At 64.5% G+C, this 57,671-nt stretch carries 37 protein-coding genes and 1 tRNA gene (1 of these 38 running past the window's edge); 19 read left to right on the top strand and 19 right to left on the bottom strand.

Going from position 1 to position 57,671, the window contains the following annotated elements:
• From AC30QB_RS11350 to AC30QB_RS11340, 3 genes are all read left to right on the top strand, one after another.
• Window positions 1-271 carry the 3' portion of a DUF3138 family protein gene (locus AC30QB_RS11350; protein WP_489546323.1) on the top strand. It extends 1,064 nt beyond the left edge of the window, so the window shows 271 of its 1,335 coding nt (coding positions 1,065-1,335); the start codon falls outside the window, past its left edge; it ends in the stop codon at window positions 269-271.
• Between the two features lie 125 nt (window positions 272-396).
• Window positions 397-1,677: a 4-aminobutyrate--2-oxoglutarate transaminase gene (gene gabT / locus AC30QB_RS11345; protein WP_489546322.1), complete on the top strand. Its 1,281-nt coding sequence runs from the start codon at window positions 397-399 to the stop codon at window positions 1,675-1,677.
• Window positions 1,678-1,739: 62 nt separating this feature from the next.
• Window positions 1,740-2,657: a DMT family transporter gene (locus AC30QB_RS11340; protein WP_489546321.1), complete on the top strand. Its 918-nt coding sequence runs from the start codon at window positions 1,740-1,742 to the stop codon at window positions 2,655-2,657.
• Here AC30QB_RS11340 and AC30QB_RS11335 read toward each other — a convergent pair.
• Entirely contained in the window at window positions 2,615-3,724 is a 1,110-nt protein-coding gene (locus tag AC30QB_RS11335) for a catalase family protein (protein ID WP_489546320.1), read from the bottom strand. The genes AC30QB_RS11340 and AC30QB_RS11335 overlap by 43 nt on opposite strands.
• Before the next feature lie 73 nt (window positions 3,725-3,797).
• Window positions 3,798-4,784, bottom strand: coding sequence for a tRNA dihydrouridine(20/20a) synthase DusA (gene dusA / locus AC30QB_RS11330; protein WP_489546319.1), 987 nt, complete (start codon window positions 4,782-4,784; stop codon window positions 3,798-3,800).
• Between the two features lie 531 nt (window positions 4,785-5,315).
• Here dusA and AC30QB_RS11325 point away from each other — a divergent pair.
• Together AC30QB_RS11325 and AC30QB_RS11320 are read left to right on the top strand one after the other, a co-directional pair.
• Window positions 5,316-5,699, top strand: a complete 384-nt coding sequence (locus tag AC30QB_RS11325; RefSeq protein WP_489546318.1) for a hypothetical protein — start codon at window positions 5,316-5,318, stop codon at window positions 5,697-5,699.
• A 4-nt stretch (window positions 5,700-5,703) separates the two neighbouring features.
• Complete coding sequence (locus AC30QB_RS11320) at window positions 5,704-13,260, top strand: SpvB/TcaC N-terminal domain-containing protein (RefSeq protein ID WP_489546317.1); 7,557 nt, start codon at window positions 5,704-5,706, stop codon at window positions 13,258-13,260.
• A gap of 833 nt (window positions 13,261-14,093) precedes the next feature.
• On the opposite strand, the gene AC30QB_RS11315 is transcribed toward AC30QB_RS11320, so the two are convergent.
• Entirely contained in the window at window positions 14,094-17,234 is a 3,141-nt protein-coding gene (locus AC30QB_RS11315; RefSeq protein WP_489546316.1) for an EAL domain-containing protein, read from the bottom strand.
• Between the two features lie 319 nt (window positions 17,235-17,553).
• On the opposite strand from AC30QB_RS11315, the gene AC30QB_RS11310 reads away from it, so the two are divergent.
• Window positions 17,554-19,188 (top strand): response regulator, encoded by a 1,635-nt coding sequence (locus AC30QB_RS11310; protein ID WP_489546315.1) that lies wholly within the window; start codon window positions 17,554-17,556, stop codon window positions 19,186-19,188.
• Window positions 19,189-19,239: 51 nt separating this feature from the next.
• On the opposite strand, the gene AC30QB_RS11305 is transcribed toward AC30QB_RS11310, so the two are convergent.
• The 10 genes from AC30QB_RS11305 to rimP all read right to left on the bottom strand — a co-directional run bounded on the left by AC30QB_RS11305 (window position 19,240) and on the right by rimP (window position 31,673).
• The gene (locus AC30QB_RS11305) at window positions 19,240-20,607 is read right to left on the bottom strand and encodes a class II fumarate hydratase (RefSeq protein ID WP_489546336.1); all 1,368 of its coding nucleotides are present in this window, start codon (window positions 20,605-20,607) and stop codon (window positions 19,240-19,242) included.
• A gap of 62 nt (window positions 20,608-20,669) precedes the next feature.
• Entirely contained in the window at window positions 20,670-21,446 is a 777-nt protein-coding gene (locus AC30QB_RS11300; protein WP_489546314.1) for an esterase/lipase family protein, read from the bottom strand.
• Window positions 21,447-21,522: 76 nt separating this feature from the next.
• Complete coding sequence (locus AC30QB_RS11295; protein ID WP_489546313.1) at window positions 21,523-22,617, bottom strand: enoyl-CoA hydratase/isomerase family protein; 1,095 nt, start codon at window positions 22,615-22,617, stop codon at window positions 21,523-21,525.
• Window positions 22,614-23,483 (bottom strand): DMT family transporter, encoded by an 870-nt coding sequence (locus AC30QB_RS11290; protein ID WP_489546335.1) that lies wholly within the window; start codon window positions 23,481-23,483, stop codon window positions 22,614-22,616. The genes AC30QB_RS11295 and AC30QB_RS11290 overlap by 4 nt, the downstream gene beginning before the upstream one ends.
• A gap of 44 nt (window positions 23,484-23,527) precedes the next feature.
• Window positions 23,528-25,357: a translational GTPase TypA gene (gene typA, locus AC30QB_RS11285; protein ID WP_489546312.1), complete on the bottom strand. Its 1,830-nt coding sequence runs from the start codon at window positions 25,355-25,357 to the stop codon at window positions 23,528-23,530.
• A complete protein-coding gene (truB, locus tag AC30QB_RS11280; RefSeq protein WP_489546311.1) occupies window positions 25,354-26,307 on the bottom strand; it encodes a tRNA pseudouridine(55) synthase TruB in 954 nt (317 codons plus the stop codon). The genes typA and truB overlap by 4 nt, the downstream gene beginning before the upstream one ends.
• The gene (gene rbfA / locus AC30QB_RS11275; RefSeq protein WP_489546310.1) at window positions 26,307-26,672 is read right to left on the bottom strand and encodes a 30S ribosome-binding factor RbfA; all 366 of its coding nucleotides are present in this window, start codon (window positions 26,670-26,672) and stop codon (window positions 26,307-26,309) included. The genes truB and rbfA overlap by 1 nt, the downstream gene beginning before the upstream one ends.
• Window positions 26,673-26,753: 81 nt before the next feature.
• On the bottom strand, window positions 26,754-29,606 hold the full coding sequence (gene infB / locus AC30QB_RS11270; protein WP_489546309.1) for a translation initiation factor IF-2: 2,853 nt from the start codon (window positions 29,604-29,606) through the stop codon (window positions 26,754-26,756).
• Window positions 29,607-29,658: 52 nt separating this feature from the next.
• Window positions 29,659-31,137: a transcription termination factor NusA gene (gene nusA, locus AC30QB_RS11265; RefSeq protein WP_489546308.1), complete on the bottom strand. Its 1,479-nt coding sequence runs from the start codon at window positions 31,135-31,137 to the stop codon at window positions 29,659-29,661.
• On the bottom strand, window positions 31,134-31,673 hold the full coding sequence (gene rimP, locus AC30QB_RS11260; RefSeq protein WP_489546307.1) for a ribosome maturation factor RimP: 540 nt from the start codon (window positions 31,671-31,673) through the stop codon (window positions 31,134-31,136). Before rimP ends, nusA begins: the two co-directional genes overlap by 4 nt.
• Window positions 31,674-31,989: 316 nt before the next feature.
• Between rimP and fabI the strand changes: the two genes are divergently transcribed.
• The gene (gene fabI / locus AC30QB_RS11255) at window positions 31,990-32,775 is read left to right on the top strand and encodes an enoyl-ACP reductase FabI (protein ID WP_489546306.1); all 786 of its coding nucleotides are present in this window, start codon (window positions 31,990-31,992) and stop codon (window positions 32,773-32,775) included.
• Window positions 32,776-32,824: 49 nt separating this feature from the next.
• Here fabI and AC30QB_RS11250 read toward each other — a convergent pair whose 3' ends face one another.
• The 3 genes from AC30QB_RS11250 to AC30QB_RS11240 are packed head-to-tail and all read right to left on the bottom strand — an operon-like array spanning window position 32,825 to window position 37,670.
• Window positions 32,825-35,851, bottom strand: coding sequence for an alpha-1,6-glucosidase domain-containing protein (locus tag AC30QB_RS11250; RefSeq protein ID WP_489546305.1), 3,027 nt, complete (start codon window positions 35,849-35,851; stop codon window positions 32,825-32,827).
• 47 nt (window positions 35,852-35,898) lie between these two features.
• Window positions 35,899-36,672 carry an SHOCT domain-containing protein gene (locus AC30QB_RS11245; RefSeq protein WP_489546304.1) on the bottom strand — a complete coding sequence of 258 codons (774 nt, stop codon included), beginning with the start codon at window positions 36,670-36,672 and terminating at the stop codon, window positions 35,899-35,901.
• A gap of 14 nt (window positions 36,673-36,686) precedes the next feature.
• Entirely contained in the window at window positions 36,687-37,670 is a 984-nt protein-coding gene (locus tag AC30QB_RS11240) for a glucokinase (RefSeq protein ID WP_489546303.1), read from the bottom strand.
• Between the two features lie 302 nt (window positions 37,671-37,972).
• Between AC30QB_RS11240 and AC30QB_RS11235 the strand changes: the two genes are divergently transcribed.
• From AC30QB_RS11235 to AC30QB_RS11190, 10 genes are all read left to right on the top strand, one after another.
• The gene (locus AC30QB_RS11235; protein ID WP_489546302.1) at window positions 37,973-39,241 is read left to right on the top strand and encodes a maltoporin; all 1,269 of its coding nucleotides are present in this window, start codon (window positions 37,973-37,975) and stop codon (window positions 39,239-39,241) included.
• A 147-nt stretch (window positions 39,242-39,388) separates the two neighbouring features.
• Window positions 39,389-41,077 carry an alpha-amylase family glycosyl hydrolase gene (locus AC30QB_RS11230; protein ID WP_489546301.1) on the top strand — a complete coding sequence of 563 codons (1,689 nt, stop codon included), beginning with the start codon at window positions 39,389-39,391 and terminating at the stop codon, window positions 41,075-41,077.
• A gap of 3 nt (window positions 41,078-41,080) precedes the next feature.
• Window positions 41,081-42,181: an ABC transporter ATP-binding protein gene (locus tag AC30QB_RS11225; RefSeq protein WP_489546300.1), complete on the top strand. Its 1,101-nt coding sequence runs from the start codon at window positions 41,081-41,083 to the stop codon at window positions 42,179-42,181.
• A gap of 54 nt (window positions 42,182-42,235) precedes the next feature.
• Window positions 42,236-43,429, top strand: a complete 1,194-nt coding sequence (gene malE, locus AC30QB_RS11220; RefSeq protein WP_489546299.1) for a maltose/maltodextrin ABC transporter substrate-binding protein MalE — start codon at window positions 42,236-42,238, stop codon at window positions 43,427-43,429.
• A gap of 79 nt (window positions 43,430-43,508) precedes the next feature.
• Window positions 43,509-45,044 (top strand): maltose ABC transporter permease MalF, encoded by a 1,536-nt coding sequence (malF, locus tag AC30QB_RS11215; RefSeq protein WP_489546298.1) that lies wholly within the window; start codon window positions 43,509-43,511, stop codon window positions 45,042-45,044.
• A gap of 10 nt (window positions 45,045-45,054) precedes the next feature.
• Window positions 45,055-45,945 carry a maltose ABC transporter permease MalG gene (gene malG / locus AC30QB_RS11210; RefSeq protein WP_489546297.1) on the top strand — a complete coding sequence of 297 codons (891 nt, stop codon included), beginning with the start codon at window positions 45,055-45,057 and terminating at the stop codon, window positions 45,943-45,945.
• 43 nt (window positions 45,946-45,988) lie between these two features.
• On the top strand, window positions 45,989-46,411 hold the full coding sequence (locus tag AC30QB_RS11205; RefSeq protein ID WP_489546296.1) for a pullulanase-associated domain-containing protein: 423 nt from the start codon (window positions 45,989-45,991) through the stop codon (window positions 46,409-46,411).
• Window positions 46,412-46,423: 12 nt separating this feature from the next.
• A complete protein-coding gene (locus AC30QB_RS11200; protein ID WP_489546295.1) occupies window positions 46,424-48,157 on the top strand; it encodes an alpha-amylase family glycosyl hydrolase in 1,734 nt (577 codons plus the stop codon).
• Window positions 48,158-48,218: 61 nt separating this feature from the next.
• Window positions 48,219-50,123 (top strand): glucokinase, encoded by a 1,905-nt coding sequence (locus AC30QB_RS11195; RefSeq protein WP_489546294.1) that lies wholly within the window; start codon window positions 48,219-48,221, stop codon window positions 50,121-50,123.
• A gap of 7 nt (window positions 50,124-50,130) precedes the next feature.
• Window positions 50,131-51,675, top strand: coding sequence for a patatin-like phospholipase family protein (locus AC30QB_RS11190; RefSeq protein WP_489546293.1), 1,545 nt, complete (start codon window positions 50,131-50,133; stop codon window positions 51,673-51,675).
• A 24-nt stretch (window positions 51,676-51,699) separates the two neighbouring features.
• Here the strand turns inward: AC30QB_RS11190 and AC30QB_RS11185 are convergent, their stop codons facing one another.
• Window positions 51,700-53,964, bottom strand: coding sequence for an Orn/Lys/Arg family decarboxylase (locus tag AC30QB_RS11185; RefSeq protein ID WP_489546292.1), 2,265 nt, complete (start codon window positions 53,962-53,964; stop codon window positions 51,700-51,702).
• Window positions 53,965-54,061: 97 nt separating this feature from the next.
• On the opposite strand from AC30QB_RS11185, the gene AC30QB_RS11180 reads away from it, so the two are divergent.
• Both AC30QB_RS11180 and AC30QB_RS11175 read left to right on the top strand, forming a co-directional pair.
• Window positions 54,062-54,499 carry an NfeD family protein gene (locus AC30QB_RS11180; RefSeq protein WP_489546291.1) on the top strand — a complete coding sequence of 146 codons (438 nt, stop codon included), beginning with the start codon at window positions 54,062-54,064 and terminating at the stop codon, window positions 54,497-54,499.
• Window positions 54,500-54,521: 22 nt separating this feature from the next.
• Complete coding sequence (locus AC30QB_RS11175) at window positions 54,522-55,436, top strand: SPFH domain-containing protein (protein WP_489546290.1); 915 nt, start codon at window positions 54,522-54,524, stop codon at window positions 55,434-55,436.
• A gap of 102 nt (window positions 55,437-55,538) precedes the next feature.
• On the opposite strand, the gene AC30QB_RS11170 is transcribed toward AC30QB_RS11175, so the two are convergent.
• Window positions 55,539-57,230, bottom strand: a complete 1,692-nt coding sequence (locus AC30QB_RS11170) for a response regulator (RefSeq protein WP_489546289.1) — start codon at window positions 57,228-57,230, stop codon at window positions 55,539-55,541.
• Window positions 57,231-57,575: 345 nt separating this feature from the next.
• Window positions 57,576-57,666, bottom strand: a tRNA-Ser gene (locus AC30QB_RS11165).
• Window positions 57,667-57,671 lie beyond the last annotated feature (5 nt).

Here is a 57,671-nt window from a genome sequence, read left to right as displayed (position 1 = left end):
CCTCAACAACAAGAAGAACGGTGGCGGCCTGCTGGGCTACGGCGCCGATGACCGCAACGGCGTCGGCCCCGACCCGGCGGGTGACTCCGAGGTCGGTGCCAACCGCTATGCCTTGTCTTTGGGCATGGGCTATCTCTTCAACCTGAACACCACTCTCAAGTTCGAGTACCGCATGGACCGCGCCAGCCAGCCGGTGTTTCTCTACGTGAAAGACGGCGAGTACAAGAAGAGCAACCACGTGCTCGGTGCCGCGGTGGTGGTCAGCTTCTGAGGCAAGCCGCACTCATAGACCTCTAAACCCCGCCGCCGTCATTCCCGCGAAAGCGGAATCCAGCGTCGTGGCGTATCGTGGTTTCCCGCCACGGCGGAAATGCCGATGAACAGGAGAGCGCAAACATGAACCATTCCCTCAATGAGCAACTCATGGCCCGCAAGGCCGCCGCCACACCCCGTGGCGTGGGCGTGATGGGCACCTTCTTCGCCGACCGCGCCGAAAACGGCGAGCTGTGGGACGTGGAAGGCAAGCGCTACCTTGATTTCGCCGGCGGCATCGCCGTCATGAACACCGGCCACCGCCACCCGCGCGTCGTGGCGGCGCTAGAAGCGCAGCTGAAGCGCTTCACCCACACCTGCTATCAGGTGGTGCCTTACGAGGGTTACATCGCGCTCGCCGAAAAACTCAATGCGCTCACACCCGGAGACCACGCCAAGAAAACTGCACTCTTCAGCACCGGCGCCGAAGCCATCGAAAACGCCGTGAAGATCGCCCGCTCGCACACCAAGCGAGCCGGCGTGATCGCTTTCGGTGGCGCCTTCCATGGCCGCAGCCTCTTTGCCGTGGCGCTCACCGGCAAGGTGCAGCCCTACAAGGCCGGCTTCGGGCCCTTCCCGGCCGAGATTTACCACGCGCCCTTCCCTTGCGAGCGCACACCGCTTGAAGACGTGAAGAAAGCCGTGCACCACCTCTTCAAGGCCGACATAGAGCCCAGCCGCGTGGCGGCCATCGTGTTCGAGCCTGTGCAGGGTGAAGGCGGCTTCAACGTCATACGCGCCGAGGCCGTGCAGTGGCTGCGCGCGCTGTGCGATGAGCACGGCATCGTGCTCATTGCCGACGAGGTACAGACCGGCTTCGGCCGCACCGGCAAGCTGTTTGCCATGGAGCATTACGGCGTGCTGCCCGACATCTTGGTCAGCGCCAAGTCGCTGGCGGCCGGGCTGCCGCTGTCGGCGGTGACGGGCAAGGCCGAGATCATGGACGCGCCCGCACCCGGCGGCCTGGGCGGCACCTACGCCGGCAACCCACTCGCCATTGCCGCCGCGCATGCGGTGATCGACGTGATGCGCGACGAGCGCTTGCCCGAGCGGGGCCAAAAGCTCGGTGACACGTTAAAGGTGATGCTCAACGGCCTGTGCGCCGAGGTGCCGCAGATCAGCGACATCCGCGGCCTGGGTGCCATGGTGGCGGTCGAGTTCAGCCAGCGCACCAGCGGCGAGCCCCACGCCAACTTTGCCAAGCTCGTGCAGGCTCATGCGCTCAAGCGCGGGCTGATCCTGCTCACCTGCGGCGTCGACGGCAACGTGATCCGCTTTCTCTTTCCGCTGACGATTGCGCAACCGCACTTCGACGAAGCGCTCGACATCTTGAAGAGCGCCTTGCTCGAAGCAGCCGCCCGGTAGAGCAGCTGCGCGAAACGCCGGTCGCACAGGGCCGCGCCTGAGCTGCGGCATGATCCTCCCCGATGCGCTCACCCTGGATTTCCTACCTCTTCCTTGCCAGCAGCATGGCCCTGGTCGGCAGCTACGTCGGCTTCTCCAAGGTCCTGGTGCTGGTGTTCCCCGTCTTCCTGCTGGCTTGGCTGCGCTTCGGCATCGCCGCCGTGGCAATGGTCGGTTGGGTCAAGCGCTCGGCCGGTGAAGCGCCGCTGAGCCGGCACGACCGCGGCTTGCTGTTTTTCGAATCCTTCTTCGGCAACTTCTTGTTTTCCATCTGCATGCTGTTCGGCGTGTCGATGACCTCTGCGCTGGCGGCTGGTGTGATCATGGCGGCCATCCCGGCGGTGGTGGCCGTGATGTCGTGGCTTGTGCTCAAAGAGCGCATCACCGGCCGCGTGGCAGCTGGCGTCGCCTGCGCCGTCGGCGGTATCGCGCTGGTGTCACTCACCAAGACGGCGCAAGGCTCAGCGCCCGCTTCGCTGCTGGGCAATGTGCTGCTGTTCTGCGCCGTGGTCTGCGAGGCCAGCTATGTCGTGATGGGCAAGAAGCTCACCGGCCAGGTGTCGGCCAAGCGCATCAGCGCGCTCGTCAATTTGTGGGGGCTGTTGCTGGTTACGCCCTTCGGCCTTTGGCAGGCGCTGTCGTTCGACTTTGCGGCGGTGCCTGCGGCCTCGTGGTGGCTGCTGCTCTTCTATTCGCTCGCAGCGAGCATGGTCACCGTGTGGTTGTGGATGACAGGGCTCAAGCACGTGCCGGCTTCTGCGGCGGGCGTCTTCACCGTGCTGCTGCCGGTGAGCGCGGCGCTCGTAGGCGTGCTGTTTCTTGGCGAGCGCTTCAGCATCGGGCAGGCTGGCGCTTTTGCGCTGGCCCTGATCGGCGTGGCGCTGGCCACTTGGCCAACTCAGGGCGTTGGCGCCACCGCTTCGCCGACCGAACGCGGCTGATGCATTGGGCAGCCATTGCGGCTGGATCGGAATTGCGCCGAGGCTTCATACACCTGCTTGCGCGCACGCATCACTGAGCCCAGCGGCTGGTGATCAACCACGCCATGCCACGGGCTGAAGCACAGGCGATCTTCCATCGACACCGAACGCGCGCCGTCCCACGACACCTGGCGCGGCGCGGTGATACGCGCCACGGCAATGAAGGGGCTCTGCAACTCAGGCCACGCCACCGAAGCGTCTTCGATGGGCATGGTTTCGAGATCGGTGCACAGCTGCACGCGAAGCTCCCATTCGGCGCTGTGGTCACGAAAGTAATCTCGCACCGCCTCGCGCAAGCCATCGGGCCTCTTCACCAGGTCAAGCGGGGCGCCGGTCAGGGCTGTCAGCGATGGCGAGACGGGCACCAGTGACAGCTTGCCCATGTACTTCCCATGCCGCAGCGGCACCTGGGTGAAGAAGCTCTCGCCAAGGATGTGGGTCATCGGGTGGCCGCCCATGCCCTTGAGCGTGGGGCTCTCGATCAGCTCGGCTTCCAGGGCACGCTCCACGCCACGCAATACCGCCGACAGACCCTTTTTCAGCCCCTGGGCCTTGTCGGTGGTCGCCGCTACCAGCTTCACACTCTTCAGGAAATGCTTGGCATCTGGCGCCACAAAGTCCGGGCCATCGACCATCAAGAAATCTTGCGTCGTGGCGCCAGCGGAGCCCGGCAGTCGTTCGCCGTCCACACCGAGCACCTTGATCGCCATGCCCCGCGGAAGCGAAACGCTGTCGTCAAGCAGATCGCCGGGTGAGGTCGACAGGCGCATCACCACCGGGTAGGTGCGCGGGCGCGCAAATATGCCTTGCGCCCACTGTGGCTGCAGCCCACCCAGCACACGCATCTCGCCACGCAACAAGCCGTGCCCCTTTGCGTGCACGGCGCGCAGGCCGCGGCCTGTGTGGGCATAGGTGGTGCGCGAGACCTCAAGCAAGGCTTCTTGCAAACCGGCAATGGTCTCGGCTTCGTCGGCAGCAATCTGCTCGAACGAAGCATCGTAGGGAATGGGCGTGCCGTTGGCATCCATGAGCGCTCCAGGGGGAGATGAGATGCAACCCATCTTGGACGCCTGCTGGGCCGTGCACAACCTGATCCTGTTGTCAGCCCACTCCTACGTGGCTGGCGCCCGAGGCGATCTCGCTCACGGCGCGCACGGGCTCGCCCTTCAACCGGTGATCCGACCACACCTGGCGCCAGCGCCGCGCACCCGGCAAGCCATGGCGCAGGCCAAGCATGTGACGCGAGACATGTGACCAAGGCTCACCGCTGGTGCCAACCCGTGCCATGTACTCGACCATGCGCGCTTCAACTTCTTCGCGGCTGATGGCGAGAGAGGCAACGCCCAGAAAGCGGGCGTCCCATTCGGCCATGACCCAGGGGTTGTGATAAGCCTCGCGGCCGAGCATCACGCCGTCTATGTGCGCCAGGTGTTCGGTGATTTGCTCATTCGTCGTCACACCGCCATTGAGCACGATGGTGAGGTGCGGGAAGTCGCGCTTGAGCTGGTAGACCATCTCGTAGCGCAATGGAGGCACTTCGCGGTTTTCTTTCGGGCTCAAGCCTTTGAGCCAGGCGTTGCGCGCGTGCACCATGAACACCTCGCAGCCGGCCTCGGCCACGCTGCCCACGAAGTCGCGTACGAAGGCGTAGCTCTCGGTGTGGTCAATGCCGATGCGATGCTTCACCGTCACCGGCAAGCTCACGGCGTCGCGCATGGCTTTCACGCCGTCGGCGACCAACTGCGGCTCGTTCATCAGGCAAGCGCCAAACGCACCGCGCTGCACACGCTCGCTGGGGCAACCGCAGTTGAGGTTGACTTCGTCGTAGCCCCATTGCTGCGCCAGCTTTGCGCAGGCTGCGAGGTCGTGCGGCTCGCTGCCGCCCAGCTGCAAGGCCACGGGGTGTTCTTCAGCGCTGAAATCAAGATGGCGCGGCACATCGCCATGCAAGAGCGCGCCGGTGGTCACCATTTCGGTGTAAAGGCGTGTGCGCTTCGTGAGCAGGCGGTGGAAGTAGCGGCAGTGCCGATCGGTCCAGTCCATCATGGGTGCTGTACACAAGCGCCATTGGCTAAGTTGTTGATTCATATGAATTAATCGTCAGTCTGTCGGTTCAGTTGGAATGGGACAGACCACATGAAGTCTTGGACGGCAGGGGGCAATTTCTTCATCTTAATCAATGGCTTGTGCTCAGGGGTTCCGCCACAGCACGACGTTCGGACGCCCCGCTGCGCGATGGACCGCTCAAATTCGCTGCTACGGATTTGCAACGTCATGAATGGCACACGGTCATGGTGGTGACTGCTTTCGGGCGACTGAATCAGCGCGCCGAAGCAACTTGCGACCCACGGCAGTCGTTCGTACACATGGCTAGGCCGCCGGCGACCGGTCGTTTGGCGAGCCGGTGCGCAAGGAACCGCTGCCGCTGCACAGCAGTTATCTGCCGGCAACCCTCGGCTCCATCCGCAATGGCAAGCAGCAACAGCAGAACATGAGGCCACCGGCTCTCGCCTACCCCATCACTTGAGCGGACGATCAACCCTCGCCCAGATGACCGACGTCACTTGCACCCAATAGCACTCACGCCCACGCTGTGCCTCCACACTCCAGGAGGCCGCCATGGCGACAAAGCAACGAGGCTTGACCGGCTCATCGCCGCTGCCACCCATCCGCCGTTTCTCCATTCGGCCCGGAGACTGGTTCTCAGCCCTCGCCCGCTCGCTTGGCATCACGCCCTGCTCGGCCTGCCAGCGCCGCGCCATGGCGATGAACCGCCTGACCGCCTGGGCCTTTCGCCGGCCGTGGGATCCGCCTGAAGAATGCACCACCTACACCGGCCCCTGCACGGGTTGGGGCTCCCGCCAATGCGTCGTAGCGCCTGAGCAGATAACGCCAGATGCGGGTGTGCTGGAGCAATGCTGCACCGGCGCCTTTCAATACCCGTGGATCAGGGTCTGCAAAGGCCAGCCCCCTCAGCGTGGTTGCGGCTTTTGCCTGTGGTGATCGCGTGAAGCGCTTCGTGCTCGCAGCGCTGTTGGCCAGCGCCGCGTCTGCGTTTGCAGCCGTTACGCCGAACGGCGCCTTTGCCACCAGCGTGCCGATCGAGCTGCCGCCGTACCACGGCATCTCGCCCGCGCTCTCGCTGCAATACGACTCGCAAGCCGGCAACGGCGCGCTGGGCATCGGCTGGTCGCTGTCTGGCCAATCGCAGATACGCCGCGCGTCGGTAACCGGCGGCCTGCCGTCGGGCACGCCGGCGGACCGATTTCGGCTCGACGGCATCGAGCTCATTCCCTGCGCCGGGGCCGACCCAGCAGGGCCGGTCTTTGCGAGCCCCAGCTGCAAGTACGCGTTGCCCGCGCCGCTCGTGGCCTACACGAGCCGGATCGAATCGTTTCGTCGCATTGCCTTCGAGCCTTCGGCCACCAGCACACCCAACAACACAGGCCAGTGGCTGGTGTGGGAGCGCGACGGCACGCGCAAGCGCTATGAAGAATCGCCCGCCACGGGCATTTGGCTACTCTCTGAAGTGCGCGACGTGCACGGCAACCAGGTCGACTATCGCTACACACGCACGGGGCTCGCGCCCAACGTCGATTACCTCAGTGAGATTCTCTACAACCAAACTGTGGTCACGCTGTATTGGGAACAGCGGCTCGACGTGATCGGCTTCGCCGCGCGCGGCGGCAAAGGTTGGATGACGCAGCGCCTGCACAGCATCGACGTGCAAGTCGAAGGCCAGCGCGCCCGCGCCTACGCGCTCGGGTATGCGCCGGCCGCCATCAGCCAGCGCTCCAGCCTTGTCAAGGTGACGCAGTACGCACGCAGCGCCACGCTCGATGCAAGCGGCACGCCCAGCGGCGCATCGCTGCCAGCCGTCGTGCTGGGCTACGCCAACCCACGCGCCACGCAGAGTTGGCAGACGCGCCGCTCGGCGCTCGTCGCCCTGCCCGCGCCCGCCACACCCACGCTGCGTGACCAGTTCCCGTTCGCGTCGCAAGTAGTGAACCTGGGCGTCGATGCGGGCTACCTCGTCGGCGACTTCGACGGTGACGGCCGCAGCGACACCTTGGTCCACACGATGATCGAAGACTCTTCGGTCGCCGGCGGCTTTTTCACGCAGATGGGCACCTTGACAGCGCGGCTTGAACTGCACGCACGGCTCGCCACGCAAGCCAGCGTATCGACGCAACTGCCGCTGCGCGTAGCCGGCCACTGGATCCCCACCGAGCCGCCGCAAGACGGCCGCGAAAAACTGGTGCGCCTGTGGGTGGCCGACGCCAACGGCGACGGCATGGACGATCTCATCGCGCTCAGCTGGCGCGCGTTCGACACCGCCAACCCGTACGGCGCCATCGTGATGACGCTCAACGTGGCGCTGTCCAATGGCCAGGGCGGCTTCGAGTGGGCGCAGCCCGACTTTTCCGACACGCCGTGGATCAGCAACGTGGTGTGGGGCCAGCGAAACCTCTTTCCCGAAGACTCGCCGCTGTGCACACCGGGCGACTTCAACGGCGATGGCCGCGCCGACTTTGCCTGCACCTTCCAGAACTCGGGCGGCAAGCACTTTCTTGGCGTCGCGTATGCCAGCACGGCCGGCGCGCTCAATGCCGGGGCCACTGCCGAAGAAATCGCCGACGACCCCGGCGTTGCCGTGCCCGGCACCAGCGGCTTCGTGCCCTACGAAACGCGCCGCATCGCCGCGGGCGATATAGATGGCGACGGCCTTACAGACCTCATCGTGCTCGACCTCAACCCCGCCGACGTGCAAGCCTGCGCTGACCTCGGCGACCCCACGGTCAACCGCCCGACGTGCTCGATACGCTACGACGTGCTCACGCTGGTCTCGCGCGGCGACGGCTTCGAGCGCGAACGCACGCCCACGCCGTGGAAGCGCGAAGACTTTCTGCACACCGTGCCTGGCCACATCGCCGCGGCCGACCTGAACGGCGACGGGCGTGCCGACATGGCGTTCTTCGCAGGCCCGGTGAAGGGCGAACGATTCCAGCGGCTGCGCATGGTGCGAACGGCCATTCGGCGCAACGGCGGCTATGCCTTGAGTGAAGTGGCCGTGCCGCAGGCGCTGGCCAACACCGAGCTGCATTTTTCACTGGGCGACGCCAACGGCGACGGCCGCACCGACTTGCTCGTGGCCACGCCCATCGGGCCCGGCACGGCGGGCGTCAACTGCTCGGCGAGCGCCTTCAAGCGCGCGGTGCTCACGGTGGTTCCTACCGACAAGGACGGCGCGTTCAGCTTTCCGCAGCGCTGGGACGACTGCGCGGTCTCGCGCGAAGTCACTGACGCCTGGGCCGAGTGGTCGCCGGCCGATCTGCCCATGCTGCAAGTGGGCGACACAAACGGCGACGGCTACGCCGACTTCGTGGTGCCGGTGGTGCGCAAGGGGCTGGCGGGACAGATCATCTTCATCGTGCATGATCGCGTGGCGCAGCCGGGGCCACAGGCCGCGCGGCGATGGATCGCCGCCGACCTCAACGCCGACGGCCGCAGCGACTTCATCGCTTTCGTGCCCGAGACCAACTCCACGAGCGTGCTCAGCCTCATCGCACAACCGGGCGGCGGCTACCGCAGCAGCAGCTTCCCGCTGGGCACTTTCGCCAACCCCTCGCTGCGCTCGTGGCACGTGATGGATGCAGACGGCGATGGCCGGCCCGACCTTGTTCACGCCGCATGCCTGCCCACAAGCCACGGCGCGGGCTGTACGCTCGAAGTGCAAACGTTCCTGTCGCGCGGCGACGGCAGCTTCACGCGTGAAGCCGTGGTCTCTGTGCCAGCGGTGGCCAACGTGCGCGGCAATTCGCCGCTCGACCTGATTGCGCTCGATATCGACCGCGACGGCCGCGTAGATCTAGTTCAGCCGCTGACGCTACGCGACCCGACCACCGGCAGCACCAGCGTGGCAGTGCGCACGCTCAGGTCGCTCGGACGTTCGTGGCAAGCCGCCAACGTGACGCCGCTGATGGCTGCAGCGCCCGGCCAATATACGGGCCGCGCGGCCTGGAAAGCAGGCGACTTCGACGGCGATGGCCGCGGCGACCTGCTGCATATCGCCTCGGGCCGCAACGACGCGCGGCTGACGCGGCTCACCTTCAACGGCATGGTGTGGCAAGCCTCCGCCAGCACCGTGACGCACCCGCCGGCCGCCGGCGGCTGGCTCGCCTGGCGCGGCGCCACCAGCCCGCTCGCCTGGCGTGCGGCCGATGTGAACGGCGACGGTGTCACCGACCTCGTGCGCGCCCTGCGCAGCAATACCAACACCAACACGAGCGCGCTAGTGCATGCGCTCGAATCCCTGGCAAGTGCCGGCTGGCTGAGCAGCCTGAACCCTATCACCACAGCCGTGCCGATAGAAGGCTTGGGAGGCAGCCGTTGGCAGCTGCTCGACACCAACGGCGACGGCGCGGCCGATTGGCTGCATCTCGACGACACACTGCCCAACAACCTGATCGCCTACGTGCTGCCCGGCGGCGGTGCGGGCTTCGGTGCAGTGCTGCAGACCACCGTTGACAACGCCAGCCGGCGCTTCGTGCCGCGCGCGGCGCAACAGTGGGGCGACCTGGAAGCCGATGGCCGCAACGTGCTGATGGGCATCGAGGTGCCCACCTCGGCAAACACGACGGGGGTGCGCGTTCAATCGCTGGCCTTGCCACTCGCGCGAGAGGCCATCACCCAGCTCGATGCCGGCGCGAGAACCGAGGTGGCGTACAAGCGCGCCGTCAGCGATTCGGGCAGCGCCGACTGCGCCTTGCCGGCGGGTTTGCAGCTCGGCGTGGTCGCCGAACTGCGTGTTCTCGACGGCCGCACCGCTGATCGCGATGTCACCCGCTTTGCCTACGGCTGCGCAGCGTGGTCGCACACGCACCGCACGCTGCTCGGCTGGCGCAACACCTCGAGCACCCGCGCGATGGCGGACCACCGGCCCGGCAGTGTGGAGCTCGCTCAGTATTCGATCAGCGACGAGTGCCTGCGCCGTGACCAAGCGCATGGCACGCAAAGCACCGGCGGCCGCTGGGTCGGCCCACGCTCGATCACGAGCTACCTGCCCTCCGGCGATGCGCCCTACCGCTGCCTCGTCAACAGCGTGCAGCACGTGCTGCACGGCGAGGCGAACGACACCGTGGCCGTCAACCGCACGCAAAGTTTTCGCTACGACGAGTTCGGCAACGTCACCGCTGACGTGGAAGACGGCCTGGGCAACGGGCTGGCGCGTGCCACCTTGCGGATATTCAAGCGGGCCGCCGTGCCCTATGTGGTTGACAAGCCGGCCAGCGAGCAGCTGCATGCCGCGCTCGACTCTTCAGGCGCGCTGCTGCGCGCCAAGATGTTCTGCTACGACGGCGACACGAGCTTCACCTGCGACGGCACGCCCACCAAAGGCCTGCTCACCACGCGCATCGATCTATGGGAACAAGGCACGCGTCTCACCAAGTTCCAGTACGACACCGTTGGCAACCTCGCGTCGGCGATGGATGCCAACAACCACGGCACCGCCTTCTTCTACGACGCTGCCCAGCGCGTCTACCCGACGAACGTGGTGAACGCGCTGGGCCAGACCACCGCCACGTTGGAGTGGGATCGCGTGCTCGGCAAAACCTTGTCCATCACCGGCCAGAACAACGACGTGAAGCGCCACAGTTTCGATGGCTTCGGCCGTTGGACGGGCACCGATGGCCCCGATGGCGGCTCGCTTGTGCGCCGCTATGAGAACTGGGGCGACCCGGCCGAGCAATTCATCACCGACGAAACCAGCACCACCTGGGAGCGCCACTATGTGGACGGCTTGGGCCGTGTGTACCGCCGCGAACGAAAAAGCGAACGCGGCGGCACCGAGGTCTTGGGCCAGCGCATCGTGTACGTGGACGCGAGCACGCTGCCGGCGCGCATCTCCGCGTTCAGCCGCTGGCGCCAGCCGGGGCCGTTTCGCGCGCGCGCTTACGTTGATTACCGCTACGACGAAGCGGGCCGCAACGTGCGCACCCGGTTCGCCGACGGCAAAGCCGTGGGCGTTCGCCTGAACGCCAGCGGCAACCGCTTCATCAGCACCATCACCGACGAAGCGGGCTGGATCACGCAGCAGGTGCACGACGCCTTCGGCCGTCATGTAGAAACGCGCGGCTTCGACGGTGCGGCCACACTTGCCACGCGCTTCGAGCACGACATGGCCGATCAGTTGATCGCCATGACCGACCCCATCGGGAACGCGACGCGCTACACCTGGGACCGCCTGGGCCGCAACACAGTGGTCGATGACCCGAACCTCGGGCGGCGCAGCAGCGGCTTTGACAAAGGCGACAACCTCACCTCCATCACCGACGCGCGCAACCGCAGCACGCAACTTTTCTACGACGCCGCCAATCGCCTGGTTCGCAAGCTCTACCCGAGCAACGCCGAAGTCACCTGGCGCTACGACGAGCCCGGCGCCGCCAATGGGCGCGGGCGGCTCACCTCGTTCACCGACCTCACGCAAGCGGGCTGCGGTGCGACCCCGAGCGCGCAGTTCGACTACACCGCCGGCGGCCGCTTCGCAAAGGTGGCGCGCTGCATTCGCGGCAGCAAAGCCAGCCTCAGCTATGGCTACCAGCCCGATGGCCCGCTGCAGTGGATGCAGTACCCCGACGGTGAGCGCGTCACCTACCACTACGACGGCGCAGGCCAACTCGAAGGCGTGGGAACGTGGCTCACGGTGGCCGAACGCAATGCCGATGGCCTGCCCACGCGCATGAGCTTGGGCAACGGTGTGACGCGCCGCCTGGAATACGACCTCAACCGGAACTGGCTGCGCAGCCACAAAGACATGCGAGGCTCGGCGAACGTGTTCGACGTGGCCTATGACTACCGGCCCAACGGCAAGACACTGGGCACCCGCTCGGCCAGCAACGGCTGGAACCTGGTCGTGGGCGCAGACACCGTGGGGCGCCTGAAATCGGTGACCGGCTCGCACACGCAGTCGTGGGCGTACGACCTAGCCGGCAACATGGTGTCGAACTCGGCGGTTGGCATCTACACCTACACGGCGCCGGGGCCGGCCGCCAGGCAGCCCCACGCCGCCCAAGCGGCCGGCAGCACGCAACTGCGTTACGACGACAACGGCCTGCTTTCAATGGCGACCAACGCGGCCGGCCAGATGCGCTCGATCGACTGGAACTTCGACCACCTGCCAGCCATGGTGACCGACTTCAACGGCGACCGCACCGACTACGAATACGACGCCTTCGGCAACCTCGCCGTCGAGGCCAAAACCAACGAGACAGTGCTGCACTTCGGTGACTTTCTGCGCCAGTCGAGCGTGAGCGGCGCCGTGCAGCTGATGCTGGTCGATGGGCATCCCTTCGCCGAAAAAGCAGCCACAGGCCAGCGGCGCTGGTACCACCTGGACCGCGGTGACGCGCTGCGCGCCGTAAGCGACGAACGCGGCAACGTGGTGGCGCGCAGCAACTACGGACCGTATGGCGTGCCGATCAACGTGGGCAGCAGCAGCGCTCCGGTGCCGCGTCGGCAAGCAGGTGCGACCTTGTTCGGCGGCACGAACCTGCAGCTGCTCGGCGCTCGCCTGTACGACCCGGCTCTCGGCCGATTTCTCGGCCCTGATTCGATCGTAGCCGACCCGCAGCACCCGCAAGCGGCCAACCGCTATGCGTACGCCTACAACTCGCCGCTCGATTTCGTGGACCCGTCGGGCCACCAGCCGGCAGACATCGGCATCGGCACCACCGTGGGCTCGGGCGGGCCAGGCTCGTTCGATGCGGGCTTCCACAGCTTCAGCGCACTGCCCAGCAGCGCGATGGTGGCGAGCAATTCACCGACCTTTCTGCCCCCTCCTGTACAGCAAAGCGTGAGCACGACGGCGTCGTCATCGTCGTCATCGACGCCGGGCAACGCCAACGTGCCCGGCATCTTCAAGATCGACTGGAATGACCCGGCGCAACTGCAGAAGTACCTCACGCTGCGCGACTACGCGCGCACCAATGTGCTCTGCCGCAGATGCCATGCGTACACGCCCGATATGAGCCTGGAGCTGCTCACCGGGGATGCCTTGCGCAACCAGAAGCTGATGGTCGCCGGTGCCGGCGCGGGCACGCTGGCGGTGTTTGCTGCACCGGTGATGGCCGAGATCGCAGGCTCGGAAGCCTTGCTCTCCGGCAGCATCTGGCTCTACATGCGCTCGCCTGTTGCATGGAACATGCTGCTGGGCTTGGGCTACGGCCTCGCTGGCATCACCGTTTCGCCCGTCCCTAGGCTGACACCCGGCGATTCGCGCACCATGGTGAGGGAGCTCGGCCAAGTGATCAGCTCGGTGCAAGTGCCCTACCGCGAACAAGCCGTGCGCGGCATGCTGCAGCAGATTGCAAAAGCCAACGACGGCTGGCAGTTCACCGAACAGGCATTCCAGGGCGGCACAGTCTTCATCGGGAACCGCTTGCCCACGCCCGCGATCTGGGTCGGCCCCACCGGGCAGGTGGTGTACGGCGCCGGGTCATTCACCGCCGGAGAGGGGGCGTTTCAGTTCGTGTGGACGGGGGTGCAGCGTGTTTTGGCGCCTTGAGGGCAGCGCTGCTTGCTGCAAAGTTCAATTCGACGTCAAGCAGAAAGCACTCCGTCATTCCCGTGAATACCGGGCACGGGCTTGTTCGCAAGACCTGGCCGTGCAACTTGACGTGTAGCCCTGGTTGCCGCGATTTGTGAGGCGCCCAAGTCCGTACAGATCTTCTGTTAGGTTGGGCCAATGACGCTTTGCAGCAGCAGCGAACGCACTAGCGTAGCGCAAACGTTTGTCCTACCGCACAAATGTACTGCCCGAAAGCAGCCCGTGGCGGTAGCCCGCTTGTGGCCGTCAAGAACTGGCCGCGAACGGCAGCTTCACCGCCAGTCAGCTCGCATGCGTAGCCAGAAGACTGCGGGCGAGCGCACGACGTTCCGCACATAAGGTCCCCTTCCCTACGGACCAAACAGGCTCAGGTTCAGCGCCGCCCGAACAGCCGGGCATCCCGCACCACCGGTTTCGGGCTCCCCCCAGCACGGCCGTTCGCCGCTCGTGAATCCACCAGCGAGGCGCCGATGGGGCTGAACAGATCGAACCGACCGTCGGCAATGCGCCGGGCGTGCCAGGCTCGCGACGGTCCCGGCCCCTTTTTGGCTCGACGTACATCGCGCACAGCCCGGTCACAACGGGCGGTGCAACTGGCGCGCCGCGGCCGGCGCAATTGGCGCTTGGCGGTGCACTTCGGTGCAACTGCTTTTGGCGATCCGGAAATTCACGTTTCACGTCAACCTCTTAGATGGGGTATCCGTCCAGTCCGTCATTGGAGCGACCGACAGTCGCCAAGGAAAACTATCAGTTGAGTGCGCAGACATGTCCGCATTCTCCCAGCCCCGAAATCAGGCTTCAGCGATGTCCTTGGGCTGTGAGTTTTCTAAGCGCTTACCTTCGACCAGCAGGCGGGTGCTGTCTTCTGCAGGCACAGGGCGCGAGAAGAAGTAGCCCTGCATCTCGTCGCAGCCATGCAGCCGCAGGAAATCGAGCTGCGCCTGAGTTTCCACACCCTCGGCCACCACCTTCAATTTGAGGTTGTGGGCCAGGCCGATGATGGCCTGGGCGATGGTGGCGTCGTCGGCGTCGGTGGTCACGTCGCGCATAAACGCCCGGTCGATCTTGAGTGCATCAAGTGGGAAGCGCTTCAAGTACGACAGGCTGGAGTATCCGGTGCCAAAGTCATCGACTGAGAGGCGCACACCCATGGCTCTCATGCTGTTCAAGATGCGCACGGCTTCTTCGGGGTCGTTCATCAGCATCGACTCCGTCAGCTCGAACTCAAGCCAACACGCATCGATGCCAGTCTCGGCCAGGATGGCACCGATGATCGCGTCGAAATCGCGCTGCTGAAACTGCCGCGCCGACACGTTGACCGCGATCGGCCTCAGCGGCACGCCCTCGGCTTTCCAGCGCAAAAGCTGATCGATCGCCGCGCGCACGACCCACTCGCCCACGCGGATGATCAAGCCCGTTTCTTCGAGGATGGAGATGAACTTCAGCGGCGGCACGAGGCCGCGCTGTGGGTGTTGCCAGCGCAGCAACGCTTCGAAGCCGCTGATCTCGCCACTGGCCAGGTTCAGCTTGGGCTGATAGTGCAGCACGAACTCTTCACGCTCCAAGGCGCCGCGCAGCTGGGTTTCAAGGGTCAGCCGCTCGAGCGCGAGCTCGTTCATCTGCGGCAGGTAAAGCTGATAGGTGTTGCGGCCCCGTTCCTTGGCGCGCCACATCGCCGCGTCGGCATTTTTTAGCAGATCGGCGGCCGATTGCGCGTCTTCGGGAAACGTCGCCAACCCCAGGCTTGCCGACACATAGACCTCATTGCCTTCGGCCAGCGTGAACGGCAGTGCGAGCGCCGCCACCACCTTCTGCGCCACCAGCACGGCATCTTCCGGGCGTGACAAATTGGACAGCACGAAGGCGAACTCGTCTGCACCCAGCCTTGCCACTGTGTCGCTGCCGCGCACGCAGCCTTTCAGACGCTCGGCCACCTGCACCAGCAGTTGGTCACCCACGGCATGGCCGAGTGTGTCGTTGATGGCCTTGAAATGATCGAGATCGATCACGACGGCGGCGGCGCGCTGCTCGTTGCGTTGCGCAAGTGAGAGCGTCTGCACGAGCCGATCGATCACCAGATGCCGGTTAGGCAAGCCCGTCAAGGTGTCGAATTGCGCCAGGTAGGCCAGGCGCTCGTCGGCCGTCTTGCGATCCATCGCGGTGGCCAGCGTGTGGGCCAGGCTTTGGATGAAGTGAACATTTTTGGCTGTGAAGGCTTCAGGCCGCTGCGCGTAGACCCCTAGCACTCCGCAGACGCCGCTGGCTCCCGCCACCGCCACCTCCACTGAGCTGCGGATGGCATGCACTTCGAGCATCTCGGAACGAGCGTGCCGGGTCTGGTTGTCGAAGTCGGCAATGCACTCGGGCTCGCCGGTCTCGATCACTTGGAGAAGGCGCTCCTGCCCGCGGGTGTCGAGTTCGTGCGTTCCGGCCCAGCGCCCCTGCCAGCCCACGCCCGCCCGGCAGAGCAGCGATTTCTTGTCAGCGCCCAGCTGCACGAACTTGCAGCAAACCTGTGGCAGGCCTTCAACGGCGGCGTGCGCAGCAAAGTTGAACAGCGCGCCCAGCTCAGAACTCGCCAGCGCCTGGCGGCCGAACTCGGCGATGAGGCTCTGCTGCTTGGCGTGGCAGCGCATCTCTTGTTCGAGCTGCTTCTTGTCGTCGATATCGGTCGAGGTGCCGAACCATTTTTGAATGCGCCCGTTCTCGCCCAAGATCGGCACGCCGCGGGCGAGGAACCAGCGGTACGCGCCGTCCATTCGCCGGAGGCGAAACTCGTGTTCGAAGGTCACTCCCGCCTTGGCCGCGCGGCCCCATTCGGCGGTGGTCTCAGGCCAGTCTTCCGGGAAGATTGACTGCGTCCAACGCAAACCGTAGCTGCCTTCGCGCGAAAGCCCTGTGTAGTGGACCCAGCGTTCGTTGAGGTAAGTGATCTCGCCCTTGCCGTCGGCCGTCCATACCATCTGCGGCATGGACTCGGCGAGCATGCTGAGCTCTCGGTCGCTTTCGCGCAAGCGCGCGTGCGCACGCACCTGCTCGATGGTGGCCCAGCAGCGCACAGACACTTCTTCGATCAGCGCGATTTCGGCTGCACGCCAGACGCGTGGCTGGGTTTGATGCACGGCCAGAAATGCCTGCAGGCTGCCGGCATGGACCAGTGGGCAAACCATCAACGCGCGAACGCCAATGCCGCGGAACCCGGCGGCTCCGTCTGCTTCATTCGGCATTGCATCGACGTCATTGACAACCAGCGTTCGACCAGAGAGCAGCGTTTCTGCCGTGAGGCTCCCGAATGCAGAGAACCGATAGGTTCCCACGACGCTGCTGCAGCCATCGGTGTAATCGTGCAGGACTGAGCAACTGTCTGCGGCAAGGTCAACGCCGCCATAGGCGCAGCGCGATGCGCCGAGATGCTGACCCAGAAGCCGCGTCACCACTTCCATCACTTGCATAGGCTCAACGAGCCCCCGCGTGGCGTCGCTCAGCGCGCTGAGAAACCGGAAGCGGCGTTCGCTGTCAGCCAGCGCGGTGGCAGCGCGATTGCGCTCGGTCACGTCGCGTGACGAGCCGGCAATCAGCTCAACGCTGCCATCGGCCGCGAAAACGGGTTGAAAGATGTACTCGTGCTCTGTGACGGCGCCACTGGCACGCCGCATAACCCCTTGATCCTTGACGGGCAGGCCAGTCGTCAGAACCTGGTGCAGTTGGTCGGCGAGCCGTTGGGCAAGGTGGTCTGCCAGCCCCAAGTCTTTGTAGCTTTTGCCGATGATCGCGTCTAGCGACACGCCCATCGCATCGAGCAGCGCCCGGTTCGCGTACAGAAACCGACCGTCGCGGTCGTACATATAGGCGAAGTCGCTCATCGACGACAGCGCAGTGTCGAGAATGCGGTGCTGCTGCTCCAGGTGCAGAGGGCTTGTCTGCGCGGGCACAGTGGGGGCTAGTTGTCCGATCCGATGCGTGCGGGCCACGGGCTTTCCTTCAAACAGTCTTCACACCCGCATGCAGGTGGACGCCGAATGGTGGAACATCGCTTGCCAATTCAATCAAAAGATGAAAAGGTGCGAAACCCGGTGTGTAACCGGCTGCTCCACCCGCGAACACGTTGTCGTTGTGAGTGACAAGCGGGACATGTTCGGATTCAGCCGCCTCCCCACCTGCAACAAATGACACTCGCGTCGGTAGCTCAAATGCGCACAAATGTGCATATTGCGAGCAACGCTGAGATCAACCCCACAGAAAGGATGCGGCATGCTCCCCCTGGACGCTGACATTGCCAAGGCAAAAGCGCTGGTCGTGGACGGGAGCGCCGGTTCGCGCAGCGCGTTGGTCAACATGCTGCACGACTTCGGCGTCGTCAACGTCGCGCAGGCCAAGCGCGCCCAAGACGCCCGCCGCCTCCTGGAGACCCAGCATTTCGACATCGTGGTCTGTGAGTACCACTTCGATGGCGAGCCGGTCAGCGGCCAGGATTTGATGGATGACCTGCGCCTGTCTCAGCTGCTCCCACTGTCGACCGTGGTCGTGATGATTTCAAGCGAAGCCGGTTACGCCAAGGTGGCCGAGGCGGCCGAGGCAGCGCTAGACGCCTATCTCGTGAAACCCCATACACAAGATGCGTTGCGCCAGCGGCTGCTTCAAGCCCGCCAGCGCAAGAAGATGCTGAAAGACATCATCGATCTGGTCGAGAGCAACAAGCACATCGAAGCGGCTGAGATCTGCCAGATTCGCTTCGATACGCGAGGCCCTGCCTGGCTGCAGGCGGCGCGCATCGGCGCCGAGTTGTGGCTGCGCCTGGGCAAGCCGCACGCCGCGCAAACCATGTTTGATGCCATCCTGAAGCTGGGCGCCGTTCCCTGGGCGCGGCTCGGCGTGGCGCGCGCACAGTACGACTCGGGCAGCGCGGTTCAGGCACGTCGCACGCTGGAAAGCCTGATCAACGAGCAACCCAGCTACGCTGACGCCTATGACGTGATGGGGCGCACGCTACTCGACCAGGGGCAGCCCGAGATGGCGCTTACCGCCTTGCGCCAGGCAACATCACTCACCCCGGGAAGCGTGGCACGAATGGTCAAGCACGGCCTGCTGGCTTTCTATTTCGGCGACCCGGCAGAGGCCGCCGAGGTGCTCGGCAAGGCTGCGCGGCTGGGGCTGAACTCTCGCGTGTACGACCTTCAAGGCTTGGTTCTGTTGGCTGCAGTGCAGTTCGATCTGGCCGACAAGCGCGGGCTCTCGATGTCCTTGAGCAGCCTGAGCGCTGCACGAGCCCCAATTTTGACCAGCGCCCGGCTGCGCCGATTTGAGGCGGTGGCCATCACCCTGAAGGCGCTGCTTGATCGGCGCCCCGGCGACGCGGTGCGCGAGGTTCGCGGGCTCATCGCAGAGGTGCGCACGCAGAACTTCGAGTTCGAAGCCGCCTGCAACCTGGTCGCCCTGCTGGTGCGCGTGACCCAACACGAGCTTCAACTCGAAGGCTTGGAAGACGATGTGAACGTGCTGGCCCGGCGCTTTGCCGTGTCTCGAACCACCTGCGAACTGTTGGTGCGAGCCGCCAAGTCGCAGGCTCCGTTCGCCAAAATCATTCACGACGCCTACGCGGCCATCTGCGCTGAGGCTGAAGAGGCCGTGTCCCGGACCATCGCAGGGGCGCCGGGCGAGGCGGTGACACTGCTGCTGACCAACGCAGAGAAATCGCTGAACGCCAAGCTGATCGACCTCGCCTTGCACACCCTTGAGCGCCACCATGATCGCGTGGAAGGTGCCCCAACGCTCAAAGCGCGAGCCGATGCGCTACACGCTCAGTACCGCGGCTACGGCACCCAGGTTCACATGAGCCGCGCCAACGAGCCACGCAGCATGACCGCGGCCGCGAAGGCTCCTACGTAGGTGCCGAGTCGGCTCGGTGAAGGAGCGCGTCCGACACAACCCCGGTGCGAATCAACCCGGCCCAGTGAGCTTCTCAGGATCGAGCAGCTCGGCAAGCTTTTCGCGGCCGAGGTCGGTCTGCTCATCGGCCACGTCGAGAATGGGCCGGCCTTCGCGATAGGCTTGCTTGGCGATCTCGGCCGCTTTGGCATAGCCGATCAAGGGGTTGAGCGCGGTCACGAGGATAGGGTTGCGCGACAGCGCCTCTTTGAGCCGCGCTTCGTTGACCGTGAAGCTCGCAATGGCCTTGTCGGCCAGCAGCCGGCTCACGTTGCCCAGCAGCTCGATGCTGCTCAAGAGGTTGTGCGCCACCAGCGGCAGCATCACGTTGAGCTCGAAGTTGCCCGACTGGCCCGCGATGGTGATGGCCGCGTCGTTGCCGATCACCTGCGCCGCGACCATGGCCGTGGCTTCGGGGATCACCGGGTTCACCTTGCCGGGCATGATGGACGAGCCGGGTTGCAGGGCTTCGAGCTCAATTTCGCCCAGGCCGGCGAGTGGGCCCGAGTTCATCCAGCGCAGGTCATTCGCAATCTTCATCAGCGACACGGCCACGGCCTTCAATTGGCCGGACACCGCCACCGCGGTGTCTTGCGAACCCATGGCGGCAAAGAAGTTGTCCGCGGGGCGGAATTCAAGCTCTGTCAACGCGCTCAGCTCAGCGGCGAAGCTCACGGCGAATTGGGGGTGCGCATTGACGCCCGTGCCCACCGCCGTGCCGCCTTGTGCCACGCCTTGCAGCGCAGGCATCAGGGCACGCAGGTGAGCGATACCGGCTTCAAGCTGATGCGCCCAGCCTTCGAGCACCTGGCTCATGCGCACGGGCATGGCGTCCATCAAGTGCGTGCGACCGGTCTTCACATGGCGGTGCACGCTGTCGGCCTTGTGGCGCGTGGTTTGCACCAGATGCTCGAGCGCGGGCAAGAGCAAGCGGTGCAGCGCGAGTGCGGCGCTCACGTGCAGCGCGGTGGGTATGGCATCGTTGCTGCTCTGGCCGGCGTTCACATGGTCGTTGGGGTTGACCGGCTCGCCTAACGCAGCGCTGGCAACGGTGGCGATTACCTCGTTGGCGTTCATGTTGCTGCTGGTGCCCGAGCCGGTCTGGAACACGTCGAGCGGGAAATGCACCATGCGCTCAGCGTCGCTCATGGCGAGCAGGCGCTGGCAGGCATCGACGATGGCGTTGCCCTCGGGTTCGGGCACTTGCCGCAGCCGCAGATTGGCGAGCGCCGCGGCTTGTTTGACCAGCAGCAGCGCGCTGATGAACGCCGCCGGCATGCGCTGGCCGCTCACCGGGAAATTGTCGACGGCGCGCTGGGTTTGCGCGCCATAGAGCGCGTCGGCTGGCACGGCCAACGGGCCCATGCTGTCGCGCTCCATGCGCGTCTTGCTCGGGTTCGGGGTCACGGGCACTTCCTCGGGTGAGCCACTGTGACCCAGTATCAGCCCAGCGGCTTTGCCGTCACACCGGGCGGGGTCTTGAAGAACCACTTGCGCTTGCCCTCGATTTGAAAGGGCTGCCACTGGCCGGGCTTTTGCGCGAGCCTGTCGGCCACGACGTAAAGCGCCAGCGGGTTCATGCCCATGCCGAGGTGGCTGGCGTGCACCAGCACGTTTTCGGTGTGCGGCAATGCTTCGTTGAGGCTGCACTGCCACGACACGATGCCGTCGGTGCGCGAGTAAATGGAGGTGGTGGGCACAGGGGGAGCCTGGCGCACCTGCTCGAAGAGCGCGGCGTCATTGAGGTCTTGCCCGCTGACCAATTCATACAGCCGCCATGCGTTGTTGGCACGCGGGTGGCCGCCGAAGGGCGTGCCGAGCGTGATGACGCAGCGCGTCTGTTGCGGCAGCGCTTTGGCCACCTCGCGGGCGTAAACACCGCCGAGGCTCCAGCCGACCAGGCTCACCGGCCGTTGGTGTTTCTTGAACAACTCATCGGCGCGCGCCTGGCAGCGTTCGAGCACACCCTGGCGCGGGCCGAAGTTGAAGCCCTGCTCCCAGGCATAGGGCTCGTAGCCGCGCGCACGCAAGAAGTTGCGCAAGGGAAAGGTGGTGAAGTCAGGCGCGCTCAGGCCGGGGAACACCAGCACCGGGTGGCCGTCGCCGGCCGGCAGCTTGTTGAGCACGGGCGTGGCGGCCAGCATGGCGGCCAGCTCCCAGGGCGCGCGGCCTTCAAGGAGCATCAGCAAGGCATTGGGAGCCTTGGGTTCACGGGGCATTGTGCAAGGGCCTCGCCAGCAGGCCTAAGGAGAACAAGCTTCGATGGTACCCAGCAGGTGTGACGTTCGGCTGGAGCTAGCGGTCTAGAGTGCCGAGGTCACGCAGAGGGTGCGCTCCCTCGGGCCACGGGCAGGTGAAAAAGGCGGCCACGTGCTCGAGTTTCACCTCTTCCAGCACAGGCGGGTTCCACTGGGGCTGATGGTCTTTGTCGATGGCGAGTGCGCGTATGCCTTCCACCGTCTCGCTGGCCGCGCCTGGGCGCAGGTGGAAGCAGTGATGTACCAGGTCGCGTTCCATGCGCAACTCGTCGGCGAGGCTCATGCTGCGGGCACGGCGCACCTGCTCAAGGGTGACGGCCACCATCAGCGGTGAGCGCTGGCGCAAGTCAGCCAAGGCCCGCACGGCGAAAGGTTCGGCGCTCGCCAGGAGCGAGCTCACGATGGCCAGCGCCGTGGGCTGCGAAAAATGCGCGTCGATGAGCGCGCACTGTGACGCCAGCGTGGCTAATGGAGCCGGCTGTGCCCTCGCCTTCACGGCGGCGATCGCCTGCTCCGGTGTTTCGATGGGCTGATCGGCCAGTGACTCGACCAGCGCGGGCAGCGCCGCGCTCGGCAGGTACACGTCGGCCAGGCCACAGGCAATGGCGCCACCCGCGGTCATCACATGGCCGGTGAGCGCCAGGAACTCGCCCAGGTGGCCAGGGCAGCGCGACAGGAACCAACCTCCGCCCACATCAGGGAAAAGGCCGATGTTGGTCTCGGGCATGGCAAGCTTGCTGTGCTCGGTGACCACCCTCAGCGTGGCGCCCTGGGCCAGGCCCATGCCGCCTCCCATGGTGACGCCATCCATCAGTGCGATGGTGGGCTTGCCGTAGGTGTGGATGAGATAGTTGAGGGCGTACTCTTCGGTGAAGAAATCTTCGAGCGTGGGGTCGCCGGAAAGCGCAGCTTGGTGGAAAAAGCGAATGTCTCCGCCAGCGCAAAACGAGGGGGCCTTGCCTTCACGACCGGCGCCGCGCAAGAGCACGGCCACAACTTGAGTGTCGTGGCGCCACTGCAGCAATGCGGCCGTGATGTCGCGCACCATCTGCAGTGACAGGGAGTTCAGCGCCTGCGGCCGGTTGAGCGTGATCACGCCCAGGTTGCCGCGTGTCTCGGTCAGCACATTCACGTGGAAGCTTTCAATTGGTGTGGCCCTCGCAGCGCCACAAGTTCATTTGCGACCAGCGCGCCTATCACCAGCGCACCTCCAGTGAGCGCCGTGGCCCCCGGCGGCTCGCCCGCTCCCACCCAGGCCCAAAGCACGCCGAAGATCACTTCGAGCAGGCCCAGCAGCGCCAGTTCAGGTGCCGGCAGCACGCGGGTGAGGTGCACCACCAGCAGGCAAGGAATGGCCAACTGCACGATGCCCAGCATGGCGAGCCAACTCACGTCGTGCGCAGAGGCTTGCAGCGGCCAGGCCAGCGGCAGGGTCACAAGCGACGAAACCACGGCGCCGATGAGCACCGCCGGAAGCATGTCTTGACCGGCTTCTTCACCGTGGTTGACATGCTGCAGCACCGTCCAGTTGATGGCCGCGAAGACGGGCACGCCCAATGCCACGGCCGTGCCCAGCACGGCGCCCGGCTCGCCGCCGCTTGCGTTGTGGCCAAACATCCACGCGATGCCCACACCGGCCACGCCGATGGCCGCCCAGGTGCGCCAAGCCAGGCGGTGGTTCAGGAACACACGTGAGAACAGAGCAGTGATCAGAGGCCCCAAGGCCATGGTGACCAGCACATTGGCCACCGTGGTCAGCGTCACCGCGACCATGAAGGCGGTGAACATCACAGACCAGCAGGCACCCGAAACCCAGACCGGCCAGGGCGCACGCCGCAGGCCACGCCACAGCGTGGGGCCGCGCATCCAATGCAAGGCGATTGCCAGGGCCAGCGCATTGAAGGCGCTGCGCCAGAAGGTCACTTCGAAGGTTCGCGCTGAATCGAGGTGGCGTGTCACCACGCCAGCGATGCTCCACAGCAAGGTGCACAACACCATGAGCGCGACAGCGCGCCCGTGGGTCAGGCGCAGGCCGCTCCAGATCACGCAGCGTCGCGTGATGCCTTCTTGCGGTCGTGTTCTTTCAGGTAGCGCTTGCGCACGCGTACCGACTTCGGCGTGATCTCGACCAGCTCGTCGTCGTCGATGAAGTCCACACCGTACTCCAGCGTGAGGTCGATCGGCGGCGTGATCTTGATCGCGTCTTCTTTGCCCGAAACACGGAAGTTCGTGAGCTGCTTGGTGCGCGTGGCATTGACCACCAGATCGTTGTCGCGGCTGTGGATGCCCACGATCATGCCTTCGTACACCGGATCGTTCGGCTTGACGAACATGCGGCCACGGTCGTCCAGCTTGCCCAGGGCATAGGTGAATATTTCGCCGTCGTCCATCGAGATCAGCACGCCGTTCTTGCGGCCACCGATGTCGCCCTTGTGGGCTTCGTAGCCGTCGAAGATCGAGGCGATCAGGCCGGAGCCGCGGGTCAGGTTCATGAACTCGTTGCTGAAGCCGATCAGGCCCCGCGCCGGGATGCGGTACTCAAGGCGCACGCGGCCCCGGCCGTCCGGCTCCATGTTGATCATGTCGCCCTTGCGCAGACCCAGCGCCTGCATCACGCCACCCTGGTGGGTTTCCTCAACGTCGACCGTCACCAGCTCCATCGGCTCGCACTTCTGGCCGTTGATGTCTTTGAACATCACGCGTGGTTTGGAGACTGCCAGCTCGTAGCCTTCGCGGCGCATGTTCTCCAGCAGGATGGTCAGGTGCAGCTCGCCACGGCCCATCACTTCGAAGATGCCGTCTTCGCCGGTCTCGCTAACACGCAGCGCAACGTTGCTTTGCAGCTCCTTTTGCAGACGGTCCCAGATTTGGCGGCTGGTGACGTACTTGCCTTCGCGGCCCGCCAGCGGGCTCGTGTTGACGCAGAAGTTCATCGTCAGCGTGGGCTCGTCGACCTTCAGCATCGGCAGCGGCAGCGGGTTCTCACGGTCGGTGATCGTCATACCGATGTTGATGTCTTCAAGCCCGTTGATCAGCACGATGTCGCCCGGGCCGGCTTCAGTGACTTGCACGCGGTCCAGACCCTGGAAGGTCAACACGTTGTTGACGCGGCCCTTCACGGCCTTGCCGTCAGGGCCTTCCATCACCAGCACGTCCATCGCCGGCTTGATCGTGCCCTGGCTGATACGACCCACGCCGATGCGGCCGACAAAGGTAGAGAAGTCGAGCGCCGAGATCTGCAGTTGCAGCGGCGCTGCCGGATCGCCCGTGTTCGGTGGCACATGCTTCAGGATCGTGTTGAACAGGGCCGACATGTCGGGCCCCCATTGTTCGCCCCGCTCGCCTTCAACCAGTGAGGTCCAGCCGTTGATGCCAGAGGCGTAGACCACCGGGAAGTCGAGCTGCTCGTTGGTGGCTCCGAGCTTGTCGAACAGGTCAAAGGCCGCGTTGATCACAGCGTCAGGCTTGGAACCCGGCTTGTCGACCTTGTTGACCACGACGATGGGCTTGAGGCCCAGCGCCAGCGCCTTCTTGGTCACAAAGCGCGTTTGCGGCATCGGGCCTTCTTGCGCGTCGATCAGCAGCACCACGCCGTCAACCATCGACAGCGCGCGCTCCACTTCACCGCCGAAGTCGGCGTGGCCGGGGGTGTCGACGATGTTGATGTGCGTGCCTTCCCAGCTCACCGCGCAGTTCTTGGCCAGGATGGTGATACCACGCTCGCGTTCGATGGCGTTGTTGTCCATCACGGTGTCGACCACTTTTTCGTGGTCGGCGAAGGTGCCGCTCTGGCGCAGCAACTGGTCGACCATGGTGGTCTTCCCGTGGTCAACGTGAGCAATGATGGCAATGTTGCGGATCTGTCTGGTCATACCTTGCTTTCTGCGGTTTCTGTACTCACGAGGCCTTGCACCTCGATTGGGCTCAAGAGCCTGGTTGAAATCAGTTCACCGGCCGTGATGTGGCCGCTCCCCAAAAATGCTTTCGGCTGGGGGCCGTAGACGCGCACACGCGGTGCATCGGCCAGCAGCAGGCGGCGGCGCACGCCGCTCAGAAAACGGCCCGCGCCCTCGTCGTCGAGGCGGACTACCGGCCAATCGGCCAGCAGCGTGTCGGTTTGCAGCAGCTTCTCGTCGCGCTGGTCTTCGTCCATGGCGGCCAGTTGTTCCAGGGTGCAGGCGGTGTCGAGGGTCAGCGGGCCGCTGCCGGTGCGGCGCAGTGCGCTCAAGTGGGCGCCGCAGCCCAGCGCCTCGCCTATGTCTTCGGCTAGCGTGCGGATGTAGGTGCCCTTGCTGCAGCGCACGTCGATGGTCAGCTGCTCATGCTGCCAGTCGATGATGGCAATGCTGTGAATGGTGATTCGACGCGCTTCGCGCTCGATTTCGATACCAGCGCGGGCGTATTCATACAGTGCCTTGCCGTCGCGCTTGAGGGCGGAGTGCATGGGCGGCACCTGGTCGATGGCCCCGGTGTAGCGCAGGCAAGCCGTGGCGATCTGTTCGCGGGTGATGTTCACTTCGCGTGTTTGCAGCACTTCGCCTTCAGCGTCGGCGGTGCTCGTCTTCACGCCCAGCTTCAGCGTGGCGCGGTAGGTCTTGTCGGCGTCAAGACTGATCTGCGAAAACTTGGTGGCCGCGCCAAAGCACAGCGGCAGCAAGCCGGTGGCCAAGGGATCTAGCGTGCCTGTGTGGCCAGCCTTCTCGGCGCGGTAGAGGCGCTTCGCCTTCTGCAATGCATCGTTGCTCGACAGGCCGAGCGGCTTGTCGAGCAAGAGCACGCCGTGTACGGCGCGCTTGGGAATGCGTGGGCGAAGCGAGTTCATCAGTCTTCTTTGGCCCGCGTCGAATTGGCCTGCTGAATCAAGGCGCTCAACTCGGCGGCGCGCTCGGTGGTGCGGTCGAACTCGAAGTGCAAGGTCGGTACGGTGTGAATCTGCAGGCGCTTGAAGAGGCCGTTGCGCAGAAAGCCTGCGGCTTCGTTCAAAGCCGTGTTGCATTCCTGTACGTCACCCACGAGCAGCGAAAAGAACACCTTGGCATGTGCGTAGTCGGGCGTGACCTCCACGGCCTGCAGCGTGACCATGCCGATGCGCGGATCTTTGAGGTCGCGGATGAGCTCGGCCAGATCGCGCTGGATCTGGTCGGCAATGCGAAAGCCGCGGTTCGGGATAGATCGTTTGTGTCGCATAGGTGCTCCTTGTCGCGCCCTTGAAACACAAACCCCGCCGTCTTTTGGAGGGCGGGGTTTGCGACCGAGGGCAAATCCGCCTTACAGCGTTCGTGCGACCTCTTTCAGTTCGAAGAACTCCAACTGATCACCTTCCTTGATGTCGTTGTAGTTCTTGAGCTTGATACCGCACTCGAAGCCAGATGCCACTTCACGCACATCATCTTTGAGGCGGCGCACCGATTCGACTTCGCCGGTGTAGATCACCACGTTTTCGCGCAGCAGGCGGAAACGTGCGTTGCGGCGAACGATGCCTGCCGTGACCATGGAGCCGGCCACAGTGCCGATCTTGGAAGCCACAAACACCGTGCGGATCTCGGCCGTTCCGATGACTTCCTCGCGTTGCTCGGGTGCCAGCATGCCGGTCATGGCGGCCTTCACCTCGTCTACAGCGTCATAGATGATGTTGTAGTAACGCAGGTCAACGCCGTTGTTCTCGGCCAGCTTGCGCGAGCCAGCATCGGCCCGCGTGTTGAAGCCGATGATGACGGCCTTGGAGGCAATGGCGAGGTTGATGTCCGACTCGCTGATACCACCCACGGCCGCATGCACGACCTGCACCTTGACTTCGTCGGTGCTCAGCTTGAGCAGCGATTGCACCAGGGCTTCTTGCGAGCCTTGCACGTCGGCCTTGATGATCAGCGCCAGCGTCTGCGCCTGGCCTTCGCCCATGTTCTCGAACATGTTTTCCAGCTTGGCAGCTTGCTGCTTGGCGAGCTTCACATCGCGGTACTTGCCTTGGCGGAAGGTCGCAATTTCACGGGCGCGGCGTTCGTCGCTCAGCACCATGAATTCGTCACCGGCTTGCGGCACGTCGGTCAGGCCTTGAATCTCGACCGGCAACGACGGGCCGGCTTCGGTACAGGGCTTGCCGTTTTCATCGAGCATGGCACGCACACGGCCATAGCTAGAACCGGCCAGCACCACGTCGCCACGCTTGAGCGTGCCGCTCTGGATCAGCACCGTCGCGACGGGGCCACGGCCCTTGTCGAGCTGCGCTTCGATCACCAACCCCTTGGCCGGGGAAGCCTTGGCGGCCTTCAACTCCAGCACTTCAGCCTGCAGCAGCACCTGTTCGAGCAACTGGTCGATGCCCTGGCCGGTCTTGGCCGACACGCCCACGAACGGCGAATCGCCGCCGAAGTCTTCAGGCACCACATGCTCAGCCACCAATTCGGACTTGAGCCGTTCGATGTTTGCTTCGGGCTTGTCTATCTTGTTCATGGCCACGACGATGGGCACGCCCGCCGCCTTGGCATGGTGGATCGCTTCCTTGGTTTGCGGCATCACGCCGTCGTCGGCTGCAACCACCAGGATCACGATGTCGGTGGCCTTGGCGCCACGGGCACGCATGGCGGTAAACGCCGCGTGGCCCGGGGTGTCGAGGAAGGTGATCATGCCGCGCGGCGTGTCGACGTGATAAGCGCCGATGTGCTGCGTGATGCCACCCGCTTCACCCGCGGCCACGCGGGCACGGCGGGTGTAGTCGAGCAGCGAGGTCTTGCCGTGGTCGACGTGACCCATGACGGTGACCACAGGCGCACGCGGCAGCACTTCGTATTGGGCTTCGATCGCGGTGTCTTCTTCCAAGAACGCGTCCGGGTCGTCGAGCTTGGCCGGGAAGGCCTTGTGGCCCATTTCCTCGACCAGGATCATCGCGGTCTCTTGGTCGAGCTGCTGGTTGATGGTGACCATCTGGCCCAGCTTCATCAGTTGCTTGATGACCTCGGAGGCCTTGACCGACATCTTGTGGGCCAAATCTGCCACGCTGATGGTCTCGGGCACATGCACTTCCTGCACCTGCTGCTCGACCGGCGCCACAAAAGTGGAGTTGTGGTTGTCGTTGCGGTCTCCGCGGCGGCCGCCACGCGGCGCACGCCAGCCTGGGCGAGCACTGGCACCACCAGGGGCGTCGGTACGACCCTTGACGGCGCGCTTCTTGGCTGCGTCGTCAGCCCAGCTGGACGAGAGCTTCTCGGACTTGATCGACTTCTTGTCGCCGGGCTTGGCAACACCCGGTGCAGCAGCTGCCCCCGGCGCTGCGGCTGGCTTGTGAATCGTGCCCTTGATGCCTTCGACCGGCTTCGGTGGCTCTTCAGGCTTCTTGGCCTGCAGCACCTTCTTGGGCGCGTTCATCATCGCGCGGATGGCTTGGGCTTCGTCTTCAGCAGCCTTGCGACGCTTGGCGAGATCGGCTGCACGCTGCTTTTCTTCGTCCACCACATCGGCGGCCTTGATCACGCGCAGCGCAGGTTTGGCGGCCTCCACAGGTGCGGGGGCAGGCGCAGGCACTGCGGCGGGCGCGGCAGGCGCAACAGCGGCGGCGGCCTTGGCCTTGCCCGACGCCGCTTCAGCCGCGGCAAGCGCAGCGGCCTCTGCGGCAGCCTTGGTTGCTGCTTCGGCGGCTTCGCGTTGGCGTGCTTCAGCGGCTTCGCGGTCGCGCTTTTCCAGCTCTTCGCGCAGGCGGCGCTTCTCGGCGAGTTCTTCTTCCTGTATGCGCAGCTGCTCAGCCTGGGCTTGCGCCTCGGCCTGGCGGCGTTGCAATTCAGCTTCGTCGACCGACGGCTCGGCGGGTTCGTCCGCGGCCGTTTCGTCGCGCTTGACAAAGGTGCGCTTCTTGCGCACTTCCACTTGAATGGTGCGCGCCTTGCCGCTCGAATCGGCCTGCTTGATCTCGCTGGTCGACTTGCGAGTGAGCGTGATCTTCTTGCGCTCGGCACCGGCAGCAGTGCCGTGCGCGGTGCGCAGAAAATCGAGCAGCCGCTCCTTGTCGGACTCGGTCAGCGCGTCGTCGGTCGACTTCTTGGCGACGCCGGCCGACTGGAGCTGCTCGAGCAGTGCCGCGGCTGAGCGGTTGAGCTCGGCGGCTAACTGGGCGACGGTGGTCACAGCCATTGTGGATATCCTTGCTTGGTACTTACGGTGCTGTACTGAATACGGTGCTCGCTCAGGTGGTGAACCAGTGTTCACGCGCCTTCATGATCAGCGTCTTGGCTTCGTCTTCGCCCACGCCGGTGATCTCGGTGAGCTCGTCGACGGCCAGGTCGGCCAGGTCATCGCGCGTGTTGACGCCGCCATCGGTGAGCTTGGCGATCAGTGCGGGGGTCAGGCCTTCGAGGTCACGCAGGTTTTGCGAGACATCGTCGACTTTCTCTTCGCGCACGATCTCCATCGTCAGCAGCGCATCTTTGGCGCGGGTGCGCAGCTCGTTGACGGTGTCTTCGTCGAAGCCTTCAATTTCCAGCATTTCCTGCATGGGCACGTAGGCCACTTCTTCCAGGCTGCTGAAACCCTCGGCGATCAGGATGTCGGCCACTTCGGCGTCGACGTCGAGCTTGTCGACGAACAGCTTGCGCACGCTGTCGGACTCTTCGCTCTGCTTCGCGTGCGACTCTTCGGCCGTCATGATGTTGATGCGCCAGCCGGTCATCTCGGAGGCAAGGCGGACGTTCTGGCCACCGCGGCCAATGGCGATGGCGAGGTTTTCTTCATCGACCACCACGTCCATGGCATGACGCTCTTCATCGACCACGATCGACTGCACATTGGCCGGGGCCAATGCACCGATCACGAATTGCGCCGGGTCTTCAGACCACAGCACGATGTCGACACGCTCGCCCGCGAGCTCATTGGTCACCGCGTTGACGCGCGAGCCGCGCACGCCAACGCAGGTGCCGATGGGGTCGACGCGCTTGTCGTGCGAGACGACGGCAATCTTGGCGCGCGAACCCGGGTCACGGGCGCACGACTTGATCTCGAGCAGGCCTTGCTCGATCTCAGGCACTTCTTGTGCAAACAGCTCGATCATGAAACCCGGCGCGCTGCGCGACAGCACGATCTGCGGGCCGCGCAACGTGGGGTCGACTTCAGCGATGAAAGCGCGCACGCGGTCTCCGGAGCGCAGGTTTTCCTTGGGGATCATCTCGCTGCGCTTGAGGCGGCCTTCGACACGACCAGACTCGACGATCACGTCGCCCTTGTCCAGGCGCTTGACGGTACCCACGAAGACCTTGTCGCCACGCGACAGAAAATCGGTCAGCAGCTGCTCGCGCTCGGCGTCACGAATCTTCTGCAGAATGACCTGCTTGGCGGCTTGCGCCCCAATGCGGCCAATGGTCACCGACTCGACGGGTTCTTCGATGTAGTCGTCGACCTCGATGTCAGAGATCTGCTCTTGAGCTTCGAACAGCAGGATCTCGGAGTCGGGAAGCTGCAGACCGGCTTCATTCGGCACCACGTGCCAGCGGCGGAAGGTCTCGTACTCGCCGCTCTCGCGGTCGATGGTCACGCGGATGTCGACCTCACCGCCATGCAGCTTCTTGCTGGCCGAGGCCAGGGCAGCCTCGACGGCGTTGAACACGACTTCGCGATCCACGCTCTTTTCGCGCGAGATGGCGTCTACCAGCATCAGCAGTTCACGATTCATTGCTTGCGATCTCCGTCAACATCACCAGCCGTCGCCTCGTCACCCTGGGATTGCGCGGCAGGCTGAAAGCGCCGGCCTTTGAAATCCACCACGGGCACCAGGCGGGCCTCCTTTACCTCATCGAGCGAAAAATCCAGGGCCTGGTTGACCTTGCCATCACCGAAAACCAGACGCCAACCCTCGGGCAAAGCCTCCAGAACGCCGCGGTAATGCTTGCGCCCCTGGAAAGCCAGCTTCAAACTCACTTCAATCTCTTGGCCAGCAAAGCGCTGGTAGTCGGCCGCCTTCTTCAGCGGACGGTCGAGGCCGGGTGACGACACCTCGAGCCGCTCGTAGGCGCAGCCTTCGACTTCGAGCACGTGCTGCAACTGGCGGGTCACCTTCTCGCAGTCTTCGACCACGATGTACTCACCTGCCGGGTCGTTGGCCAAGCGGTCGATGTAGACACGCAGCAGCCCCTTGGGGCTGCGTTCGCAGTCCACCAGGTCGTAACCGAGACCGGTCACGGTGCTTTCAACGACGATTTGCCAGTTCACGCTTTGCACGCTTTGCAGCTACCCAGTCAATCAGAACCTGATCAGCTTGCTCAGGCCTGCTTGCTCCCCTGTCAAAAACACCGTGACAGAGGCACCACCGCAAAGTCGATCAAGCAAAAAAAAAGGGCTGGAAGAATCCGCCCATGCAGTTTTCTTGCGAAAAGCGCATTGTAGCCTCAGGTGGAAGCACCGGCAAGCCCCGGCTTTGTCAAGACTCGGAGGACTCGCGCTACTCACCTGTGGGGCGCCACGCTGGGCGCACCGAATGCCGCGTGCCAGAATCGCGGCTCACCATTTTCAACAGTGCGGAGACAGCATGGGATTCCTGGCCGGCAAACGCTTTCTGATCACCGGCGTTCTGAACAATCGCTCGATCGCCTACGGCATCGCCAGGGCCTGCCACCGCGAAGGCGCCGAGCTGGCGTTCAGCTATGTGGGCGAGCGTTTTCGTGAGCGCATCACCGATTTCGCGGCCGAGTTCGGCTCCAAGCTGGTGTTCGACTGCGACGTGAGCAGCGACGAGCAGATCGATGCCACATTCAAGCAGCTGGGCGAAGCCTGGCCACAGTTCGACGGCTTCGTGCACGCCATCGGCTTTGCGCCGCGCGAAGCGATCGCCGGCGATTTTCTCGACGGCATGACGCGCGAAAACTTCCGCATCGCGCACGACATTTCGGCTTACAGCTTCCCCGCCATGGCCAAGGCTGCATTGCCGCATTTGCGTCCTGGCGCGGCCCTGCTCACGCTCACCTACTTGGGTGCTGTGCGCTTCGTGCCCAACTACAACACCATGGGTCTGGCGAAAGCCTCGCTAGAGTCGAGCGTGCGCTTCCTGGCGCAAAGCCTGGGCAGCCGCGGCGTGCGGGTCAACGGCATTTCGGCTGGGCCGATCAAGACGCTTGCAGCGTCCGGCATCAAGGATTTCGGCAAGCTGCAGGCGGCATTCGCCGCCACCGCGCCCATCCGTCGCAACGTGACGATTGACGACGTGGGCAATGCTGCAGCCTTCTTGCTGTCAGACCTGGCGGCCGGCATCAGCGCCGAAATCACTTACGTCGACGGAGGCTTCAGCCAGGTGATGGGGTCCACCGACGCAGGCTGAAGCCCGCCACCGGCGGCGCCCACCGGCGCCGCCTTGACGTGGCGTGCGCTCAGTTGCGCACGAACACCGCCACCGTGCGGGCCGGAACGGTGAACGCGCCAGTGGCCGCACCGTAAGCAGCGGTTTTCACCACTGCATCAGACCCCGCAACTTGAATCGGGTGTAGTACGAACCCTGCATTGGCGAGCGAGGCCGAGCTGAAGGTCTGCGCCACCTTGTTCGCATTGACCAGCACCAGCAGCGTGCGGTACTTGCCGTCTCCGCAACTGGTGTCGCCCAGCCCCACTTTCATCACGATCAACCCGTCTTGTTGCGAAGCCTGGTCGGGGAAGCTGACGCATCGCATCACGTCGGCGCCGGTGCGCAAGCGCAGCATGGTGGTGTCGCGGCGCACGGCCAGGAAGTCACGCACCGCGTCACGCGTGGCGGCGATGTCGGTTGACGTGGGCACCACCGTGGCATTGGAGAGCAGCGCTGTCATCTGCGGCCAACCCGACTCGTTCTTCTCGGCCGGCGGCAAGCCGAACGCGCTCATGTAGTTGGTGGTTCCGGTCCAGTCGACACGGTTGAACCAGTCGCCCGAGTTGTAGCTGTCGCGGTCGAAGGCCTTCGATCGCAGCAGCTCATCGCCTGCGTGGATGAACGGAACGCCCTGCCCCATCAGCACCGTGGCCAGTGCCAGCACCTGGGCACGCGCACGGTCCGCGGCTGTAGTGCCGGCGGGGTGCTTGTACTGCGCAACGTCATACAGCGTTTCACCGTCGTGCACGCCAGCGTAGTTGATGACCTCTTGTGGATCGTCGGTGTAGCCCGCAGCCTGGCCGCCGTAGTCGTAGCCGCTGGCGGCCTGCCCGTTGAGCACGAAATTGCGCAGGTTACCGGCCATGCCGATGCGAATCAGGTTCTGACGGTAGTACAAGTCACCGCGCTGGCCTGCAGTGCAGGAGCCGCCGCCAGCCGTCGCGTTGACGTCATAGCACAGGCCGCTGGCGAAGCCCTGGTTGCGCAGGATGTCAGCACCGCTGTCGAAGGGGCCGCCGCCGCGCATGGCGTCGCGCATGCGGTCGTTGAACGAACCAATGCCGGTACCAGCCAGGTTGGCCTGGCGCGCCTGCTCGAAGCGGCGGTCGTTTTCCACCTCACCGAAGTTCCAGGCTTCGCCGTAGTAGTACAGCGCGCGGCCGGCAGAGGCATCCACTTCAGATTGCGCTTTCACCATCGAGCTCTTGGGGATGTGGCCCATGATGTCGAAGCGGAAGCCGTCCACGCTGTACTGCGTGGCCCAGGTCTTGAGCGTGTCGATCATCAGCTTTTCCATCATCGCGAACTCGGGCGCGGTGTTCTCGCAGCAAGTCGATCGCTCGATCACGCCGTCGCCATTGAGCCGGTAGTAGTAGCCCGGCACGATGCGGTCGAGGAAGTTGCCGCTGGTGTGGTTGTAGACCACGTCCATGACCACACGCAGCCCCGCGCTGTGCAGCGAAGCCACCATGTCGCGGAACTCAACCACCCGCACGCGGCCGTCAGCCGCATCGGTGGCGTAGCTGCCCTCGGGCGCGCCGTAGTGGCGCGGGTCATAGCCCCAGTTGAAACAGTCGGTGCCGCTGCTGGCCACCACGGAGGCCTGTTGGGTGGTCGAGGTCGCACCTGCCGCCGTCACCACGGGTGTGGTGCATCCAGCTTCATTCACGCTCGCGAAGTCGAACACCGGCATCAGGTGTATGTGGGTGAGGCCGGCACTGGCCAGCGATCGCAGATGCGTCATGCCCTGCGACCCCGCCTCGCCGAAGGCTGCGTACTTGCCACGCTTGCCTGCGGGCACGGAGCTGTCGCTGGCCGAGAAGTCGCGCACGTGCAACTCGTAAAGCACGCTGTCTTCTGGCTGGGCCAGGGCCGGAGGCACGTCGACATCCCAGCCCGCGGGCTTCATGGCTGCGCTGCCCAGATCGGCCAGCAAGGCGGCTTGCCCGTTGGTGTTGAGCGTGACGGCGTAGGGGTCTGTCACAACGTTGGTGACGACCGCGCCCTCTGCGGCGGAATACACCCTGACGCTGTAGGTGTAGTAGGCGGTGTTGCGCCAGGCTGCATCACCGGTCAGCGCCCACACGCCAGAAGCCGCGTCCAGGCTCATCGGCAGGCTGGCCCCGCCTTGAATGTTGACGCTGACGGCTTGCGCTGTCGGCGCCCACAGTCGCAAGGTCGGGGTGCCGTTCCCGGCGAAGCTTGCGCCCAGCACCTGAGTGGCGGCACTCGCGGCGTACACGTCGTCGAGCACGCCCTGTATCTGGACCTGGGTAGCCGACGCAGGTTTGCCGTTTTGCCACCGCGCCACCACCAGTTGGCCCTTCAGCAGCTGGCTCACATTCGCCGAGGCGGGCACGGTGAATGCCGGCGCTGCGGCGAGGTGACGGTAGCGTGCCTGCAGGGCGGCGCTCAAGTTGTCAGAGGCGAGTGACAGGTAGCCGTCAGCGCCTGTGACGCCGTTGGTGTCGACGGCGATGCCACCGTTGGCAGCGTGGTACAGCCTGAACTCACCCGACTGCGTGGCCCCTGGCCACACCAGCGTCGAGGCCGACAACCACATCGCGCGAGCGCCGCCCAGGCTGATGCCGTTGGCTGCCGCCTCGCTGTTGTAGGTGGTGCAGTCGCCCGACTTGAGCCAGATCTGCTGGCCTTGGGTGGCGATGTTGGCGGCAATCACCGCACGGCGATCGCATTCACCGTCTTTCACGGTGTCGGCACTGGTGGTTCCCTTGTTCAGCACAAAGTCCACGTTGGGCTGGCTGGTGTTGAGCGCGATGTCGGCGTACGCGCCGTAGCCATCGGTCTTGTCGAAGACGAATCGGGGCTGGCCCGGCCAGCCAGTCGAGGGCGTGGTCGGGCCGTTCCAGGCATACACAGCCCAGTTGCCATATGCGGCGTCAGGGCGCTGGTAGTGCACGCGCAGGGTTGCGGCCGCCAGCCCACCGGAGGAACTGGCCGGCGCGCTGCCGCCTCCACCGCCACAGGCCGCCAACCCTGAAAAAAGGGCGAAGCCAAGCATCCGGCGCACCAGGCGCAGGGTCATAGAGTTCATGTTTTCTCTCCTGTGCGCCTCGGGTGGCGCTTTTTCGGGTGGTGATGTCAGAGCGTCTGCAGGATTTCGCGACGCTTCTGTTGATATTCCGCTTCGGTGATCAAGCCCTGCTCCAGCAGACGCTTGAGGCCGCGCAGACGTTGCTCCTGCTCTTGATAAACCCCTTCTCGCACGGGCGCGGCGACAGCAGCCGGCGTGGGCGCTGTCGCATGTGCTGGAGCGGGCGTGACGACAACCGCGTTGAGCGGCAAACCCTGCCAATCGGCGCGGCGCATTTGCCCGCCCGCGCTCGCGAGTTCTGCGCCACTGGCCCGCACCCGGGTGCCGTAGCTGAACTTGGGGCGAATGCGGGTGCCGATCCAGGCCCCCATGAAGTCCGACCTTGTCTCGTGAACGATGAAATTCAGCTGATCCGCCTGCACGAACAACCGTGCGGTGATGCCGGTGGCGGGCGCCAGGATGGCATCGCCCCTGCGGGCGGTGCTCAACAACAGCAAGTCATCGTCGGGCCCCGCTATCGCCAGGGCCTGCGCGAGCGGCTCGATCAGGTCGCTGAGCTCATCGCTGGTGAACAGGGCCTGCGACTTGCCCTTGAGTGACACCCGCAGCGACGCCATTACTGACCGCAACTGCTCGGGCGGCACAGCGCGAGGCTGCTGGTTGGGCTCGCTTGCTGGCTCGCGCGGCACGCGCTGAATGGTGGTGAAGTCGCCAATCTGCCAAAGGCGCTGAGTGTCGGCCGCCGCAGCCGGCGCTGGTAGGCCCAGCAGGCCCAGCATGCAAGCGAATGCGCCTGCCACGCGCAGCAAGCTCGAGTGCATTTGCAGCCTTCCGTTCACAGGTCGTCCAGCGCGCGCGAGGCGCCAATCAGCGCCGGCGACACATCGGCGTTGACCACGAACACCGGAATCGCCGCGAGGTAGGCCTCAAAGCGCCCTTTGCTTTCGAAGCGGGCGCGGAAACTTGACTCGGTGATGCGATGCCCCAAGCGAGGCACGATGCCGCCGCCGATGTAGACGCCGCCGCGCGCACCCAGCGAGAGCGCCAGGTTGCCGGCCATGGTGCCCAGAAAGCTGAAGAACAGATCTTCGGCCTGCACGCATTGCGCATCGGTGCCAGCGTGCGCCGCTGCCGTGATCTCTGCCGCCGTGCGCGGGCGTACCTTCACCCCGGCCACTTCGCACAGCACCTCATAGAGGTTGAGCAGGCCGGGCCCCGACAGCGCCCGCTCGGCAGAGGCATGGCCGAAGCGGTGCCGCAACCCGCGGATGACCGCGTCCTCCAGGTCGGTGGCACCCGCCAGGGTTACATGCCCACCCTCCCCATTGAGCGGCACGCTGGCGTGCCGATTGTTCGCAGGCAACAGGCCCGATACGCCCAAGCCGGTGCCCGGGCCGAGAAGGCCCAGCGGCGCACCAGACACCGGCTCGTCTCCACCCACCTGCAGCAGATCGGCACGCGACAACTCGGGCAGCGACAAGGCCAGGGCCGTGAAATCGTTGATGACAAGGAAGCGTTCCAACCCCAGCGCCTCCTGTACGGCCGAAATTGAAAACGACCAATCGTGGTTGGTCATTTGCACGTGGTCTCCCACGATGGGGTTGGCAATGCCGATGGCGCACCAGTGCGGAGCCGGTTTGGCGTGCGCTTGCAGGTAGTGCTGCATGGCATGCAGCAGCGATTCGTGGTCGTCGCAGGGATAGGTCGAAATATCGGACAAGGCCGCACCGCGACTTTCTTGCCAAGCCAGGCGGGCATTCGTACCGCCGATGTCGCCCAACAGGCGGGGAAAGTGATTGTTCGAGGTCAAATCAAGCATCCGTGTAATCAAACTACAAATGAAAAATGTACGCCGACTCTCTTGAAACGTCTACAAGTCGGTGCTCCGGGTGAACACCACTAGGGTTTTCAGGGGGTATAGGTTGGTGAAAACCCGCTGTTTGCGGTTGTAGTTTGCCTACTAAAGTCCAGCCACTTTGCGGGAATGGGTCGAAGTTGTAGTCATGCTACTAAACCCCTTGCAAGAAAAGAACACAGCGATAACAAGTCCCCCAACCGCCGATAGGCAAGCCGCAGGCCTGCTATCGGTATCCAAGCAGCAAAGCAATGAGGAGCCCGTCAATGAGGAAAAGAATCAAACTGCTCGCGGTGGCAGCAGCCGCCGCCAGCACGTTCGCCGCGCCGTCGGCGCAGGCGCAGGGAGTGGAATTCCACGGCTACCTGCGTACCCAGGTGGGCACCACCAGCGAAGGTGGCAACCTTCAGTGTTTTGGCGGTGACGGCGTATGGCCTATCCGCTCAAAATATCGGCTCGGCAACGAGTGCGACACCTACGGCGAAGCCATGGTCGTGGCGCCCTTCGGCAAGAGCGATGGCGCCTGGGCCAAGTACAGCTTGATGCTGGCCCTTCAAGAGAACAACGCCGGCGACTACGAAGACGTGAAGAGCGGCAAGTTCAACATCGCCAGCCGTCAGAACTTCGTTCAAGCCGGTGGATTCTTCCCCGAGGGCGGGGCCCTGGCCGACGCCAAGGTGTGGCTGGGCAAGCGCTACTACAACCGCCACGACATCCACATCAACGACTACTTCTACTGGAACAACAGCGGCCCCGGCGCCGGCCTGGAAGACATTGCGCTCGGCCCGGTGAAGCTCGCTTTCGCCTATCACCAGACTGGTGTGAATGGCAATGCCAAGGGTGACGTCGTCGGCAAGCGCTTCAGCACCCGGCTCTACGACATCCCGGTCAACACCAACGGCAAGCTCGAAGGCGAGCTGGTTCTGCTGAAGGGCAGTTCGGCTGACGATGCGGCCTCGACGGGCAGCGGCACCATGCTCTTCCTGGAGCACACCCAGACCGGACTGCTCGGCGGCTTCAACAAGTTCGCCGTGGTGTTCGGGCGCAAGCTGGGCAGTGGCTTCGAATGGCTGCCCACCAACCAAGGCGGCGGTGAGGCCCAGGGCAGCTCGTTGCGCATTCATGACCAGTTCTACTTTGATCTGGCCGGCACCAACTTCTCGGGCATGGCCACGGCCAGCTACGGCAAAGCCAATTTCGGTGGGGACGACAACACCTGGACCAGCGTCGGCGTGCGCCCGCAGTACAACTTCAACGACAACTTCAGTCTGGCCGTTGAAGCAGGTTACGACGCCGGCAAGACCGATACCGGCATCAAGCCCAAGATCGCCAAATTGACGATTGCGCCGCAGATTTCTTTGGCCAAGGGCTTCTGGGCACGCCCGGTGTTCCGCGCCTTCGTCACCTATGCCAAGTGGAACGACGATGCCCGTGCTCAAGCCGGCGGTGGCAGCACCAGCATTGGCCCGAACGGCGTGTTCGGCGACAAGCGCAACGGCATGAACTACGGTCTTCAGGTTGAAAGCTGGTGGTGATCGGCAGAGCAACGCATCTCGGCCTTTGCGCGCCGTGATCTAAGTTGCCACTGGCAGCGCCAGCCAATCTTCCGGCTGGCCTGCCTTCAATGCCGTGGGCATGCCGTGCCCAGCGCCTTGAACCAGCAGTCCCACAGCAAAAACGACGTGAAAACAACAACACTCGCCAACCCCGCCGCGACCCCTGCCTCGGCAAACCTCGACTGGTCACGCGGCGGCGTGATCTACCAGATTTACCCGCGCAGCTTTGCCGACAGCAACGGCGACGGCGTGGGTGATCTCCCCGGCATCATCGACAAGCTGCCCTACGTGGCCAGCCTGGGCGTGGACGCGATCTGGATCTCGCCCTTCTTCAAGTCGCCGATGAAAGACTTCGGCTACGACATCGCCGACTACCGCGATGTTGACCCGCTGTTCGGCACGCTGGCCGACTTCGACCGCCTGATCGCCCGCTCGCACGAGCTGGGCCTCAAGGTGATGATCGACCAGGTGCTGTCGCACACCTCCGACCAGCACGATTGGTTCAAGGAAAGCCGCAGCAGCCGCGACAACCCGCGCGCCGACTGGTACGTGTGGGCCAATGCCAAGCCCGACGGCACGCCGCCCAACAACTGGCTGAGCGTGTTCGGTGGATCGGCCTGGCAGTGGGACTCGCGCCGCTGCCAGTACTACATGCACAACTTCCTCACCAGCCAGCCCGACCTGAACTTTCACAATGTCGACGTGCAGCAACAAGCACTCGACGACATTCGCTTCTGGCTCGAGCGCGGCATCGACGGCTTCCGCTTCGACGCTTGCATCTTCCATTTTCACGACGAGCGGCTGCGCGACAACCCGCCCGCCACCACGCGCGACACCACCTCGGTCGCGCAGACCAACCCTTACGGTTACCAGCGCCACCTGTACGACAAGACGCAGCCAGAAAACCTGCCCTACCTGATGCGCATCCGCAGCTTGCTCGACCAGTACGGCGCCAAGAGTGTGGGCGAGATCGGCGACGACGATTCCATCAAGACCATGGCCGCTTACACCAGCGGCGGCGACAAGCTGCACATGGCATACAGCTTCAACCTGCTGACCGCCCAGAACAGCGCGGCCTACATACGCAAGCAGGTGGAAGAACTGGAAGCGCAGATTGCCGACGGTTGGGGCTGCTGGTCTTTCGGTAACCACGACGTGCCGCGGGTACAGACACGATGGGGCGGCCCGGGCGCCTCGCCCGAGTACGCCAAGGTCATCGTCGCCATGCTGCTCAGCCTGCGAGGCAGCGCCTGCCTGTACCAGGGCGATGAGCTGGCGTTGACCGAGGTCGACATCCCGTTCGAAAAGTTGCAAGACCCCTACGGCATCACCTTCTGGCCAGAGTTCAAGGGTCGCGACGGCTGCCGTACGCCCATGCCCTGGGCCAGCACCCAGCCCCACGCGGGCTTCAGCGAGGGGCTCGACGCGACACCGTGGTTGCCAGTGCCGCCCGAGCACGCTGCCAACGCGGTCGACGTGAACGAGGCCAACCCGAGCTCGGTGCTGCATTTCTATCGGCGCTTCCTGGCCTGGCGCAAGACGCAGCGTAGCCTCATCACCGGCGACATCCGCTTCCTCGATGCCCCCGAGCCGGTGCTGGCCCTGGTGCGCACGCCGGTCGCAGGCGAACCGGGTGGCGCCGTGCTGGCCGCTTTCAACCTGGGCGGCAAGCTGGTGAGCTTCACGCTCGCCGGTGCGCCCGCCACGCGCCCGCTAGCCGGCCACGGCTTCGACGGCGCTCGCCAGGGCGTGCGCGACGGCGAGCAGCTTCAACTGCCGGCCTACGGGGCTTACTTCGGCAGCATCACGGACTGAACCATGGCGCACCTCAAACTCAAGGCACTGCGCAAAGCCTACGGCGAGGTCGAGATCCTGCATGGCGTGGACCTGGAAATCCACGACGGCGAATTCATCGTCTTCGTCGGCCCTTCGGGCTGCGGCAAGTCGACCATGTTGCGCTGCATTGCCGGGCTCGAAGACATCAGCTCCGGCGAGTTGTACATCGGCGACGAGTTGGTCAATGAGGTGCCGCCTGCCAAACGCGGTATCGCGATGGTGTTCCAGAGCTACGCCCTCTACCCGCACATGACGGTGGCCGAGAACATGGCGTTCGGCCTGCGCCTGGCCGGCTTCAGCAAGGCTGAGATGAAGACCGCGGTGCAACGCGCCGCGCAGATCTTGCAGATCGAGCCCCTGCTGGAGCGCAAGCCCAAAGCGCTGTCAGGTGGCCAGCGTCAGCGCGTGGCCATCGGGCGGGCCATCGTGCGCAAGCCGGGCGTCTTTTTGTTCGACGAGCCGCTGTCCAACCTGGACGCCTCGCTGCGGGTGCAGATGCGCGTGGAGCTCACGCGGCTGCACCAGGAACTGAAGACGACCATGGTTTACGTGACGCACGACCAGGTCGAAGCAATGACGCTCGCGCACCGCATCGCGGTGTTCAACGCAGGGCGCATCGAGCAGGTGGGGCGCCCGCTCGACCTGTACCACCGCCCGGCCAATCTCTTCGTGGCCGGCTTCATCGGCTCGCCGAAGATGAACTTCATCGCCGCCACCCTGCAATCGGCCGACGAGAGCCAGTCGGTGGTGCGAGTGGCTGATGGCACCCTGATCACCACCCATGTCGATGCGCGCGGCCTGCAACTTGGTGAGCCTGTCACGCTGGGCGTGCGGCCCGAGCACCTCGGCGCGCAAGCGGCCACTGCGCCCAACAGCCTGCGCAGCCAGGTGCAGGTGGCCGAGCACCTGGGCGACACCACCTATTTCTATCTTGAGGTGGCCGGCACCAGCGGGCACATCGTCGCCCGGGCCGCCCCTGACAACCCATTGGTCAGCGGCGACGTTGCCCACCTGGTGCTGCCACCAGCGCATGCCTACCTCTTCGACGGCAAGGGCATGGCCCTGCCCTTCCTTTCCCGATAACACGATCCCCCGATCGCGACCCGGCCCCAGCGGCTACCAACAAGGAGATGAGAAATGATCGACTCGCGCAACAAACTCAAGCTGATTGCCGCCGCGGCGGTGATGACCTTCACCAGCGGCTGGGCCGTCGCGGCTGAGCCGGGCAAGCTCTTGATCTGGATCAATGGCGACAAGGGCTACAACGGCATCGCCAAGATCGGTGAAGAGTTCACCAAGAAGACGGGCGTGCAAGTCACCGTCGAGCACCCGGAAGACGCCCCTGGCAAATTCCAGCAGGCCGCCGCCGCCGGCAAAGGCCCCGACATCTGGATTTGGCCGCACGACCGCATCGGCGAATGGATTGCCGGCGGCTTGCTGCAAACCGTGACCCCGGGCAAAAAGGTGCAAGCCGACATCGACCCGTTGGCCTGGAAGGCCTTCAGCGTGGGCGGCAAGACCTGGGGTTACCCCATGTCGATAGAAGCCGTCTCGCTGGTCTACAACAAGGCTTTGGTGCCCACCCCACCCAAGACCTTCGAAGAGGTGATCGCGCTCGACAAAAAGCTCTCGGCTTCGGGCAAGAAGGCCATCCTTTGGGACTACAACAACACCTACTTCACTTGGCCGCTGCTGGCTGCCAACGGCGGCTACGCTTTCAAGCTCAGCGCCGACGGCACCTATGACGCTGGCGACACCGGCGTCAACAACGCCGGCGCGCTCAAGGGCGCAGAACTGCTGGCCAAGATGGTGAAAGATGGCGTGATGACCAAGGGCGCAGGCTACGCCGAAATGGAAGCCGGCATGGCCCAGGGCAAGGTCGCGATGATGATCAACGGCCCCTGGTCGTGGGACAACCTCAAGAAGGCCAACATCGACTTTGGCGTGGCCAAGATCCCCACCGTCGGTGGCAAAAAGGCAGCGCCTTTCGTGGGCGTGCTGGGCGCGATGATCTCCAAGGCATCGCCCAACCGCGACGTGGCCGTCGAGTTCATTGAGAACCACATGCTCTCCATGCAGGGCCTCAAGCAGATCAACGACGACGTGCCCCTGGGCACCCCGGCCAGCAAGTCGCTCTTCGCCGAGCTCAAGAGCAACCCCAACATCCAGGCCACCATGGCCAGCGCGCAAGACGGCTCGCCCATGCCCAACAACCCGGAGATGGGTCGCTTCTGGTCCTCGATGCAGTCGGCGCTGCAGAACATGACCGAAGGCCGCCAGTCGCCCAAGGAAGCATTGGACGCGGCTGCCAAGCGCATCTCGGCCAAGTGAGCTGAGGCCTGAGCGGCGGTGTACCCGGGTGTGCCAAGCCAGGGTCCACCGCCGCAACTTGTTCCCTTTCGATTCCTCCATGACCCTTACGCCAACCCTGAAACGCCGGGCGCCAGGCGCCCTGTTCGCGCTGGTGCTGATCGCCGCCCTCTATGTGGTGGCGCTGGTCTACGCCGCCGGTGAAACGCTGCTGGCCGGCACCATGCTCGCCCTCTCGGCGCTGGCGCTATGGGTTTACACCTCGAGGCGCACCTATGCCTACCGCTACCTCTTTCCCGGCATTGCCGCTGCGCTGATCTTTGTCGTCTTCCCGATGCTCTACACCATCGGCATAGGCTTCACCAACTACAGCTCCAAAAACCTGCTGAAATTTCCGCGGGCCACGCAGTACTTTCTGGACGAGACCTACTCCGCGGGCGAAGAGCCTTTGGCTTTCACCCTGCACGCCGATGGCCGTGAGTTCCGCGCCCGCTTAGAGACCGGCGAAGCTGGCAAGGCCTTCGTCTCGGGCCCGCTTGCGCTCAAGAGTACAGAGCCACTGGAACTGAAGCTAGAGCCCGCCGAGCAGGTGAAGATCGCGCTCGGCGAGCCGGTGCCCCTGAAGGACGTGATTGCCAAGCAAGCCCAGCTCAAGGCGCTCGCTTTCTTGCTGCCCGATGGCCGCAAGCTGCGCATGACCGGCCTGCGCCAGTTCGGGGTGGTACAGCGGCTCTACCAGCAGCAGCCCGATGGCAGCCTGCTCAACCAGCAGAGCAGCGAATTGCTCAAGCCCAATTTCGTCAGTGGCTTCTACGAGACCGCCAGCGGCGAGCGGGTGCAACCCGGCTTCCAGGTGGGCATAGGCTTTGCCAACTACGTGCGCATCTTCACGGACCGCGCGTTTCAAGAGCCCTTCATCCGCATCTTCATCTGGACGGTGCTGTTTTCCTTCATCACCGTCTTTGTGGCCGCAGCGCTGGGCATGTTTCTCGCCGTGCTCTTCAACTGGGATGCGCTGCGCTTCAAGAGCGCCTACCGCGTGATGCTGTTCCTGCCCTACGCGGTGCCGGGCTTCATCTCCATCTTGGTGTTCAAGGGCTTGTTCAACAACAATTTCGGTGAGATCAATTTGATACTCGAAGCCATGTTTGGCATCCGCCCGGCATGGTTCTCCGACCCCACGCTGGCCAAGCTGATGCTGCTCATCGTCAACGTGTGGTTGGGCTACCCGTACATGATGGTGGTGTGCATGGGCCTCATCAAGGCCATACCGGCTGACCTGTACGAAGCCTCAGCGGTGGCGGGCGCTGGGCCGCTCACCAATTTCTTCCGCATCACCCTGCCCCTGATCACGAAGCCGCTCACGCCGCTTTTGATCTCGGCCTTTGCGTTCAACTTCAACAACTTCGTGCTGATCGCGCTGCTGACCGGGGGCCGGCCAGACTTCTTGGACACCCGCGTGCCAGCCGGCACCACCGATCTGCTGGTGTCGTACACCTACCGCATCGCCTTCCAGGACTCGGGGCAACAGTACGGCCTGGCCGCAGCCATCTCCACCGTGATCTTCGCGATGGTGGCGGTGATCTCGTTGGTGCAGATGCGCTTCACCAAAATCGCCCGCGACGAGACCCGCTGAGGAGCACTGCATGGCCATCGTCCTCGATAAATCCCACCGCTGGCGCGTGCTGGCGGCGCACCTGTTCCTCATCGGGTTGGTGCTGTTGGTGATCTTCCCGTTCCTGATGATCCTTTCGATCTCGCTGCGGCCGGGCAACTTCGCGGCCGGCAGCCTGATCCCCGAGCAAATCAGCTTGGAGCACTGGAAGCTTGCGCTCGGAATGTCGTACACCGCGCCCGACGGGCGGCTGGTGCGGCCCGACTTCCCGGTGCTGCTGTGGCTGTGGAACTCGGTGAAGGTGGCAAGCCTCACCGCGCTCATCACGCTCACGCTCTCGACCACCGCAGCCTATGCCTTCGCCCGCATGCAGTTCCGTGGCAAGCAGGCGTCTCTGGCGGGTCTCATGCTGATGCAGATGTTCCCGGCGGTGCTGGCGCTGGTCGCCATCTATGCCATCTTTGATCGCCTGGGCAATGTGTTTCCCTCAATCGGCATCGACAGCCACGCCGCGCTGCTCCTCGCCTACTCTGGCGGCATCGCACTGCACGTGTGGACCATCAAAGGCTACTTCGACACCATTCCGGTGGAAATCGAAGAAGCCGCCAAGGTCGACGGCGCCACGCCCTGGCAGGCCTTTCGCATGGTGCTGCTGCCGATGGCGGTGCCCATTCTCATGGTCGTGTTCCTGCTGGCCTTCATAGGCGCCATCATTGAGTACCCGGTCGCCTCGATCCTGCTGCACGAAGAAGCCAAGCTCACGTTGGCGGTGGGCTCCAAACTCTTCTTGTACGAGCAGAAGTACCTGTGGGGCGATTTCGCCGCCGCGGCGATTCTGTCGGGCCTGCCGATCACCATCGTCTTCATCCTGGCGCAGAAATGGATGATCTCCGGCCTCACCGCCGGCGGCATCAAGGGCTGACGCCGTTTCACTCCCCCACCCCACTTCTTTGGAGAGGCACAACATGAAGCTCACCCGCTCGATTTTTCACGCCGCGGCCACAACGGTGCTCGTCTTGGGCGCCACCGCCGCGCAGGCCCAGAACGCCACCATCAACTACAACCGCTGCGATGGCAGCTACGACGGCTGGGGCGCGCACTTGTGGAAGGACGGCGGCATTCCTGTGCCAGGCGTCGAATGGCAAAAGCCCATGGTGCCCAGCGGCAAGAACGACTTTGGCGTGTACTGGACGGTCAAGCTCGACGACTTCGTCAAGGGCCGCGTCAACTACATCATCCACAAGGGCGACTCCAAAGAGCAAGGCGGGCGCGACATGGCTTTCGATGGCACCGCGAGCCCGCAGATCTGGGTCAACAACGGCGACCGCAAGATCTACACCTCGTTTGACGATGCCAAGAAGGCTCGTGCCGACAAACCCTGCCCCTGAGCGGCCCGCCCCATGAAACACCTGTCGACATGGCGGCTGCTGGCCGCCCTGGGCCTGGCTTTGCTGTGCGCTTCCTGCGCCATCGAGCCCAGGCCTCTCATCGCTGTTGCTCCGCAGGCTGCCGCCGCGGTGCCCAGCGGCCCGGTGCAAGCACCCGGCCGCTTTGCCGACAACCCTATCGTCTACTTCGCCATCACCGACCGCTTCGAGAATGGCAACCCCGCCAACGACGCCAGCTATGGCCGCAAGCGCGAACGCGCACCCCAAGACGATGTAGGTACGTTTCACGGCGGCGACTTGAAGGGCATCACCCACAAGCTGCGCGAAGGCTGGTTCAAGCAGCTGGGCGTCAACGCCATCTGGATCACCGCACCTTACGAGCAGATCCACGGCTGGGTGGTGGGTGGCAACAAGGAGTTCAAGCACTACGCCTACCACGGCTACTACGCGCTCGACTACACCCTGCTCGACAAGAACATGGGCACGCCAGAAGAGTTGCGCGAGATGGTGGACACGGCGCACGCCCAGGGCATACGCATCTTGTTTGATGTGGTGATGAACCACCCCGGCTACCTGGACATCCAGACTGCGCAAGACCTGGGCTTGAAGGTGCTGTGGCCCAACGCGAACAACGCCAAGCTGCGCGACTATCACAGCTACATCGACTACAACAACTTCAACTTCAGTCAGTGGTGGGGCCGCGACTGGGTGCGTGCCGGCTTGCCTGGCTACACCGATGGCGGCCGCGACGACCTGACCATGCAGCTGGCCTATCTGCCCGACTTTCGTACCGAGAGCACCGAGGCCGTCAAGCTGCCGGCATTCCTGCGCCCGGGTGGCGGCAAGCCCGACACGCGGGCTGTGAATCTGCCCAACACCACGGTGCGCGGCTATCTGGTGCACTGGCTGACAGACTGGGTGCGTGAGTACGGGATCGACGGCTTTCGCGCCGACACCGTCAAGCATGTGGAGCCTGCGGCCTGGGCAGAGTTGAAAGCGGCCGCGGGCACCGCGCTCACCGACTGGAAAGCCCGCAACCCCGCGAAGAAGATCGATGACGAGCCCTTCTGGATGGCGGGTGAAGACTGGGGCCGCGGGCCGGAGCGCACCGCGCTGCACAGCGCGGGCTTTGACGCGCTCCTCAACTTCGAATTTCAAAAGGAGGGCGCGCAGTTCGGCAAACCTGAAGCCCTGTTCAGCCGCTACAGCGCGCTGCTCGCCGGCCGCCCTGGCTATTCGACGCTGAGCTACCTGTCTTCGCATGACACCGAGCTCTTCGACCGCAAGAGGCTCGAAGAGGCCGGCGCCGCGCTGCTGTTCGCCCCAGGTGGCGTACAGATCTACTACGGCGACGAGACCGCTCGCCCGCCCGGGGCCGCGCCCAACACCGACCCTCAGCAGGCCACCCGTTCCGACATGAACTGGGCCAGCATCGACACCGCTCTGCTCGCCCATTGGCGACGCCTCGGGAGCTTTCGCGCGCGCCATGTGGCGCTGGCGCGTGGCGTGCACAAGCAGGTGGCCGAGGCGCCCTACACCTTCAGCCGGGTCGACAGCGAGACCGGCGACCGTGTGGTGGTGGCCATGAATGCGAGCGGCGCCCACGAGATTGCAGTGGGGAGCGTTTTCTCGGAGGGAGAACGCCTGCACGACGCCTACTCGGGCCAGACCGCCGTCGTACGCAACGGCCGCGCTGCCGTCAGCGCTCAACGCTGGGTGCTGCTCGAACGCGCACCCGCGCGCTGACGCATGGAAGTCGTTTAGTACGCGTTTAGTACATTAGCCGCAGGCCCCGGCCCTGCTGCCAATGAACATCGACCCCACCACCAACGCCCCGTTCGCTGTCCAACAGATGCACATTCCCGCAGACGCCGTCGCCGTGGAGCCGCGCTTGCTGGCCGACATAGGCGCCACCTACGCACGCTTGTGCATCGAGCGCGAGCGGGGGGCGTTCGAACGAATCGCGGTGCTGCCTTGCGACGATTACGGCGATTTCGTGTCGATGGTGCGCGCCTACCTGAACAGCGTGCCCGACGTGGTGCCCAGGCATGGCGCTATGGCCATCGCGTACCCGATCGACGGCGACGCGGTGCGCATGACCAACCGCGACTGGGCCTTCTCCATCAAAGAGGTACAGCAGCAGCTGGGCCTGAGCACGCTGCTGGTGGTGAACAACTTCACCGCGCTGGCCATGTCTTTGCCCCGTGTGGGCCCCGAAGGCCGCGTGCAGGTGGGTGGCGGCACAGCGGCGAGCGACGGTGTGATCGGCTTGCTCGGGCCGGGCACCGGCCTGGGCGTGTCGGCGCTCATCCCTGCCAACGACCGCTGGGTCACGCTCGCCACTGAGGGCGGGCACACCAGTTTTGCACCCATCGACGAACGCGAATTGCGCGTGCTCAGGCACGTGTGGAAGACCATGTCGCACGTCTCGGCCGAGCGCTTGGTCTCAGGCCCTGGTATCGAGCTCATCTACGAGGCCTTGCGCGACGGCGCGACCGATGCACCCGCCAACCTCAGCACCGCCGAGATCGTGCGCCGGGCGCAACAAAACGGCCACCCGGTTTGCGCAGACACCATTGATTGCTTCTGCGCCATGCTGGGCACAGTCGCCTCCAACCTGGCGCTGACACTGGGCGCCACCGGTGGCATCTTCGTGGGCGGCGGCATCGTGCCACGCCTGGGCGAGCTCTTTCTGCGCTCGAGCTTTCGCCAGCGCTTTGAAGACAAGGGGCGTTTCTCGTCTTACGTCGCCCGCATTCCGACCTATGTACTGACGGCCGACAACCTGGCCTTTCACGGCGTGTCGTCGCTGCTGGCCGACCACATGCCCGACCGCGAGGGCGGCAACCCGCTGCTGGAGCGGGTGCGCAGTGCGCGCGATGCTCTCTCGCCGGCCGAGCGGCGCGTGGCCAACATCGTGCTCGAAAATCCACGCACAGCGCTCAACGATCCCATCGGCGCCATCGCCAAGCTGGCCGACGTGAGCCAGCCCACCGTCATTCGCTTTTGCCGTTCGCTGGGCTTCGAGGGCCTGGCCGATTTCAAACTCAAGCTCGGCTCGGGGCTGACCGGGACCATTCCGCTGCAGCGCACGCAGGTGCGCCGCCAAGACGCCACGCCCGATCTGTGCGCCAAGGTGCTCGACAACACCATCTCGTCGATCGTTCACTTTCGCGAGTCACTCAACGTCGACTCGGTTGACCGAGTCATCGGCTTGATGCGCGAGGCACAGCGCGTAGAGCTTTACGCCACCGGCAACTCCTCGGTGGTGGCGCTGGACGCGCAGTACAAGCTGTTCCGCTTCCGCATCCCGGTAGTCGCCCACACCGATGCTTCGATGTTCAGCATGGCTGCCGAGGTGCTGGGGCCGAAAGACGTGGCCGTTTTCATCTCCAGCTCGGGCCAGACCGCCGAGCTGATCCGCGCCGCGCAGACCGCGCGAGACCGCGGCGCCGCGGTGGTGGCCATCACCTCGAACCAATCTCCACTCGCCAAGAAGGCCGACGTCTGCATCGCGGTCGACCACAGCGAAGACAGTTCAACCTTCGTGTCCATGATTTCTCGCATTCTTCATCTGTTGGTGATCGACATGGTGGCAGTCGGGCTGGCGGTGCGCCGCATGCCCTCGCCCACCGGCACACGCGGCAAGCACGAAGGCTCCGACAGCCAGCAGACCCTGGCGCCGGGAGTATTGATCTCGCACATCGCCTGAGCTTCGCATGGCCGAAGTGGAAGGCTCGTGCTCAGCGCCGATTCGTCAACTCTCCTTGTCCGGCGGCGGGTTTCGCGCAGCCTTCTTCCACCTTGGCGCCTTGCACGCCCTCGCAGCGCAGGGTCGGCTGCGCGAACTCAGGCTGCTGGTCACCATCTCGGGCGGCTCGATCGCCGCCGGCTTCTTCCTGCAGGAGTGGACGCGCGCCTTGAAGCGTGGGGCTGTCGATGACCTTGAACTTGCGCGCTGCGCATTGCGCGCGCAGCAGACGCTTTTCCGAAAATCACGGCACAACCCACGCTTGCGCGTCACGGCCTCAGTTCGCGCCTTGAGCAGCGGGCTGGTGCGCAACGAGTTCGGTTTCTCGAAGGCCATGGCACGCATCAACAAACGCTGGCTCGCGGGCCTGCACCGCGTCATCTCGAAAGAGGCCTGGCCGGCCGAGCTACCGGAGTGGCGCGTCGCCTGCTCCGACTACGCCCAGGGCAGCCGCTGCGTGGTGCTTATCGGGCACCACGATCTGCCGCTTCAGCCCGATGCCAACTACCTGTCGGCGCACGACCTGCCGCTGGCGCGTGCGGTGGCCGCGTCGAGCGCGGTACCCGGTGTGTTCGAGCCGATCCGATGCGGCCCCTACCACCTGGGCGATGGCGGTGTACTCGACAACCACGGCCTGCGCGAGTTCGATCCGAGCCTCGGGCCGGCGGTCTGCATCGATGCATCGGCGCCCGTCCTGCCCATGGATCCTGTCGATGGCTGGGCCACACCCATGCGGGCCATGGACCTGATGATGGAGCAGACCCGCGGCGACGTGCTGCGCACGCGCGACTGCACGCTGATCTCGCTGCGTGAGGCGGTGCCGCAGCCGAGTGGCCTGGATTGGTGGTCGCACTTGCGCGCCTTGCGCACGGACCTCGACGACTTTGCAGCCACCGAAGCACACCTGCTGTTTTTGGCCGGCTACCAAAGCAGCACCGGCAAGGCCGACATTCCGCTCAACTGCCCGCACGACGACATGCTGGCCTTGTGGGAAACGATGAGTCGCGCAGCACCCGAGCAGGCCACGCCTGAACTGCAGCTGCAATTGGCGGACAGCCGAGCAGCCTGCCTTGACGACTTGGAGCGTGGCCGACACCTGCTGTTCGCCGGCATGCAGAAGCGCTCGCCGGCGTCCATCGCGGTCACGCTGACCTCGCTCTTGATGGTGGCGCTCACCGTGTTGATCCTGCTGCTCATCGCCAAGCTGGCATGGGCATCGGCCGTCGCGCTCATCCCCAGGGCGTTTCGCGCAATGTCGACCCCTGGCCTGCTGGTGCTGGGCTGGATCGCGGGTGCGGCCTGGCTGTGGCAGTTCTACGCCCCTCGGCGAGGCGCCATGTTCTACAACATGCGGCAATGGATAGGCGTGCTGGCCGGCCCGGCTTTGTTGCCTGCGCTGGTGCTGATGTCGGTCACGCTGCGACTGGAGCTGGTCGCCTTCTCGACGCGCGACCTGACCGCCTGGGCCCGCACGGCGCTGACCAAGTACCAGCGCCGGCGTGCCGGCGGGTAGTCGCCCTCTCTCGCCCTCTCTCGCCTACTCGTCGCGCACGCAGTCAACGAAATAATTGTGTGTCTCGGGGTTGATGTCACCCTCTTCCACCAGGCCGTGCACATCAGTGTCGAAGCCAGGGAACTGCGCGTTGAACGTACGCGTGAAGCGCAGGTAGTCGACGATCTTCTTGTTGAAGCGCTCGCCCGGGATCAAGAGCGGAATGCCCGGCGGGTACGGCGTGACCAGCGACGCGGTGATGCGACCTTCGAGGTCGTCGATGGGCACACGCTCGGTCTGGCGGTGCGCGATGCGCGCGAAGGCATCGCTCGGTTTCATGGCGGGCTGAAGATCAGACAGGTACATCTCGGTCGTCAGGCGCGCGATGTCGCCCTTGGCATAGGCCTCGTGTATGGAATGGCTGAGCTCTTGCAAGCCCATGCGCTCATAGCGCGGGTGCTGCGCCACAAACTCGGGCAGCACGCGCCACAGCGGCGCGTTCTTGTCGTAGTCGTCCTTGAACTGCTGCAAGGCGGTGAGCAGCGTGTTCCAGCGGCCTTTGGTGATGCCGATGGTGAACATGATGAAGAACGAGTACAGCCCCGTCTTCTCTACCACCACGCCGTGCTCGGCAAGAAACTTGGTGACGATGCTCGCCGGGATGCCGGTCTTGGCGAACTTGCCAGACATGTCGAGCCCCGGCGTGATGATGGTGCTCTTGATCGGGTCTAGCAGGTTGAAGCCCTCGGCCATGTCACCGAAGCCGTGCCACTTGTCGCCTGCCTTGAGCACCCAGTCTTCGGCCTTGCCGATGCCATTGGTGGCCAGCTTGTCGGGCCCCCAGACCTTGAACCACCAGTCTTTGCCGTACTCTTTGTCGACCTTGCGCATGGCGCGGCGGAAGTCGAGCGCTTCGAGAATGCTCTCTTCCACCAACGCCTTGCCGCCAGGCGCTTCCATCATGGCGGCTGCCACGTCGCAGCTCGCGATGATCGCGTACTGCGGGCTGGTCGAGCTGTGCATCAGGTACGCCTCGTTGAAGAGGTGGCGGTCGAGCTTGCGGGTCTGAGAGTCTTGCACCAGCACCTGCGAGGCCTGGCTGATGCCCGCCAGCAGCTTGTGCGTCGACTGGGTGGCAAACACCAGCTGGTCTTTCGGGCGCGTGCGGTAGCGCCCCATCGAGTGGTAATAGCTGTAGAACGGGTGGAAGGCGGCGTGCGGCAGCCAGGCTTCGTCGAAGTGCAGCGTGTCGATGTAGCCGTCGAGCGAGTGCTTGATGGTCTCGGTGTTGTAGAGCACGCCGTCGTAGGTGCTTTGCGTGAGCGTGAGGATGCGCGGCTTGACTTGTTTCGGGTCCACACCTTTGAGCAGCGGGTTGGCAGCGATCTTTTTCTCGATGGCCGCGCGTGAAAACTCGCTCTCGGGGATGGGGCCAATGATGCCGTAGTGATTGCGCGTAGGCCGCAGGAACACCGGCACCGCACCGGTCATGATGATGGCGTGCAGGATGCTCTTGTGGCAGTTGCGGTCTACCACCACCACGTCGCCCGGCGCCACCGCGTGGTGCCACACCATCTTGTTGCTGGTGCTGGTGCCGTTGGTCACGAAGAAGCAGTGGTCGGCGTTGAAGATGCGTGCCGCGTTGCGCTCGGACGCCGCGATGGGCCCGGTGTGATCGAGCAACTGGCCGAGTTCGTCGACGCTGTTGCACACGTCGGCGCGCAGCATGTTCTCGCCGAAGAATTGGTGAAACATGCGCCCGACCGGGCTCTTCAGGAAAGCGACACCGCCCGAGTGGCCCGGGCAATGCCAGGAGTAGGACCCGTCCTGCGCGTAGTCGACGAGTGCGCGAAAGAAAGGCGGCGCCAGGCCGTCCATGTAGCTCTTGGCCTCGCGGATGATGTGGCGCGCCACGAACTCGGGCGTGTCTTCGAACATGTGGATGAAGCCGTGTAGCTCGCGCAGCACGTCGTTCGGCAGATGCTGCGAGGTGCGCGTTTCGCCGTAGAGGTAGATTGGGATCTCGGCATTCTTGAAGCGAATTTCCTGGATGAATTTGCGCAGGTTGAGCACCGCCGGGTCGAGGTCGGGCCCTTCGGTGAACTCGTTGTCGTCGATCGACAGGATGAACGCGCTGGCGCGGCTTTGCTGCTGAGCAAACTGCGACAGGTCGCCGTAGCTGGTGGCGCCCAGCACCTCGAAACCCTCTTTTTCAATGGCTTCGGCCAACGCCCGAATCCCCAGCCCCGAGGTGTTCTCGGAACGGTAGTCTTCGTCGATGATCACGATGGGAAAACGAAAGCGCAGCATGGCAACCCCGGGGCATCGAAACTGAAAGAGCGCGAAGTGTAGAGCCGTTCGATGTCCGTCATACACTGCCCGTTCACAGCCAAAACAAGGAGACGGGATGGACCTCTCGCACGCAAGCTTATGGTGGGTTCTGGCCGGCGTGGCCGTGGTGGCAGAGTTGACCACCGGCACCTTCTATCTGCTGATGTTGGCGCTGGGCATGGCGGCAGGCGCAGTGGCTGCGCACCTGGGTCTGCCATCCAATTTCCAGATCGTCTCCGCGGCCCTTGTCGGCGGCGGCGCCACGGCCTTGTGGCACTGGCGCCGCATGCAGAGCCCGCGCTCGGCGCCAGCCGCTGAGAACCGCGATGTCAACCTCGACATCGGCGAGCGGGTTACGGTAGTGGCCTGGGGCGCCGACCGCACGGCGCGCGTGTCCTACCGCGGCTCGACCTGGACGGCGCGGCTTCAGCCCGAGGCCCCGGCAGAAGCCGGCGAGCACGTGGTGAAGGCGGTGGAGGGCAACTGGCTGGTCCTCGCTCCCTTTTCTCACTGAACCCCACTGAAGGCAAACACTCATGCAAATTGCAATCGTCCTGGCGGTCATTGCCGCCATCTTCATCTTCCAGACTTTCAAGATCGTGCCCCAGCAAAACGCCTGGGTTGTCGAGCGGCTGGGCAAATACGACCGTACGCTCACGCCGGGCCTGAAGTTCGTGGTGCCCTTCATCGAGCGGGTGGCCTACAAGCACTCGCTAAAGGAAGTGCCGCTCGACGTGCCCAGCCAGGTCTGCATCACACGCGACAACACCCAGCTGCAAGTCGACGGCATCATCTATTTTCAGGTGACCGACCCGATGCGCGCCAGCTACGGCTCAAGCAGCTATGTCATGGCGATCACGCAGCTGGCGCAAACGCTGCTGCGCTCGGTGATCGGCAAGATGGAGCTCGACAAGACCTTCGAGGAACGTGACCACATCAATGCGGCGGTGGTGAGCGCACTCGATGAGGCGGCGTCCAACTGGGGCGTAAAGGTGCTGCGTTACGAGATCAAGGACCTGACCCCACCAAAGGAGATCTTGCACGCCATGCAGGCCCAGATCACCGCCGAGCGCGAGAAGCGCGCGCTGATTGCTGCCTCTGAAGGCCGCAAACAGGAGCAGATCAACATTGCCACCGGTGAGCGCGAGGCCTTCATTGCCCGCTCCGAGGGACAGCGCCAGGCCGAGATCAACAAGGCACACGGTGAAGCCGCTGCCATCGTGGCGGTAGCCGACGCCACTGCCGAGGCCATCCGCAAGGTGGCAGAGGCCATACGCTCGCCAGGGGGTGAGCAGGCGGTGCAACTGAAGGTGGCCGAGAAAGCCGTCGAAGCATTTGCTCAGCTCGCCCAGAAGAACAACACCATGATCGTGCCGAGCAACATGAGCGAAGTGGCTGGGCTCATTGCCACCTCGATGGCGTTGATCAAGCAGAAGACGCCAACGGCTTGAACTTCCAGCCGAGCAAGCGACCGGGCTGAGTGGATGCTGACCGGTCAAGCCCCCGAAACCATCTGCGGCGAATCTTCATCGAGCCGACTCGCCGCGACGCGCTCAATCGTTGTAGTCGGCGGCCGTAGGCACGAAGACCCGACGCAGCTCGTTACGCATCAGCTCCAGCTGAAGCGGCTTACAGAGGTAGCCGCTGACGCCCGCTTCAAAGCAGCGTGCAATCGTCTCGGGGGCGTCGTCAGCGGTGGCCACGACGATGGCGAACGGCGCCACCCGGCCTGCCTTCTGCAGCTCGACGATGCGACGGCTGGCGTCGATGCCGCCGAGCACGGGCATGTTGACATCCATCAGCACCACGTCGGGCGGCATGTGCTTGCAGTGCTCGATGGCATCGAGCCCGTCGCACACCGCCGCTACCTCGTAACCCAGCGCCTGCAGCAGTCCGCAAGCGACGATGCGGTTGACCTCGTTGTCGTCCACCACAAGCACCTTGCGGCGCCCACGCAGACTGTGTGACACGGTCGTGGGGCCGACTTTGGCGTGCCCGGCGTCGAGTGCAAGTAGCGAGGCCTGAGCCAAGTCGCCGGGGCTCAGCGGCTCGACTCGCTGCTCCCAGCGGGGCGGCACCATGCCAGGGTCGCTCAGCGCGGCTGCGCGCGGGCCCACCAGAAGCAGACAGCGCGTGCGATCCGGCATGCGGCTTCGCAGAGCGGCCAGCGCCGACCTCAACGTCAGCGGGCCGTCGCGGATCAACAAAAGCGCAGGGTATTCGTCGATCATGAGGGCGTCGACGTGCCTGAGTACGTCGGTCGAGGAAGGGAAACGCCAGACACGCCACCCCATACGCTGCAGGCGGCGCTCCAACACGGCTGACTCGACGTTGCGCTCATCGACGATCCAAGCCCGCGCGCCCTCGGCCATGGGCGACGGCTCGCGCGCGACCGGGCGCACGCTTAACTCGAGCCGCAGCAGGACGCCTTCGCTCGTGTAGCTGACAAAGCTGACCTCGCCGCCTGAATTGGGGCATACACCACGGGCCTGAAGGGTGCCGCTGGAGTCACGCCGCGTCGACGCAGCCACGTCGATGGCAAGCCCGAGCCGGTGCAGGACCTCGGCCATGCGTGCGGGCGCCTCCAGCCGCCCGCTGCCCGCGACGCTGACGCTCAGCACGTGCGTACCGCCCTCATCACCGACCGATCGCGCCGCCACCATTACCAAGCCGCTGCCCATCAGATCGAGTGCCCCGCACAACAGCCGGTAGAAAGCCGCTTGCAGAGCCGCTTCGTCACCGTCGAGCACGAGTTCCGGGCCTTCGCCGTCAAATAACAATTGCTGGTGTTTAGCGCTCATCAGCGGCACCGCCTCACGCGTAGCCTGGGTCAAGACCTCTAGAAACCTGAATTTCGCCGGTGCCACAGCGGGCCTGCTGCCCCGCCAGTGCGCACGCAGTGTCGCGAAAAGCGTCTCATAGTCGATCGGCTTGGCAAACGCGCGGTCGAAGCGCGCGTCGAGGACGTCCAGCTCATTCACCAGGTCGCTGCGCCCCGTCATCGCCAGCAGCAGCGGCGGTTTGACTTGACCCGAATTGGCTCTGGCGCGGCTGGCGACTTCCAGGCCGCTGTGGCCCGGCATTTGCAGATCGAGTATGAGCACGTCGCGGGGCGCGCAAAGCGCCAGTTCAAGCGCTTGGTCGCCGTCATACGCGGTGACGACATGGCAACCAAGCTCAAAACGGATCAACTCTGTCAAAGCGTCGGCACTGTCGCGGCTATCGTCTGCAATCAAGACTCGCATGTTCGCGATCGGTCGGTCGGGAGCCATATCGGTTCGCTTTGCGGCCGTCATCGCCCGCCGTACAGCGGGTTGCAGCCTTTACCGGTCCTGGCGTGTGCCGCCGCTATGCAAATCATTCTTGAAGGGGGGCACAACAAAACGGATCCATGCCCCGTTTTACACGGCTGTTCTTCTCCAGACTGAAGGCCAACACCGACAGCCCCTGTAGGCAAATGTCTATTCAGAAACGACGACGCCGCCGATGCGCTTCTCGGTTGACCACGCGGCGAGTGTCGCGCGCAATGCAGGCAGAGGTGTAGTCAGAAATGAAAAACGAGCCGCGAAGGCCCGTGTTTGCTTGGTGACTGGCGGAGAGGGCGGGATTCGAACCCGCGGGGGGTTATTAGCCCCCACACGCTTTCCAGGCGTGCGACTTAAACCGCTCATCCACCTCTCCGGAAG

This window comes from Rhizobacter sp. (assembly GCF_046595475.1).
Taxonomy (GTDB): Bacteria; Pseudomonadota; Gammaproteobacteria; order Burkholderiales; family Burkholderiaceae_C; genus Rhizobacter.
The sequence above is the reverse complement of the archived record's forward strand: the minus strand, read 5'-3'. Positions and strand labels throughout refer to the sequence as shown.

Bases quoted from the DNA above. Each gene is read 5' to 3' on its own strand.
- typA (WP_489546312.1), bottom strand. From the start codon at position 25,357: ATGACCAGACAGATCCGCAACATTGCCATCATTGCTCACGTTGACCAC.
- AC30QB_RS11205 (WP_489546296.1), top strand. From the start codon at position 45,989: ATGAAGCTCACCCGCTCGATTTTTCACGCCGCGGCCACAACGGTGCTC.
- gabT (WP_489546322.1), top strand. From the start codon at position 397: ATGAACCATTCCCTCAATGAGCAACTCATGGCCCGCAAGGCCGCCGCC.
- AC30QB_RS11185 (WP_489546292.1), bottom strand. From the start codon at position 53,964: ATGCTGCGCTTTCGTTTTCCCATCGTGATCATCGACGAAGACTACCGT.
- AC30QB_RS11195 (WP_489546294.1), top strand. From the start codon at position 48,219: ATGAACATCGACCCCACCACCAACGCCCCGTTCGCTGTCCAACAGATG.
- AC30QB_RS11290 (WP_489546335.1), bottom strand. From the start codon at position 23,483: ATGGTGTTGTGCACCTTGCTGTGGAGCATCGCTGGCGTGGTGACACGC.
- fabI (WP_489546306.1), top strand. From the start codon at position 31,990: ATGGGATTCCTGGCCGGCAAACGCTTTCTGATCACCGGCGTTCTGAAC.
- malE (WP_489546299.1), top strand. From the start codon at position 42,236: ATGATCGACTCGCGCAACAAACTCAAGCTGATTGCCGCCGCGGCGGTG.
- AC30QB_RS11225 (WP_489546300.1), top strand. From the start codon at position 41,081: ATGGCGCACCTCAAACTCAAGGCACTGCGCAAAGCCTACGGCGAGGTC.
- infB (WP_489546309.1), bottom strand. From the start codon at position 29,606: ATGGCTGTGACCACCGTCGCCCAGTTAGCCGCCGAGCTCAACCGCTCA.
- AC30QB_RS11245 (WP_489546304.1), bottom strand. From the start codon at position 36,672: ATGCACTCGAGCTTGCTGCGCGTGGCAGGCGCATTCGCTTGCATGCTG.
- nusA (WP_489546308.1), bottom strand. From the start codon at position 31,137: ATGAATCGTGAACTGCTGATGCTGGTAGACGCCATCTCGCGCGAAAAG.
- AC30QB_RS11310 (WP_489546315.1), top strand. From the start codon at position 17,554: ATGCTCCCCCTGGACGCTGACATTGCCAAGGCAAAAGCGCTGGTCGTG.
- AC30QB_RS11175 (WP_489546290.1), top strand. From the start codon at position 54,522: ATGCAAATTGCAATCGTCCTGGCGGTCATTGCCGCCATCTTCATCTTC.
- AC30QB_RS11300 (WP_489546314.1), bottom strand. From the start codon at position 21,446: ATGCCCCGTGAACCCAAGGCTCCCAATGCCTTGCTGATGCTCCTTGAA.
- AC30QB_RS11240 (WP_489546303.1), bottom strand. From the start codon at position 37,670: ATGCTTGATTTGACCTCGAACAATCACTTTCCCCGCCTGTTGGGCGAC.
- truB (WP_489546311.1), bottom strand. From the start codon at position 26,307: ATGAACTCGCTTCGCCCACGCATTCCCAAGCGCGCCGTACACGGCGTG.
- AC30QB_RS11180 (WP_489546291.1), top strand. From the start codon at position 54,062: ATGGACCTCTCGCACGCAAGCTTATGGTGGGTTCTGGCCGGCGTGGCC.
- AC30QB_RS11340 (WP_489546321.1), top strand. From the start codon at position 1,740: ATGCGCTCACCCTGGATTTCCTACCTCTTCCTTGCCAGCAGCATGGCC.
- AC30QB_RS11190 (WP_489546293.1), top strand. From the start codon at position 50,131: ATGGCCGAAGTGGAAGGCTCGTGCTCAGCGCCGATTCGTCAACTCTCC.
- AC30QB_RS11170 (WP_489546289.1), bottom strand. From the start codon at position 57,230: ATGCGAGTCTTGATTGCAGACGATAGCCGCGACAGTGCCGACGCTTTG.
- AC30QB_RS11335 (WP_489546320.1), bottom strand. From the start codon at position 3,724: ATGGATGCCAACGGCACGCCCATTCCCTACGATGCTTCGTTCGAGCAG.
- AC30QB_RS11200 (WP_489546295.1), top strand. From the start codon at position 46,424: ATGAAACACCTGTCGACATGGCGGCTGCTGGCCGCCCTGGGCCTGGCT.
- malF (WP_489546298.1), top strand. From the start codon at position 43,509: ATGACCCTTACGCCAACCCTGAAACGCCGGGCGCCAGGCGCCCTGTTC.
- AC30QB_RS11325 (WP_489546318.1), top strand. From the start codon at position 5,316: ATGGCGACAAAGCAACGAGGCTTGACCGGCTCATCGCCGCTGCCACCC.
- AC30QB_RS11235 (WP_489546302.1), top strand. From the start codon at position 37,973: ATGAGGAAAAGAATCAAACTGCTCGCGGTGGCAGCAGCCGCCGCCAGC.
- dusA (WP_489546319.1), bottom strand. From the start codon at position 4,784: ATGAATCAACAACTTAGCCAATGGCGCTTGTGTACAGCACCCATGATG.
- malG (WP_489546297.1), top strand. From the start codon at position 45,055: ATGGCCATCGTCCTCGATAAATCCCACCGCTGGCGCGTGCTGGCGGCG.
- AC30QB_RS11305 (WP_489546336.1), bottom strand. From the start codon at position 20,607: ATGGAGCGCGACAGCATGGGCCCGTTGGCCGTGCCAGCCGACGCGCTC.
- AC30QB_RS11250 (WP_489546305.1), bottom strand. From the start codon at position 35,851: ATGAACTCTATGACCCTGCGCCTGGTGCGCCGGATGCTTGGCTTCGCC.
- rbfA (WP_489546310.1), bottom strand. From the start codon at position 26,672: ATGCGACACAAACGATCTATCCCGAACCGCGGCTTTCGCATTGCCGAC.